Here is a 55,006-nt window from a genome sequence, read left to right as displayed (position 1 = left end):
GGACGTCCAGGATGACGGCCTGCTCGGGAACATCCGCAACGGGGACGGTCTCGAAATCGCTCATGGGATATCCCTCCAAAGATCCAAGTCGTTATCCAGCCTAGTCCCGGCTCGCCATTGATGAGGAAATCCAATAGGGCGCTACGAATCTGTTCCCGCTTCCGGGCGGTAAGGCAGCCGGACTAATGTTGGCGCTAATCACATACGAATCACTGTGCACGAGGAGGGTTCGTTGACAGCCGGTCAGCCCACCATCCTGGCGACTTCAGGCGGCTACAAAGCGGGTCAGCGCAGCAGGCTGGAATTTGACCTGCTAATGCACCATGCAGTTGAGCTCTCCGGCGTGGCCGGACGGGCACCCCGGATCACGCACATTGGAACGGCCTCCGGAGACCAGCGCTGGTTCAACGCGGAGATGGATCAGGCGGCGCGTCTGGCCGGCTTCGATTTCAGCCACTTGAACCTCTTCACGATGCCCAGCCATGAAGACCCCGAAGCCCACCTCATGAACCAGGACGTCGTGTGGGTCAACGGCGGATCGGTAGTCAATCTGCTAGCGGTATGGCGGGCCCACGGACTGGACGCCATCCTGAAACGAGTGTGGGAGCACGGCGTGGTCCTGGCCGGGATCTCGGCTGGTTCAATCTGCTGGTTCCGAGGCGGCGCCACAGATTCCTTCGGGCCGGAGCTTCGCCCCGTAACCAACGGCCTTGGCTTCCTGCCCTTTGCGAACGGCGTACATTATGACTCTGAGGTGCGGCGGCGGCCCCTCATCCAGAGCCTCGTCGCAGACGGCACACTGCCCCAGGCCCACTGCACCGACGACGGCGTCGGGCTGGTTTACCGGGGAACCACACTGGTGGAGGCGGTCTCTGAAGTGAGGGACAAGACCGCTTACATAGTGACCCGCTCCCCCAGCCATGCCGCTGATGCTGCCGCGGGCGTAGTGGAAGAACGGCTGGAGCCGCGCTTCCTTGGCTGAATTCCACCACCTCACCGCCCTTGAGTTGCGCAACGTCCTGGCTACAGGCGAGGCGTCCTCGACCGACGTGGTCACGCATTTCCTGGACAGGATCGAGACCCGCAACCGGGACCTTGGCGCCTTCGTCACGGTGACCGCCGACCAGGCCCTTGCCGAGGCCCGGAAAGCGGATGCGATCTTCGCAAAGCGCTCCGGTGCCGGGGTGTCCAGGAAGAGCGCGGCGGGGCTGCCTCCACTGCATGGGGTGCCTGTGGCGTTCAAGGATCTGACCGACGTCGCCGGCGTCCCCACGACGCACGGAAGCGCAGCCCTGGACCATAAACCGGCCCCTGAGGATGGAGCCCTCGCGACGCTGTTAAGGTCCGCTGGAGCCATCTCCCTGGGAAAGACTCAAGTACCCGAATTCGGCCTGACGGCCTACAGCGAAAACCGCATCGCATCGCCGTCGCGCAATCCGTACGCCTTGAGCCGAAGTTCGGGCGGCTCCTCCGGTGGAAGCGCGGCGGCCGTAGCGGCGGGCATGGTGCCATTCGCACCGGGAAGCGACGGCGGCGGGTCGATCCGAATTCCGGCGTCGGCATGCGGGCTGATCGGCCTTAAGCCTGGGCGGGGGTTGGTCCCAACCGGGGAAAGCGCCAGTGATCCGGCAAGGCTGATTGTGGCCGGACCGCTGGCACATACTGCCGCCGACGCCGCCCTCATGCTTGATGTGCTAGCGGGAAACTCCGACGCCGGATACCTGGCTGCGGTGGGGGCAGAACCGCCGCGGCTTCGCATCGGGCTGTCCCTGGACAGCCCGTGGTCTTCCGAATTCCCGTTCAAGCCGGAGCAGGAAGCCCTCGATGCGCTGAATCAGGGCATCAAAGTCCTGACGGACGCGGGGCATGATGTGCTGGACGCCGAGGTCCGCTATGACAATCGCTATGCCTCAGCCTTCACTACAGCCTGGACCGCCGGGCTCGCCGCTGCCCGGATAGCGCCGAGGCGCGAAGCCCTGCTGACACCACTCACCCGCACATTCCGACGCCGGGCCCAGCAGCGCAGCACAGCCAAGGTCAGCGAGGCAGTGGGTTTCCTGCGGCAATTCGCCCGCGACACGATCACCCAGTACGGACAGTTCGACCTCATTCTGACGCCCACGCTAGCGCAGCCTCCGCGGCCCATCGGCTGGTTCACCGGCGCCCATGACACGACTAATGGATGGCCTGCCCCGGACTGGGGTGGCGACGTAGACGACGACTACCGGAAGCAGTGCGAGTTCGCACCGTGGTCTTCCATGGTGAATGTCTGCGGGCTTCCGGCCATCAGTGTCCCCATATATTGGACCGGTGGTTCTGAGGGCGAGGGGCTCCCAATGGGGATCCAGCTGATCGGCGGCATGGGTTCAGAGGAACTGCTGCTGCAGGTGGCGGCGCAGCTCTACGGGTAGAGGCCCCCGCTGTATTGTGCCGCGAAGACTATGACGAAGATCCAGAACAGGCCATAGCCCAGGAGGCACACGTAGCCCAGGGCAAGTCCCGTGATAGACATCGCCTTGCCCGACGGTTCCCTGCGAAGCGCGAGGTGGCCCAGGACGATTGCCGCCAGCTGCGGCAGGATGAACCATCCCAGGAATACTGAAGCAAGGCCGCAAACAAGGCTGGCGATGCTCATTCCCTTGGGCTCAACAGGCATGCCGTAATAGCCCGGCTGCCCATAGCCTGGCGGTCCATACGGACTGACAGGGGGCTGCCCGTAGGGAGACTGGGCCTGCCCGTAGGGCGGCTGGCCCGGCTGGCCATACTGGCCTTGTCCATAAGGGCTCACGGGCGGCTGGCCCGGCTGGTTTTGTCCATAAGGGCTCACCGGTGGCTGGCCGTACTGGGCGGGCTGGTCCTGGCCGTACTGGGCGGGCTGGTCCTGGCCATGCTGGGCGCCGTACCGCGAGGGTGGCAGAGGTGGCGGGAAGTCACTCCCCTGCCCTCGGCCTGTGGAATCGGCCGTTTCTCCAGTGGGGGGAATGTACGACGGCGGCTGGTAGCCTTCCGGCATGCCCAGGGTGTCGCGGGTTCCACTGCTGTCCTGAGTCCCACTGCTGTCCTGAGTCCCACCGCTATCCTGAGTCCCACTGCCGTCCTTGGGAGCATCGGCGTCGTCCTTGCCTGGCTGCGCGTTCATGGATTATCCCCTCTTCCGTGCCTGCTGCCACACTACCGCCGCCGAATATGCCTGGCATCCCTGGAACTCGTCAGGCCGTGCGCCCTGCTACGTCACGCAGGCCCTTGAGGTCCTGGATGACTATTCGGCCGCGCCCCTGCCGTACCAGGCGTTGGGAAGCGAGGTCTGCCATCGCCTTGCTCGTCGCCTCGCGAGTGGCGCCCAGCAGCCCTGCGAGCTGTTCGTGCGTGAGCCGAACAGAGGGGGCAAGCCCGAATCGGGAGGCGGGTGCAGCCTCTGCGAGGTCCAGCAGCATGGAGGCGGCGCGGGCAGGCAGGGGAAGCAGGGCCAGGTCCGCCAGGCGAGCCTGCAGTTTCGCCACCTGCTCGCCGAGCAGCCGGGAGATGCGAACTGCGATGCGCGGATCCGAAAGCAGGTAGCGTTCAACCTCGGCCGCACTCATCTGGCAGATCATTGAGTCTTCTATAGCCTCCGCATAGTTGTCGTACATCCGCTGGCCCACGAGCAACATCTCGCCAAAGACGGCACCCGGTTCCAGGATTGCCATGGTGAGGGCTTTGCCGTCCTCGGCCACCCGGAAGATGCGCACCCTGCCCTGCTTCAAGACGAAAAGGGCGGTCATGGGCTGGCTCTGGCTATAGACAAGTTCGCCGCGTGCGACGCGGTGTGCGGGCAGCATGCGATCCATTTCGGCCATCTCCGCGGCGGAGAGGTCGGCGAAGAGGTCCACCTCGCTCAGGCAGCTGAAATGCTCGGCGGACAAAGGCATCGGGTATGCAGCCTCCTGGTCGAACGGCGTCCAGGGTGGCGGTCTCTCGAGGGAGGCTGCCAGCCGGACGCCGCAGGCTTCGTTCATGCGCGGCTCCGGAGCAGCCGCGCAGCGGTCAGAGCCAGAATAACCCCATAGGCAAGGTGCCCGACGAGCGACATGAGGGCCATGCCGTCCATGACGAACAGCGGCATTCCCAGCATCGCAGGCATGATGACGAGCGGTCCAAGGATCCACCAGAGGGCTCCATAGGCCAAGCCCACCAGGAGTGATCGGCCATATCCGGACAGCAGCCGTGCAAACGGCAATGTGAGCCCCAAACCGATCAGGACCGAAATGACGAGGTGGACGCCGAAGCCCACCAACGGCGAGGACGAGCCGACCAGGGACGCGACCATCGGAAGCATTCCCGTCGCCGCCATGATCGCCCCGAAGACAAGGCCTCCAGCCAGGCCACCCACAAGGCCTGCGACCAGGCGCCGTCCCCACGTTCCAGGAAGTGCACGGCTCGGATATGCCGTGGCATGTGACTGTGACATCGACTTTCTCCTTTCACAGATGTCTCTGTAACTGCCACGCTAGGGAGCAGAGATAAGCCAGTTCAGCAATCTGGATCACATTGGCAGGCGACGGCGTTCCGGCTGAGGTTAACGAGAGGTGAAAATCCGGTGGAAAAGCCGACATTCTGCGTCACAGGGGCCGATTTGCGGACATGTTCCGCCAGCTTTTTGCGACGTCTGGCATGCTGGAGCCATGGCTAGCCGTGCGGGCACTGTTGCCCTTCCCCAGGACCTTGTAGACCTCACCGCCCTTCTGGACGCCTATTACGACGTCACTCCGGATCTCGATGATCCGGGGCAGCGCGTGGCCTTTGGAACCTCTGGACACAGAGGCTCCAGCCTTAAGGCATCCTTCAACGAAGCGCACATCGTTGCCATCACCCAGGCCATTGTGGAATACCGCGCAGGCCAGGGCATCACCGGCCCCCTCTACCTGGCCAAGGACACCCACGCCCTGAGCGAGCCCGCGCAAAACTCCGCCCTGGAGGTCCTGGCCGCGAACGGCGTCTACGTCCTGATTGACGCCAGGCACGGCTACACGCCCACCCCGGCCCTCAGCCACGCCATCCTGGCCCACAACAGGAACGCTCCGGCCGGGGCGCCGCAAGCCGACGGCATAGTTGTCACCCCCAGCCACAACCCGCCGCAAGACGGCGGCTTCAAATACAACCCGCCGCATGGCGGTCCGGCAGACACCGACGCCACCGGGTGGATCGCCAGCCGCGCCAACGAACTCCTCCAAAACGGCCTGCGCGGCGTCAAGCGAATCCCCCTGAATGACGCGCTCAACGCCGAAACCACCGGCAAATTCGACTTCCTGAGCAGCTACGTGGACGACCTCCCCTCCGTCCTGGACCTTGAGGCCATCCGCAACGCTGGTGTCCGCATCGGAGCTGATCCCATGGGCGGCGCCTCGGTGGACTACTGGGGCGAGATCGGCGATCGCCACCAACTGAACCTGACGGTGGTGAACCCCACGGTGGACCCCCAGTGGGCGTTCATGACCCTCGACTGGGACGAGAAGATCCGCATGGACTGCTCGTCGCCGTCCGCCATGGCCTCGCTGATCAAGAGAATGTCCGACGGCGGATCAGCCGCGGCCTTCGACGTCGCCACCGGCAACGACGCCGACGCGGACCGCCACGGTATCGTCACTCCTGACGGCGGACTCATGAACCCGAACCACTACCTCGCCGTCGCGATCGACTACCTCTACCGCAACCGCAGCGGCTGGAACCCGGAATCGGTAGTGGGCAAAACCCTCGTGTCGTCATCGATCATTGACCGCGTGGCCGCAGGCCTGGGCCGCAAACTCGTTGAGGTACCGGTGGGCTTCAAGTGGTTCGTGCCCGGTCTTCTCTCCGGCGAAGGAGCCTTCGGTGGGGAAGAGTCCGCGGGAGCTGCTTTCAACAAGCGCGACGGCGGCGTCTGGACCACAGACAAGGACGGCATCCTGCTGGCCCTCCTGGCCTCGGAGATCACGGCGGTCACGGGCAAGTCTCCCAGCCAGCTGTACAAGGGCCTGACCGACCAGTTCGGCGCCCCCGTGTATGCCCGAATCGACGCCGCTGCAACGCGCGAGCAGAAAGCCGCCCTCGGCAAGCTGTCGCCGTCGGATGTCACGGCAACAGAACTCGCCGGCGAGACCATCATGGCGAAGCTGACGGAGGCACCCGGCAACGGCGCCCCGATCGGCGGCCTCAAGGTGGTCACCGAAAATGCATGGTTTGCGGCCCGGCCGTCCGGAACCGAGGACGTCTACAAGATCTACGCGGAGTCCTTCAAGGGAGCCGATCACCTTGCCACGGTCCAGGCGGAAGCCAAGGCCCTTGTGGATGCCGTGATCTCCTAGCTCGCGTCAGGATCTGCCCTGACAGGCTGGGTGTGGCCGACGGCGGAATTTATCCACATTGCACAAATCAACTAGTGCCCCGGCGCGGATGAAAAGATAATCTGTAAGTGCGGTGCCTCCGATGTGTCCCCCATCATGTCGGAGGCACTCGCTTTTTAACTTGTTTGGCGCCTCGGCCTCTAGACGGTCCGGACGACGTCCTCGTAGGCGAACTTGGGCTTGGCCTCGCCCCAGGCGTCGGGACCCGGCTGGCCGATGTTCACCACGAGGAAGCTCTTCTGCCCGCCTTCAGGGAAGAAGGCTGCATCGATGGCGGAGAAGTCGGCGCCAGTCATGGGTCCGGCCGCGAAGCCGAGTGAGCGCACGGCCAGGATGAAATAGCCGGCCTGGAGGTGGGCGTTGTTGTTGCCCGTTTCGGCCGCGAATTGGGGGTTGCCGTCATACATGCCCTTGGGGGCCGTGTAGACCGGGAGGAACTTGTCCCACTGTTCCTGCCAGGCAGTGTCGTAGCTGAGGATTGCGACCAGCGGAGCGGATGCAGTCTTGGCCTTGTTGCCGGCAGAGAGGGTGTCCACCAGCCGTGCGCGGGCTTCGTCCGTCCGGACATACGTCACGCGCAACGGCTGCGAGTTGAAGGCGGTGGGACCGAACTTAGTCAGTTCATAGATCGCGCGGGCCTGCTCCTCGGTGACTTCACCGGAGAAGGAGTTGGCGGTGCGGGCTTCGGCAAAGATGGCGTCTACTGCTGCGGCGTCAATCACTGCTTCTTCGTGGGCGATAGTCATTTCGCGTACCTCTCGTGGGACTTCCGGCTTCGATGAGTCCAACTCCCCCCGGCCTCGGCCTCTTCCCACCGCAAGGGTGACGTTGCGCACATAAACCCGAGGTTCAGCCCGAACAGGAAAGGCCAATCCGACCCCCGCCAGCGGTAATGTTGCTCCCGAATACCAACCACCACTCCCTGGGAGGGCTCCCCCATGAGCATGCTCGGCACCAAATGGACTGTTCACGGCGATGGAAAGACGATCCGTCCGGGCCACGTCGTGGCACCCGGGGAACGCCTGGCGTGGCCACTGACCATCGGCGTGGGCATGCAGCACGTCGTTGCCATGTTCGGGGCCACGTTCCTGGTTCCTATCCTGACCGGCATGCCCCCTGCCACCACCCTCTTCTTTTCCGGTATCGGCACGCTGCTGTTCCTTGTCATCACCCGGGGCAGGGTTCCCAGCTACCTTGGATCGAGCTTTGCCTTCATCGCGCCGGTCATGGCGTCGCAGCAGCAGTTCGGCGTCCCTGGCGCCTTGGGCGGCGTGGTGCTTGCCGGCGTCGTCCTCGCCCTGATCGGGGCGATAGTCCAGCGTTTTGGCGCGGAATGGATCAACCGCCTCATGCCGCCGATCGTCACCGGAGCTATTGTGGCCCTGATCGGCCTGAACCTTGCCCCGGCCGCCAAGAACAACTTCAATGCGGCTCCGGTGACCGCCCTCGTCACGCTGGTCACCATCATCGTGGTCAGCGTGCTCTTCCGAGGGATCCTTGGCCGCCTCAGCATCCTGGTGGGCGTGGTGGTCGGCTACCTCGTCGCTATGATCCGAGGCGAAGTGAACTACGACAAGATGGACGCCGCTGCCTGGATCGGGCTCCCGCAATTCCAGTTGCCCGAGTTCCACCTGGGCGTCCTGGGCCTCTTCGTACCGGTGGTACTGGTGCTGGTGGCGGAGAACATCGGACACGTGAAGTCAGTCGCCGCAATGACGGGACAAAACCTCGACGGCGTCTCCGGACGCGCGCTCCTGGCCGACGGCGCCGCCACCGTCCTGGCCGGAATGGGTGGCGGTTCCGGCACCACCACGTACGCCGAGAACATCGGCGTTATGGCGGCCACGAAGGTCTATTCCACGGCCGCCTACTGGGTTGCCGGTGGTTTCGCGATCCTGCTCAGCTTCTCGCCCAAGTTCGGTGAACTCATCGCCACGGTCCCACCGGGAGTGCTTGGCGGTGCCGCAACGATGCTGTACGGCATGATCGGCATCCTGGGCGTCAAAATCTGGGTCCAGAACAAAGTCAATTTCTCCAGCCCCATCAATCTCACTACCGCCGCCGTCTCCCTGATTATCGGAATCGCGGATTACACCTGGACAGTGGGCGAATTGCAGTTCACTGGGATCGCCCTCGGTTCCGCGGCGGCGCTGGTGATCTACCACGGCATGAAGGCCGTAGCCAAGGCCCGTGACACCGCGGCAGAGCCCGAAGCGGAGACCACAGGACTGCCCCCGGCAGCAAAGGCCGCGATGAACGCAGCAGCGAAGCGCCAGGCGAAGAAACGCCGCTGACCTATCCGGCGTCGAACCTTTCGCCAGCCTCCTGGTCGTCGCGAGGTGACCTCTCGTCCGGTAAACCCGTGCCGTCGCCCTCAGGCAAGCCCGCGGCGTCCTCCTCCGGCTCGGACGAATACGGCCGTCCGGGTTCCGTACCTTCGGTATTCCCCTCATCCATTTCGGCCTCGGAGGAAGGGAGAGTGGCCTCCCGCGGCACCGGCTGCTCACCCGACTCGCCCAGGGAGCCGGGATCAGTGGGCAGGTTCTGGAAGCCCGGCGCATCGCTTTCCGACTCGGCCTTGGATTGGTCATCTATGCCTCCGAAGCGGCCAGCTCCGGGCTCGCCCGCGCTGTCCCGTTCCTCCGTGCCCAAATGGCTCAAGTCAGGAGCTCCGCTCGGATAGGTCTCGCCGTCCGGCGCGCCCTGGTTGAGTCCGGCCTCGTCGAATGCCTCTTCTTCGCGCGGCTGGGCGAACTGTTTTCCTTCGCCGGCTTCCTGCTCGGCGGTGGGGGTTCCGTAGCCACCCACTTCTTCATTAGGGTCTTTACGATCCTGATCCACTGTTCCTCCTTATGTAGAACCCGGATTGGCGCTGGGTAGACGATGAATTGCCAAAGTTCGCGGGATACCCAATGAGCTGCCTAGAGTCCCTTGCCTCCCGTCACGGGCAGCACCGCGCCGGAAATGTACGAGCCTTCGTCGGAGGCAAGCAGTACATAGGCCGGAGCGAGTTCCGCCGGTTGCCCCGCCCGACCCAACGGAGTGTCCTGGCCAAACTTGGTCAGCTTGTCCGGCCATTCAGTGGCGGGGATGAGGGGCGTCCAGATCGGACCCGGGGCCACCGCATTGACGCGGATGCCTTTGGGACCGAGCTCCAGGGCCAGGGCCTTGGTGAAGGCCACCTGTGCTGCCTTGGTCATGGCGTAGTCGATCAGGTTGGGTGAGGGGTTGAACGCCTGGATCGAGGATGTGGTGATGATCGAGGCTCCGGGCCGGAGATGGGGCAGGGCGGCCTGGGCTGTCCACATCAGGGCGTAGATGTTCGTCTTGAACACCCGGTCGAACTCTTCGGTCGGCGTGGATTCCAGGCTGTCGCGGTTCTTTTGGTATGCCGCGTTGAGGACCAGGACGTCAAGCCTGCCGAATTCCCCGACGGTCTTCTCCACAATTTCCGTGCTGAACTGCTCTTCGCGCCCGTCGCCCGCCAGCAGCAGGGAACGCCTGCCCGCCTGTTGGATGAGATCGGACGTTGCCTTCGCATCGGCTTCCTCTTCGGGAAGATAGGAGATGGCGACGTCGGCCCCCTCCCTGGCAAAGGCGATTGCGACAGCCCGTCCGATTCCCGAATCGCCCCCGGTGATCAGCGCCGCCTTGCCTTCGAGGCGTCCGTGGCCCTCGTAGCTCAGCTCACCGTGATCCGGCTTAGGTTCCATTTCCGTGGTGAGGCCGGGCTGCTCCTGCTCCTGGGCGGGGAAGGGCTCGGAATGATAGGCGCCGCGCGGATCCTGCGGCGGCGAACCTTGGGCGTTTCCTGAAGTCTGGCCGCCCTGGGTCGGGCTCCCCTGGGCTGGGCTCCCCTGGGCTGGGCTCCCCTGGGTCTGGCCGCCTTGATCTTGCTGCTGTGGGTCGCTCATAGTCCACCTACTCGTCGAGGGATTTCTGAGTTCAGGGACGGATATTCCTGCCGTCCACGTATTCGACCGTAGTCCGGCTTTTGGCGCGAGTCCACCGTTTGGAGCAAAATAATCAGTACACTTATAAACACTGAACCAGCGCCATGCTGGGACGTACTTGAAGCACGGGTGCCGCTGCTACTACCGTGGTGGCGGCGAAAACTGGAGGTGAAGACTTGGCTGATCCCGAGTATCACGCACAGGACATCACACCTGATACCAGGAACGAGACCCCGGATCAGCGGCACGACCGTAACTGGATGGAGTTACTGCAGGAGTTGCGCGTCCTCCAGACAGGCGTGCAGATCCTGGCAGGCTTCTTGCTCACCCTGCCGTTCCAGCCACGGTTCGCAGAGCTGGACGACTTCCAGGTGAACCTTTACCTCTTGAACGTCATGGTGGCCGCCTTGACCACGGCCCTCATCCTCCTGCCAGTCAGTGTCCACCGACACTTGTTCCGCCAGCACGTCAAGGTAGTGCTCGTCAACGCCGCCGACGTCATTACCAAGCTGGCTTTGACGGGCGTGGGGCTGCTGACGGTGTGTACCGCCACACTGGTTTTCGACGTCGTCGCGGGACGTACCGCCGCATTGACCGCGAGTGGAATCATCGCCTTGGTGCTGTTGATCCTGCTCGCGCTTGTCCCCTATCTCCTGAGGAAACGCGCCAGGCGCGAGAATGGCGACGTCCATAACAACCGCCTGGACGACCAATAGGAGGAGTAATGCGAGATTGGATCAAAGATCACGGCCTGATGCTGGCCAACGCAGGACTGTTCATTGTCTTTCTGGGCGGAATGATCTTCTCGGGGGCAAGCCATTACAGTGAAGAGCAACAGTCCCATGGGCAGCCTCCCACTGGACTAGGGGATTTTCTCACGTCAGGCCAGTTCTACGAGGCGACGTTCGAGAACTGGGAATCGGAATTCCTGCAGATGGCCCTTTACGTCCTACTAACCGTCTTCCTCTTCCAGAGGGGGTCATCGGAATCGAAGCCCGTGGACAAGGACGCACCGCAGGACGAAGATCCCCGGGAGGCGAAGATCAAGGATTCGACGCCATGGCCGGTGAAGCGCGGCGGCCTCGTGCTGAAGCTCTACGAGCACTCGCTGTCGCTGGCCCTCGTGTTCCTGTTCCTTGCATCCTTCGTGGGCCACGCCATCGGCGGCACCAGCGCCTATAACGAGGAGCAGCTGAGCCACGGCCAGCCAGAAACCCTTAGCGTGTGGCAGTACATGGGAAGCAGCCAGTTCTGGTTCGAGTCCTTCCAAAACTGGCAAAGCGAGTTCCTTGCCGTGGCGGTGCTGGTGGGACTGTCCGTCTACCTGCGGGAGCGCGGTTCGCCTGAGTCCAAGCCTGTAGCCGAGCCGCACTACGAAACCGGCGCGTAGCCGCTTACAGCCCGTGTAGCCGCTTACAGCCACTGAAAAGCTTAGGCGCCTTCGAGAACCTGGCTTGTGGCCAGCGCAAGGTATTTGCCCGCATTGGCCACGGCATCAGCCACATCCGGTTCGCCGTCCGTGCGTCGGGCAACGTCCAGCAACTGGGCGGCAGCCACCACGCCATGGCCTGCAAGATCCTCCGGCGTCACCAGAATCCGCCCCGCCACCACGATCACCGGGATGCCCCGATCCCTCGCCGCCTCGGCGAGGGCAATTGGAGCCTTACCCGTGAGGGACTGCGAATCCATGGACCCCTCGCCAGTGATCACCAGGTCGGCGCCGTCCAACTGCTCTTCCAGCCCGGTCAGTCCCGCAACCAGCGCAAAGCCGCCTTCCAGCGAGGCGTCCGTAAGGGCAAGGAACGACGCCGGGAAACCTCCCGCCGCGCCTGCTCCCGGTACGTTGACGTCCCGGCCGGTGGCTTCGCGGAGCACTGATGCCCAGTTACGGAGTCCGGCGTCGAGGAGTTGGATGGCGTCGCTGTCCGCCCCCTTTTGCGGAGCGAACACGTGCGCGGCACCCTCCGGTCCGTAAAGAGGGTTGCGGACGTCGACGGCGATCCGGAAACGCACTCCGGCCAGCCTTGGATCCAGTGCCGAACGGTCCAGTGCGGCCACATCGACCAGCGCTCCTCCCCCCAGCGGAACCACGTTGCCAGCTGCATCCAGCGGCTTGAGGCCGAGGGCGCGCAAGGCTCCACTGCCGCCGTCGGACATAGCGGAACCTCCCAGCCCCAGGACGATTTCCGTCGCGCCGACATCGAGGGCGGCCGCGATCAACTGACCGCAGCCGTAGCTGTGGGCGCGTAGGGCATTTTCAGGGCTTGGCTCCATATGGGCAAGGCCTGACGCCTGGGCTGTCTCAATGACGGCGGTCGCACCGCCGAAGGCATCCTTCCGGAGCGCCCAGGCGGCACCGACCGGGCTGAGGATGGGACCCGTGACAGCGTTGATCCGCTCCTCATAGCCGGAGGCAACTGCGGCCTCAAGGGTTCCTTCGCCCCCGTCCGCAATTGGGAACTGGGTGGCCACGGCGTCCGGGTAGACGCGCAGGGCGCCCTCGGCGATGGCGGCCGCGGCCTCGGCAGCGGTGAGCGAACCCTTGAACTTGTCTGGAGCAATAAGAATGCGCATGCCATCATCCTGCCAGCTTCAACCCGGAAAGCGCTTGCCCAGCTCGGAAAATGGCGCTATCCGCAGCAAAGTTACGCTCTGGCGGAGCCTAAGCCTCGATCCTAAGCTAGCGGAACGACAAGATTCTTTTCGGGATTCCGACTCGGAGTGTCAATCCCGGCCACTCGCGTTCGTATAGGGGGTAGGACGGCACACAAGTCGCCGTCGCAGGGGAAAGCCCCGGAAAAGAGGAGGAACCGAAAATGGCCCACTACTTGCTCAGCATCTACCAGCCCGACGGCGGTGTGCCCAGCGCCGAAATCCTGGACAAGGTCATGACCGACATCGCCGAACTGAATCAGGAACTTCGCCGTGCCGGAGCCTGGGTCTTCACGGCCGGCCTGCATCAGGCAGACACCTCAACAGTGGTCCGGAACGGTGACAATGAGGCCCTTCTTACCGATGGCCCGTTCACCGAAGGCAAGGAGCACGTGGGCGGCTTGTGGATCATCCAGGCACCCGACTTGGATGCGGCTCTGGATTGGGGACGAAAGGCTGCCGCGGCAACCACCCTCCCGATCGAGGTGCGGCCGGTTGCCTATTACGAAGGAACCTAAACAGGAATGACGCAAGCGCCGACGGCGAACGAGATAGCTGGTGTCTTCCGCGAGGAGTATGCACGAGCTGTTGCCGTCCTGATCCGCGTCCTGGGCAATATTGATGCGGCCGAGGACGCGGTCCAGGACGCCTTCGCCACCGCGCTGGAGCGCTGGCCGACAGAGGGCTGGCCGGCAAGCCCCGTCGGCTGGATTATCACCACCGCCCGTAACAAGGCGATTGATCGATTACGTCGGGACGCGAAAAGGCAGGACCACCATGCCGAGGCGTTCCGGCTACAGCAAGCTCTGTCGACGTTCACAGACGACCCACCCGAGGAGGACACCGTGCAGGATGACAGGCTCAGGCTCATCTTCACCTGCTGCCATCCCGCTCTCGGAATGGCAGCCAGGGTGGCCCTTACGCTTCGCCTCCTCGGAGGGCTGTCGACGGCGGAGATCGCCCGGGCTTTCCTGGTGCCGGAAGCCACCATGGCCCAACGGCTTGTCCGGGCAAAGGCAAAAATCCGTGATGCCGGGATTCCCTATCGGGTTCCAAACGATACCGAGCTTCCCACTCGGCTGCCCGCCGTCCTGGCTGTAACCTACCTGATTTTCAATGAAGGCTATGCTGCCAGTTCTGGTAGCGGGCTCCTTCGGCAGGAGTTGTGCGCCGAAGCGATCCGGCTCGGCCGGCTGCTGGTGGGGCTCATGCCGGACGAACCCGAAGCCGCGGGCCTCCTGGCGCTGATGCTCCTGATCGAGTCCCGACGCGCGGCCCGCACCTCTACGGGCGGCAAACTTGTCCTGCTTGCTGAACAGGACCGGAGCCTCTGGGATCAAGGACTCATCAAAGAAGGACAGGAGCTGGTAAAAGCCTGCCTGCGTCGCAACCGTCCCGGCCCCTACCAGCTGCAGGCGGCCATCAATGCCGTCCACAGCGATGCCGCCACGCCCCTGGACACTGACTGGTCACAGATCCTTCAGCTCTACGATCAGCTGCTCGAACCCCAGCCATCGCCCATTGTGAAACTCAACAGGGCGGTGGCCCTCGCCGAAGTTGAGGGTGCCCAGGCGGGCCTTACCGCACTCGATGGCCTTGGCTTGGACAACTATTACCTCTTCCATGCCGTGCGCGCGGACCTGCTCCGACGACTCGACCAGCCCAAGGACGCGGCGGCCGCCTACAGCCGCGCCATAGAGCTGGCTGGCAATGCCTCAGAGCGTGATTTCCTGGAACGGCGCCGGGCAAGCCTCGTCAGCCCCAAACACCCCGCACCTGGAACACTTCCTTCAGGAGATCTGCCCGGTCGGTGACGATCCCGTCCACGCCGAGGTCCAGCAACCGGTGCATTTCCGCAGGATCGTTGACAGTCCAGACATGGACCAGGATGCCGAGCCGATGGGCCCGCCGAACGAACGCCGGCGTCACCACCGGAACCACGCCATAGCGGGCGGGGACCTGGAAGGCATCGACGTCCCGCAGGAGGAACCGCAGCAAGCCTGCTGGAAGAACAGGGCCTAACATGGTGAAGAGTACTGTGCAGGCAACCCCAGCGGAGGACGCCGTTCGACGGCTCAGGAGTCGAAGGACGGCCCGGCGCCGCCTGTCCGAGAAGCTAGTAACCAAGACGCGATCATGCACGGCCGTTGATTCAATCACCCCGGCCGTGGCCCGCACAGAATTCCAGTCCTTGACGTCAAGGTTCAGCCTGGCATCCGGCAGGTCCCTCAAGACATCCTGGAGCCGGGGAAGGGGTTCATTTCCGCCGACCCTCGCCCGTGCCAGCTGCTCCGCCGTCAGCTCGTTGATCCTGCCGGTAGAGTCGGTGACCCGGTCCAGGGTCTCGTCGTGGAACAGGAACACCACGCCGTCCGCAGAAGTGTGGACATCGGTTTCGAGATGGCTGAAGCCCAGCTCGACGGCGGCGCGGAAGGCCGCCGTCGTATTCTCCAGCCCGTCCAAAGAGAAGCCGCGGTGGGCCAGGGCCAAAGGGCCCGGACGTCCATCGGGCCGTCTGAAATACGGTAGGGGCAAGCTCACCTACGTAGCCTAGGACGGCCGGAGCTGAGGAAGGCTCTCCCGCAGGCCCGCAATTGTGGCTTCTGTGACTGCCTGGATGGCCGTGACCGGAGCGAAGCCGGCCGCGAGCAGCTTAAAGTCGCTGTCCTCGTGGGGTTCACCGACAGTGTCCTCAACTGACAGCCGGATATGCTGGTGCCCCCGTTCGGCCAAAGTGGTCTGCACAATACCGAACTCCGCCAGCCTGGCCGCCTTGTACTGCGGTAGTTCCTCTACATCGAGGTTGGGCACGTTGAGGTTTAGGACGGTTCCTGGAGGCTGTTCCATCAGGAACGGCAGCAGTCCGGCGGCCAACCTTGCCCCGCGGTCCCAGTGCAGCTGCCTCGGATTCAGGCCCGTGTCCAGCGAGACGGCCATACCCCGGCCTCCATTAATGCCGCTGGTCAGTGCAGCGCCCACGGTGCCCGAGTGCAGGATGGCCCGGCCGACGTTGGCGCCGCGGTTGATGCCGGAGAATACCACGTCCGGCGCGTCACCGAAGGCGCCGTGGGAGGAAATCATGGCGATGAACGCGGGCGCCCCGTAGACGGCGTACGCCGGAATGCCGTCAAGGCCTTCGATCTGGCGTTCCTCAACCTGGATGCGGCCGTCATTTTCGACGGCGGTAATGGACGCGCTGCTGCCGCTGGCCTCCGAGGCCGGCGCTGCAACTGTCACATCCAGCCCCTCAGCTGCGAGCCCCGCGGCCAAGGCGTGCAGCCCGGGTGAGTCGATGCCGTCGTCGTTTGTCACAAGGATTTTGGGCCTGTTCATGGCCTCCGCAGCCTCCTCGCCAGCTCATCCGGGCTTGATTGTTCTGCCGGTTCAAGGCCCCCACCTTGGTACGGGGTGATCTTCACCAGGCGGGTCAGCTGTTGGATGGTGTCGGCGTCGCCGGTACCCAAGCCGTGACGGGTGACATTCAGCGCGCCTGCCGCGGTACCGAGAACCACGGCCTCGTGGATCGGGCTGCCGGCAGCCAGGGCGGCGGCGACTCCTGCGGTGAGGGAATCACCGGCTCCACGGGCGTCCACTGTCTCCAGCGAGGGCATGTGGATCTCGCTGATATCGTCCTCATGCAGCAGCAGCGAGGGCAGATGCGCCCTGGTGACAATTACGGTCTCGGCGCCGTCGTCGGCCAATTTTTGCATTGCGGGGACCAGGTCTACTGCCTCTGGAGACACAGCCCGTCCGCTGGCGACCAGTTCATCCTCGGCAATCTTTAACACCGAGACACCTCCCTGGAGGGCTGCTTCCAGCTGCGGGCCGGCCAGGTCCGCGATGACCGTACAGCCTGCCGTTTCCAGATCCGATGCCAGGCGGCGGTAGGCGTCATCCGGAACAATCCCCTCACGGGCCGGTCCACTGAGGATGGCCGTCCCGGCGTCGATCCCGGCCTGGATGACCAGCCCATACAGTTGGTCCAGCTCATGGCGGGTCAAGCGATGGCCAGCGGACTCGGCGAGAACCTGGCGTTCGCCTCCGCGCCGGTCATGGATATAGGCGCCGTTGCTGCCCGGCCCTTCCACCGACAGCACCTGGATACCTTCATCCCGCACCAAGTGGCGTGCCACGCGTCCGACTTCACCCGAAAACATGCCGCACAGAGTCACCGATGCTCCCAGTGCATGCATCATACGGGCCTGCCAGATCCCCTGGCCTCCTGCATGGATATGGATGTCCGCTTCGCCGTCAAGGTCCTCGATCGTGACGGTCAGGACAGGTGATGGAGCGAAGATCACGACTGCGCCCATGGCTGCTCCTCCTCGCGAATATGGTGGCCTTGGCCTGCATGGCACACATTGCATACGGATCCGGCGCTCGGCAACTGCCGATTCCTCAACCTCAATCTAACGCCAGCCCCGGCGACGCGCGAGGGGTTTGCCGAAACGACCAACCGGCATCAGTGGATCCAGGCTTAGGCTTCCTGCGGTACGATCTCCACGCCGTCGCCGCAGTGCACCAGCGTGCGGCCGCGACCGCCATCGAGGTCCACCCAGACGACACTGTGATCACTGGTGACGGCATCCACCATTCCCGAGGCCGTAAGACCCGGAGCAAGGCTGACCTTGACGCGGTCACCGCGCCGCAAGTGCTTCCAATGCTCCGCCGGAACCTGCGGGATATCATTCGTGCCGTGCGTGCTCTGAATGTTGCGCCTGCGGGCCATGGTTCCCCCTGTTGTTAGAGGTCCTGTTAATCGGCTTGCTGCCTTTGCGGCCAGCCTAGGGACCAAACATTAACGACAGTTGGATATCACCTGTGAAAATGATGGACACATGGTTTTACACACCTAGCGACGCGAGCTTTGCCTCGAGGATCTGGGCCACGCCGTCGTCGTCAAAGTGCGGGGCCTGCTGGCCCGCGGCAGTGATGGCTTCAGGATGTCCGCTGGCCATGGCATAGCCGTCGCCGGCCCAGCGCAGCATCTCGATGTCGTTGGGCATGTCTCCGAAAGCCACGACGTCGTGCGCCTCGATGCCAAGGGACGCTGCGTACTCGGCCAGCGCCACCGCCTTGTTAATACCCGGCGGCGACATCTCCAGGAGCGCCGTTCGGGGTGCCGAGTGGGTTGTCTCCACAAGGTGCCCCACGGCCGGTTGCACGAGCGCCAGGAAGTCGTCAGGCGTTCCGGCACGTGTGACCGCCAGGAACTTCACGACGGCGTCGTCGTGGCGAAGCGTGCTGGCCAGCGGGGCAGGAGTGAACTCGGAGAGGAGCTCGCTGGTTCCGTTCTCGATAAAGCCCGGCTCCAAGTGGAAGCTGTCCAGTGTCTCGGCGGCGAACAGCGCATCCGGCCGGAGCCCCTTGATGATGCGCCTGGCCTCCAGGATGTCCGCCACGTCAAGGGTCCGGGCGGAAATGGCCCGCTCGGCGGCGAGGTCCCACACCACTGCTCCGTTGGAACAGATCACCGTGCCGCTGTGGCCCAGCTGTTCCTGGAGGGGGGAGAGCCAGCGAGGCGGGCGGCCGGTTACAAACACCAGTTCGACGCCGGCGATGCGGCAGGCGTTGAAGGCGCGGATGGTGCGCTCACTGATCCTGCCGTCATGTCCGAGGATCGTTCCGTCGATGTCACTTGCTACCAGCCGCATTATGTCAGTGTACGTGGCGGCGATAAGGGGCCTGACCTCGTCTGGCCTAGCGTCCGAAGAGCCCGGTAATGCTCGCCCGTGCCAGCGTATGCCTGGCGAGGTGGGACACGAGGGCGACTGGTGCCGTCCTGCCGTCAACCCCCAACTCCTCGACGTCCACCGCCAGCACCGTCACGATGTACCGGTGCTGGCCGTGTCCCTTGGGAGGGCCCGCTCCAACGAAGCCGCGGAAGCCGTCGTCGTTCTTGAGCTGGACAGCCGGGGCGGGGAGTTTCGAGCCGTCGCGGGCCCCCGCGCCTTCTTTGAGGGAGGTGATACTGGCGGGCAGGTTGACGACGGCCCAGTGCCAGAACCCGCCTGCTCCCGGCGCATCGGGATCGAATACCGTGACGGTGTAGCTCTTCGTTTCAGAGGGAGCCCCGCTCCAGCTCAGCTGCGGTGACAAGTCCTTGCCGCCGGGAACGCCGAAAATGGCGCTGCGCTGGGGCGGCCGCAGCTCACCACCGTCGCTGAACGATTCGCTGCTGAGGTTGAAAGACGGAACGCCTGGAAGCGTGGCGAACGGATCGGGTGAAGTCACGGCTGCCTTTCACTTGAATACTCGGTGGGGGGAAGGGAATCGGAGAGGCTGAAGTCCTCGCCGTTGAGTTCGGCGCGAGTAGGCGGATTCGCTCCAGGTCGGGAGACTGTGACGGCCGCTGCTTTGGCGGCGTGTTCAAGGAGTGCCTGAAGCGCCTCCGCCGGCATGGACCGCAGCGCATGCCGATACTGGCCGCCGGCAAGTCCCCGGTCCACGAGACCGGACAAAAGGGCCGCCATAAAGGAGTCTCCGGCCCCGACGGTGTCGGCAACCTGCACCCTGGGTGCCGGCGCCTGGGTCTCACCGGCTGCTGTGATGCCCCAGGGGCCGGTGGCGCCTCGGGTAACAACCACAACGGCAGGGCCGCCGTCACCGCCCAAGTGGAACCAGCGGCGTGCGGATTCCAGGGGATCAGTTTCCGGGTAGAGCCACTCAAGGTCCTCGTCTGAGGCCTTGACGACGTCGGCCAGCGCCACGAATCGCTCGGCTTGCGCTCGGGCGTAGCCGCGGTCCGAAATGATGCTCGGCTTGCAGTTGGGATCGAAACTGATGGTGGTGGCGGGATGGGCATATTCGACGGCGGCAAGGACTGCGGCCGCGCCCGGCTGGAGCATTGTGGCGATGGAGCCGGTGTGCAGCAACGTGGCGCCCTGCAGCATCAGGGGCAGCCTTTCGGCGAGTCCGGGGAGTTCCCAGTCGAGGTCGAAGGCGTAAGTGGCGGCGCCGTCGTCGTCCACCAGGGCGGTGGCGATGCTGGTGGGCTTGTCGTCGGGCGGAAGTGGAACCATGACCGAACTTGATCGGAGGTACGCAGCCAGCGAATCACCATAGGCGTCCCGGCCATAGCGGCCGATGAACTGAACGGGATGGCCCAGCCGGGCGAGGCCGACCGCCACGTTCAGTGGGCTGCCCCCAACGTGGGCCTCGCTGCCCGAACGGCGCTGGACAACATCCACGAGGCCCTCGCCAATCACTGTGAGCATGCGTCAACTTTGCCATGGAGGCGCAGTCCGCGTCCCGGAATTTCCCTGAAGAAACCTCCTTGAAGAGCAAAAATTCGCTGCTGCACGTTTTTCAAATCCCAGACACGTTATTGCAGACTCTGGTTACCGCCGAGTAACATCTTCGGTCGGGGGAACGTGACGCGGATCACTCCGATACGCGCAAAGCTTCTACATGACGGGACTTGCCCTATGACAGCGCAAAAACGTTCGATACTGCCAGCCATCGTGATGATGGTTCTCTCCCTGGTCGCCGGCTTCCTGGCCGGAGGATCCCTGCTCGGCGGATCCTTGCTCCTTGGAGCAGGGGCGGCCTCCGCCAGTACAGTTGATGTCACTCCTGGGGTTTCTCCTCCGGGGGCCAACGACTGGGCCTGCAAACCCGGCAAGGACCACCCCTACCCGGTGGTGCTGGTCCCGGGAACCTTCGAAAGCATGGTGAAGAACTGGAGCACCCTCTCACCTGTGCTCAAGTCTCAGGGTTATTGCGTCTTCGCCCTGGACTACGGGCAGGCCAATGGCATTGATGCTTCGGGCCCCGTGGCCGATTCCGCCCGGGAACTGGCGCCCTTCATCGACGCCGTCCTGGCAGCTACCGGAGTACGCCAGGTCGATATCGTAGGACACAGCCAGGGCGGGATGATGCCGCGGTATTACATGGGGTTCCTGGGGGGCGCCAAGAAGGTCCACCACCTGGTGGGCATTTCGCCGTCGAACCACGGCACGGAAGGACTCATCCTGCCGCCGCCGGAGTACGCGCCCTCCGAAATGCAGCTTTTCGGCCCCTTCTGCCAGGCCTGCCTGGACCAGGAGGCTGGATCGGCCTTCCTGACTGAGCTGAACTCCATCGGGGACACCGTCCGGGGTCCTTCCTACACCGTAATTTCGACGAGGCTCGATGAAGTTGTGACCCCCTACCAGAGCCAGTTCCTGGCCGGCGGCGCTCAACAAGTCACGAATATCACGCTCCAGGATGCATGCCCGCTGGATGTCTTTGAGCACGACCAGACGCCCAACGACCCCGTGGTCCACCAATGGGTGTCGAATGCCTTGAGCCAGGCCGACGGTCCCGCGGACCCCGGCTTCCGGCCGCGCTGCCTCTAGGAGAACTAGCGCTCCCGGGACTGGTCTGGTGCAGCGGACGCCGCGACGGGCCCCTGCGTCGTGAGAAGCCGCTGCACCAGTTCCCGGCACCTCTTATATCCGACTGCCCTGGGATCGATCAAGGCAAAGTGGTCACCCGGGACCCTCAGGAGTTGCGCATTTCCCCCGGACGCGTGGGAAGCGACCACATAGGCCTCAGAAAGGCTCATCGGAACGTCCTCGTCCTCGGTGGCGTGAACAGCGTAGACCGGCGCATCGAGGGGAAGGAGGTTCATGGGGTCGGCGTATCTGTGCCGCTTGGGGAACCTGGCCGAATCCCCGCCCAGGAGGTTGTAGACGGCGCCGTTGCTCAAATTGAGCTTTTCGGCCGCCCTGAGGTCAAGGACGCCGGACTGGCTGACCACTGCCGAGATCGCCAGGGCGTCCTCTCCAGTGTTCCTGGCCACCTGCCTGTCCGCATCCGCGGCGCCGATCTGGGAAAGCCGTTCCCGCCCTGCCGCCCATACGGCCAGATGGGCGCCCGCGGAGTGGCCCAGTGCCACCACGTTTGAGACATTCAGGCCGTTTGCCTCGGCGATGTTGGACAAGTGGTCGATTCCGGCGAGCACGTCCTCAAAGGTGTGGGGCCAGCCGCCGCCATTGCCGGCCCTGCGATACTCCAGGTTCCAGGCTGCCATGCCGTGGGCCGCCAGATCCTTGGCGATCGGCTCACCGAGTTCGGCGCCGTACTGGGACCGCCAGTATCCGCCGTGGATCACCACCACCACGCCGTTTGCCACCAACGACGCCGGCCGGTTGGCCGTTGACGCCCCGGAGTCAGGAACAAACAGCTCGCCCCACTGGCTCGGATGCTCCCCGTAGAAGTACTTTTGCCGCTGCATTGCGTCCTCCTTTGTCCCCGAGCCTACCGTGCAGTGCATCGGGGATCGGGTAGCCGGAGAATCCACGCGTGCCATGGGTAGCGTCAATCTGGTGATCGACGCTTCCGTGTCGGTGCTGCACAGTAGTCTGGAAATATGGTGAGCAACTGGGACAAACTGGACCCCGAGCAGCGCGAATCCGTGCAGGCAAACGTGGAACTCTACGAACGCGTACGGCCCGCCCTTAAGCTCGTCACGCGGGATGTCCTCCTCACCCTGAGGGACATGCTGAAGGACAGCGAATCGGTCCCCTTGTTCGTTACCGGCCGCACCAAGACAGTGGAGTCGTTCCGGGAGAAGATCTCGCGGACGGAGGAGCCGCTGGAACCGGGCGGGCCGCTCCTGCTCAAGTTCCCGGACCCCTTCCGCACATTGAACGACATGGTGGGGATACGGGTCATCACAAAGCTTCCGGCGGAAAATGCCGCGGTGGCCAACCTCATCAAGCGCCAGCGCCAGCTGTTCGACTGCCGCGGAGACCGCGAGAAGGACATCGGGTCCATCGAATCAGGAACCTATGGCTATTCCAGCCGCCACCTGATCCTCCGCACCATCCAGAACGAGGCCGTCAAGGAATACCAGAAGGCCTTCAACCCGGACATTCCCCCCAACGGCAGCTACTTTTTCGAGTGCCAGATCCGCACTGTGTTCGCCCACGCCTGGAGCGAAATCGAACACGACATCCGCTTCAAGGCAGACGACCCCCGAGCCTGGACCCCGCATTTCGACCGCCAGTTCACTGCCACGGCGGCCATGCTTGAAACTGTCGAGACCGCCTTCGCAGACCTCCATGAACGCTACGAGGAGGTCCGCGGCTACTGGGACGTGGACGGGGAGGGTTCCATGCCGCTCACTCCCAACCGCATTCGTGACGTCTGGCGTACGCTCCTGCCCCACGTTGACCGTAAAGTAGATGACGATTGGGGCTGGGCTTCCGAACTCCTGGCTGCCCACGGCTTGACCAGGACAGTGGAACTCGCCGGCCTGCTCAGTGCGAACAGGATCACCGAAGTCCGCAAGGCCCTCGACCACCGCTACTCCCCTGGTCCGGACCGGCTGCTGGATGACCTCCTGCTCTGGCAGTACGGGACCCGCCACATCGACCTCACCGCCGAGGCACCCGACGTCGTTCCCCATCCGCGGCGCGACAGCCTCCAGCGGCGCCTCAAACAGATTGAGCGTTACCGCCAGACCGCAAGTTAGGAATCCATGCCCACACCAGAGCAGCTTCAGTCCCTCCGCGCCACCTTGCGCTCCCCTGGGAGGCTGAAGACAGAGGCTCTGGCCGGCCTGGTGGTGGCCCTGGCCCTGATTCCGGAGGCCATCGCCTTCTCGGTGATCGCGGGAGTGGATCCGCGCATAGGGCTCTTTGCCTCGTTCACCATGGGCGTCACCATAGCCTTCGTCGGTGGGCGGCCCGCCATGATTTCGGCGGCCACAGGTGCCGTGGCGCTGGTGATCGCTCCCGTTATGAAGAACTATGGGCTGGACTACCTGATTGCCACGGTGATCCTGGCCGGTGTCTTTCAGATCCTGCTGGCCCTGGGCGGAGTAACCCGGCTAATGCGGTTCATCCCCAGGTCGGTGATGGTGGGCTTCGTCAATGCCTTGGCAATCCTGGTTTTCATGGCGCAGCTTCCTGAACTGTTTGATGTTCCATGGATGGTCTATCCGATCGTTGCGGCGGGGCTGCTCATCGTCGTCGGCCTGCCTCGGATCACGACGGCGGTCCCGGCGCCGCTGGTGGCGATCGTCGCGCTCACCCTGTTTACCGTGATGGCCAATGTGGACGTCCCCACAGTCCGGGACAAGGGAGAGCTCCCGGAAAGCCTGCCCGGCTTCTTCCTGCCCCAGGTACCGCTGACCTTCGAGACATTCCAGATCATCGCACCGTTTGCTTTGTCCATGGCGCTGGTGGGCCTCCTGGAATCCCTCATGACGGCCAAGCTCGTGGATGACATCACGGATACCCGCTCTGACAAAACCCGTGAATCCTGGGGACAGGGCGTTGCGAACATCGTCACGGGTCTCCTTGGCGGCATGGGTGGCTGCGCCGTCATCGGGCAGACCATGATCAATGTAAAAGGCTCGGGGGCCAGGACACGCCTGTCCACGTTCCTGGCCGGTGCGTTCCTGCTGGTCCTCGTGGTGCTCCTCGGAGATGTGGTGGGCTTGATTCCCATGGCCGCCCTGGTTGCCGTGATGATCTTCATCTCAGCCATCACATTCGACTGGCATTCGATCATGCCGGGAACCCTCCGAAGACTGCCCAAATCGGAGACGGGCGTTATGCTCACCACTGTCGCCGTAGTGCTGGCCACTCACAACCTGGCGATCGGCGTCGGGATCGGCGTCCTGACCGCCATGGTCCTCTTTGCCCGGCGGGTGGCGCACTTCGCCACGGTAAAGCGGAGCGAACGGCGAATCGACGGGCAGACAGTGGCAACGTACACGGTCAATGGAGAGCTCTTCTTCGCCTCGTCCAATGACCTGTACACCCAGTTCGACTACGCGAAGGATTCCTCTGAGGGAATAGATCGAGTGGTCATCGACCTGCACGCGTCCCACCTTTGGGACGCCTCCACGATTGCCGCCCTGGATTCCGTGACCGAGAAGTACCGCAGGCACGGGCGAGAGGTGGAGTTCATTGGCCTCAACACGGCCAGTGAAGAGATGCGCGAACGGCTCGCCGGCAAGCTCGCCGCCGCGGACTGACGCCCCTTCCCTTCCCCATGTAACTCGCAGTAGTGGTCGTTAAACGCGCTTTTAGCGACCACTACTGCTAGCCAGTTGGGTGGGCACGCGCAGACAGTTAGCGCCGGCCCTTCTTGCGTGAACCGCGGCCTCGACCCTTGTCCGGATTCGGCGCGTAGCGCTGCGGCACCGAAGATTTTCCCCCGGAGCCCTTGCCCGTGCCCGTGCCGCGGCGGTCCGGCATCGGCGCCTTTTTCGGCTTCTCCTGCTGTGCCGAAGGCTGGCGCGAGCTCTGGGCGGTTCTGCCACGCACAATCCCGACAAATTCCTCAATCAGAGAATCTGTGGAGTCGCTGGGCCACGCCAAGCCGATCCTGGTAGCTGGAGCGCCCGTAAGGCGTCGCGCGACGGTCTCCTTGTTATTGAGGTGCCGCGCCACAGGCATGGGAAGGATCACCAGCCCGACGCCGGAGGCCACCACCTGCAGCGCTATGTCCGCGCCGCCCAGCTCCTCGACGTCCAGGAAGGTCTCGTCCGAAAGGTCCTCGAGGGCGACCTCCTCGAACACCGAGATCTCGTGGCCTTTGGGGGCCACCACGGCGGGCTGCTCTTCGTAGAGCGGAATGATACTAAGCCCCTCCCCGTCCACGGGGAGGCGGACGAAGCTGAGGTCAGCGGAACCGTCACGCAATACCGCCAGCTGCCCGCCGTCGTCGGACAGGAAGGAGTGCAGCGGAACCTCCGGCATCCTCTCCTCCCAGCGGCGGATCCATTTTCCGGGAGTCACACCGCTCACATACGCGAAGCGCAACTCCCGGCGTTCAGGACGGGAAGGCTCGGCGGATTCTTCTTCAGGGAACACACGTTCACAGTACCCGCACCTCTTCCCGGATGGTTCCTTGGGAACCAGGGAGAGGCACAACCGAGGCTTCCCTTCGTGGCGGATACCCTTTAACCATGACCTCAACGAACTCCCAGTCCATGAAGCCGGCAACAGTTGCCAAGAAACTCGGCATCTACCTGCCCGCGACACCCCAGGAGTTCCAGGAGTCGACTATTTCACGCGCCGATTTCGCCGAACTCCAGGCGAATCCGCCGGAGTGGCTGGCCGAGCTGCGTCGTAACGGACCGCACCCGCGTCCCGTCGTGGCCCAGAAGCTGAATATTTCCATCAGCGGCCTTGCCCGCGGCGGGATCAACGAGCCGCTTACGACGGCGGAAATCACCGCGCTGCTGCAGGCCCCGCCCCAGTGGCTGGTGGTGGAGCGCGCCACGCATGCGGCCGTCCGCTCAGAGGCCAAGCGGATCAAGGACGAGGCTGCCAAGAAGCAAGCCAAGAAGAACCGCGCCTAGCCTGCTCCACATGCGCCGCGATTCGCAGCGGCCCGCCGACGGCACTGCCGTGATCCCCCGTCCCGCGCCATAATGAAGTGAAGACGGCGCTTAGGCCTGCCGAGTGTTCCAGCCGAATGTTCAAGGCAGTTCCGGCGCCAAGTGGGTAGGTGTGCTGGAGGTGCCGCTATGGCAAATGCCATGCAATTGGCCGGCTGGCAGATCGCGCTGTGGGCTGTTGTTTTGGTCATCGCGGTGGCCATGACTACGCTTGCCGTCCTTAAAGCGATCGGACCGTCTGCCGGTTCCGAGCCGGACGCCGCGTTTTGGAACACGTTCACGGGCCTCATGGTGATTGTCCCCGCCCTGGTTATTCCAGCGCTAGGCTCACCCCTGGTCGGGCTGCTCCTGCTGTCCTTGGCCGTGGGAACCGCCGCAGCCGCCGTCGCCGGACGCCGGAAGCTTGACCGAATTCGACAGGAGCGCCCGGCAAACCGTCCCGGCTTCCAGGCTGCTTCCGAGCGGCACGGCGCCCTCCTGCAGCGCTGGCAAGGTTATGAGCTTGATGCGGCCAAAGCCATCGACTATCCGGGCATGATCGACGTTCGCCTGCCCGAGACAGCCGCCCTGATCCGCTGCCTGGAGTATGCGGAACAGTGCCGCATCACGCCAGGGACGGATTACCCCAAGGCTGTTGAGCAACTGGAAGAGGCGCTGACTGCAGCTGAAATGGCGGCGGGGGTGCCTGGCGAGGACGTGCCACCCGCCCGGACCACTGCTTCCGCACCAAGGACCATTCCCGGAGCAAAGACCATTCCTGAATAATTGTTGAACAATTCCTTGCGCAGATTGTTCAACAGTCTGTATCGTTACCGGTGACAATCTGTTGTGACTCCAGTCACCCGCACCCTTTGGACGGACCCATGGAAAGCACCGCAACTATCCAGCTCAAGCCGACAACCAGCAAGCGCTCCGCCCTGCTCGGGGCCATGTTCCTCATGGCAACCAGCGCCATTGGCCCGGGCTTCATCACCCAGACTGCCGCGTTCACCGTGCAGCTGGGAGCTGCCTTCGCCTTCGCCATACTAGTGTCGATCCTTGTGGACATCGCCGTCCAAACCAACGTCTGGCGAGTGATCGGCATTTCCGGGATGCGCGCCCAGGAGCTAGGCAACCACGTCCTTCCGGGTATCGGCTGGTTCCTTGCCGGCCTGGTGTTCCTGGGCGGACTGGTCTTCAACATCGGCAACATCGCCGGGACCGGCCTGGGTACCAACGCCATGATGGGCCTCGATCCGAAACTCGGCGGCGCCATCTCCGCCGTCATCGCCATCCTGATCTTCCTCAGCAAGAAGGCAGGCGTGGCGCTGGACAAGATCGTGGTGATCCTTGGCGCCGTCATGATCCTGATGACGCTGTACGTCGCTATCGTTTCCGCCCCGCCCCTGGGTGAAGCGCTGAAGAACACCGTAGTGCCGGAGAAAGTGGATTTCCTGGCCATCACCACCCTGATCGGCGGCACGATCGGCGGCTACATCACTTACGCCGGAGCACACCGCCTGCTGGACTCAGGCGCTACTGGCGTCCGCCACGTCAAGGAAATCACCCGAAGCTCCATCCTGGGCATCCTCGTAACGTGCGTTATGCGCATCCTGCTCTTCCTGGCCATCTTTGGCGTTGTGGCTGGCGGTGTGGCCCTGGCAAACAACAACCTGGCGGCGTCCGCATTCCAGTCTGCAGCCGGTGAAATCGGCCTGCGCATGTTCGGAGTGATCCTGTGGGCGGCCTCCATCACGTCCGTCATCGGCGCCGCCTACACCTCGGTGTCCTTCGTGACGAAGTCGACCACCGGGGGGCGTACCCGGAACCTCATCACCGTGGCTTTCATCGCTTTCTGCGCAGTGGCCTATCTCCTGATCGGCCAGGCCCCGCAGCAGCTGCTGATCTTCGCAGGGGCCTTCAACGGGCTCATCCTCCCGGTGGGCTTCGCTGCCCTGCTGTGGGTTGCGTGGCGACGCCGGGACCTCCTGCACGGCTATGCCTACCCCAAATGGCTCCTGATCATCGGCGCCCTGGCCTGGCTCCTGACCCTGTACCTCGGCTGGAACTCCCTGGCCGGCCTCGGCAAGCTCTGGGCCTAGGAGGCCGCCATGACCATCCCCACGAACCATTCGGCCGCCGTCGTACTGCCGGAAAATCCGGCGCTGCCAGAAAACCCAGCGGCCTTGTCACCAACTGAAGCGCGGTCGCTTTTCCGGAATGGCCTGGTGACGCCAACCGCGGGCTGGAGCGCCGGATATGCCCAGGCGAACTTGATCATCGTGCCCAGGTCCCAGGCATTCGACGTGCTGCTGTTCGCGCAGAGGAACCCCAAACCGTGCCCCATCCTGGGGGTGCTCGACGCCGGTGAAACCAGCGGCGCGCTGCTGGCCGGAGGCGACATCCGTACCGACGTGCCCCGCTATACGATCTACGAAAACGGCGTGAAAATCGATGATCCAACAGACATCAAAGCTTATTGGCGCGATGACCTGGTGACGTTCATCGTGGGCTGCAGCTTCACCTTCGAAGCCGCCCTCCAGGAAAACGGCATCCGGATTGCCCATATCGACCAGGGCGTGAATGTGCCGATGTACCGAACCTCGGTCAGATGCGAGCCCGCGGGCTCCATGGCAGGGCCGCTGGTAGTTTCAATGCGTCCCATCCCGGCGTCCCAAGTGGCGGACGCCGTCCGCATCACGTCCCGCTACCCCGCGGTGCATGGAGCACCAGTCCACGTCGGGAATCCGGGCGAACTCGGCATTGCTGACCTGTCCAGGCCGGATTTTGGTGACGCCGTCACCATTCCTGAAGGCCATGTGCCCGTGTTCTGGGCTTGCGGCGTCACTCCGCAGGCTGCCGTGATGGAGTCCCGGCCCGCTCTGGCGATCGGGCATGCACCCGGCTATATGCTCATCACGGACGCGCGGGACAGCTCCTACCAAGTGCCCTAGCCGCTGATTCCCTGGTTACTGCGTTCGTCCACATTGGCCGGAAGGGCCCCGATGTGGACCAGCAGCTCGTGCTCAGCTGCGTCGAGGTATCGGCGCAGCTCAGTGGCAGCTTCTTCGCGTTGGCCTGCCCTTATCTGAGCTACGAGGGCTGCGTTCCGCTCCACGTAGTGGCTGTGGAAGTCCGGTGTTGTTGCCATGGCATGGAAGACCAGGCGCATCTCGGCGAGGACCTTTTCCATGAGTTCGTCCAGCGAGGCGCTTCCGGCTAGTCCCACCAAGGCCTTGTGCAGCTCCTGGTTTGCGTCGGCCATACCTGGAACCGACCCGGCCTCGCGCGCTTTCCGCGCCTTGTCTATGATGGCGTCCAGGCCCGTAAGCGATTCGCCCGCAGCCTCACCCCACAACACGGCCGCAGGTTCGATGAGCCGCCTGACGCGGTAGATCTCCCGGACGTCGTCCGCACCGGGCGCCGCCACGAAAACGCCGCGATTGGGAATGCGCTGGACCACGGATTCCCCGGCAAGGACGGTGAACGCCTCGCGCAGTGTATTCCGGGAAACGCCAAGGGCTTCAGAAAGCTTCTGCTCTGACAGCTTGGTGCCCGGCGGGAGCTGCCCGGCCGAAATCCGCGCCCGAAGCACCCCCGCTACCCAGGCGCCGGTGTGGGCGTGGGTGGCCTGGCCGCCTTCGGCGATCCCTTGCAGTGCAGTGTTCATGGGCATGATCCAAATCTACCGAAGTCAAGTAGTTCCGGTGTTGACGGCGAAGGGATTTACGAACGACCGCGCCGTCACGCAACACCATGACACCATTCCTCGTATGACTCTGCGCCTGTTGCTGATTGCCGACACCCACGTACCAAGCAGGGCCAGGGATCTCCCGGCGCAGCTCTGGAACGAAGTCGAGCGGGCCGACGTCGTTTTCCACGCCGGTGACTGGACCTCGCCGGAGCTGCTGGATGCCCTGGAAGAGCGCAGCCGAAGACTTGTTGGCGTGTATGGAAATAACGACGGCGAAGTACTGCGCCAGCGCCTGCCGGAAAAAGCGCACGTCACGCTGGACGGTATCCGCTTCGGCATGATTCACGAAACGGGTCCCGCGAAGGGTCGCGAAGCACGCTGCATCGCATTGTTTCCGGATTCCGATATCCTGGTCTTCGGGCATAGCCACATCCCGTGGGACACCACCGCCCCAGGAGGACTCAGGCTTCTGAACCCTGGTTCGCCCACCGATCGCCGCCGTCAGCCTGCCTGCACATACATGGTTGCGACTGTCGCCAAAGGGCAACTGGGCGACGTCGAACTGGTCACCGTGGTCAAGTAGCCGGCTCAAGTAACGGCATCTTTCCCAGGCCCCGCATCAGTCCTAAAATAAGGCTGGCCGCCTCGGACGCGCGGCCCTGCTCACGGATAGCCGCTAAAGGCTTGCATAGCTTTCAGGCTGCCCCGCACTCAAAGCTACTGGCTGGGGCTGGCACCCTTAACTGATCTTCTCAAGCAAAGAAGAACGAGCATGTTCATTCGCCGATTAGTGGCAATTCTCCTGACCACCCAGAGCTACGAAACAAGCAGTCCCGGCCAGGCCGGGCCCACAGACAGCCGGCAGGCCCTCGAGGCACAGGCCCAGGCGATAAACGCCCACGATGCCGGCGCTTTTGCCAGCTTCTATGCGGACGACGCCGTCGTCGTCGATCCGCAGTATCCGGAACCGTTGCGTGGCCGGGCGGCGATCGAGCAGGACGCGGGGGTGTTCGTCAAGGCATTTCCGGACCTCCAGTTCTCGCTCACGAGCATTCTGGTCGACGGTCAGATGGTCGCCGGCGAGGGCACAATCGCCGGCACGAACAACGGTCCGCTCCCATTGCCTACTGGAGAAGAGATCCCGGCAACTGGCCGACGGCTGGAGTTCCCCATGGCGTTCTTCAGCCGCTTGGACGAAGCCGGCAAGATTGTCGAGGAACGCCGCTACTACGACCTCGCGAATCAGCAAACGCAACTCGGCCTGGCCTAGGTGCCTTGCCAGGGATTGGTGACTGGCAGCGGTAAGGTGAGCTCGGCGTCGTCCTACGGGGCGGCGCCGAGCGTCTATGAACACCTTTGGACCTGAGCTGACCGCCTAGCCAATTTTAGCCAGGACGTCCCCGCGGACGACGGCGGTGCCCGGGTGCTGCGGGCCACGCGCCAGGGTGCCGCCCCTGTGAGCGGGGACACTGGTCTCCATCTTCATCGCTTCAAGCACGGCAATAGGCTGACCCGCTTCAACGATCTCCCCATCCTCGGCCAGCCACTTCACAAGGGAACCCGACATCGGCGAGGCGAGTTCGGCGTCGTCCTCTGCAGCGGCGACGTCGAGGACTCCGGGCCGACCTGCGGAGCCGCCGCCGCCATTGAGCAGTGCCTCAAACAACCGGACGGGCAGGCCGAGCTGAACCGCCTTGCCGTCCAGTTCCACGGTGAGGGTGCTTCGTTCGGTACCTGGGGCCGAACGGGCGATCTCGGGAGACGTCGCCAGGGGCTCGGCGAATTCAGTCTCGATCCAGGTAGTGTAGACGCCCAGCTTGTCTTCAGAGGTGAAGGCTTCATGCCGTACGACGGCGCGGTGAAAGGGAAGTACCGTGGGCAGGCCCTGGATCCGCATTTCATCCAATGCAGCCCGTGCGCGCCGCAGGGCCTGCTGCCGGTCCTCGCCGCGGACAATGAGCTTGGCCATCAGGGAGTCGTATTCACCGGGAACAAGGGAGCCGGAACGTACGCCGGTGTCGACGCGGATGCCGGGACCAGTGGGCGCTTCGAAGACTTCCACGGTGCCGGGGCCGGGGAGGAAGCCCCGCGCAGGATCCTCGGCATTGAGCCGAAACTCGAAGGCGTGGCCAATAGGTTCGGGATCCGCTGCCAGGGTGAGGGCGCCGCCGGAGGCGATGCGGAACTGTTCCCGCACCAGGTCCACGCCTGAGGTCTCCTCCGTGACGGGGTGCTCCACCTGGAGGCGGGTGTTGACCTCCAGGAAGGAAATGGTGCCGTCGGTGGCGACAAGGTACTCAACGGTGCCGGCGCCGTGATAGCCGGCCTCCCGGCAAATGGCCTTGGCGGATTCGTGGATGAGGCGTCGCTGTTCCGAGGTGAGGAACGGAGCGGGAGCCTCCTCCACCAGCTTTTGGTTGCGTCGCTGCAAGGAGCAGTCACGGGTGCCGAGGACCACCACGTTGCCATGGGTGTCCGCGAGGACCTGCGCCTCGACGTGTCGTGGCTGGTCAAGGAAGCGTTCAACGAAGCATTCGCCACGACCGAAGGCAACGGTGGATTCACGGACCGCCGATTCGAAAGCGTCCTCAATGTCTTCTAGCCTGCGGGCGATCTTCAGCCCGCGGCCGCCACCGCCGAACGCCGCCTTAATGGCGACAGGCAGACCGTGTTCCAGGGCGAAGGCCAGTACTTCCTGGGCGTTGGCCACGGGGCCATCGCTGCCTGGAACCAGCGGTGCGCCGGCCCTAACCGCGATCTCCCGGGCGGTGACCTTGTTGCCGAGATCGCGAATGGCCTGCGGGCTGGGGCCAATCCAAGCCAGGCCCGCGTCCAGAACGGCCTGGGCGAAGTCGGCATTCTCGGACAGGAAGCCGTACCCGGGATGCACTGCATCTGCGCCGGCCCGGCGGGCGACGGCGATCAGCTTGGCGATATGGAGGTACGTCTCCGCCCCGGAGGTCCCGCCCAGGGCGTAAACCTCGTCGGCAAGCCGAACGTGAAGGGAATCGGCGTCGGGATTGGCGTAGACCGCTACCGATACCAACCCTGCGTCAGTGCAGGCACGGGCGATACGGACTGCGATCTCGCCGCGGTTGGCGATGAGGACCTTCTTCATGTGTAACTTCCTTCGGGAACGTGAACGGGGCCGACGGCGACGGCGGCAGGGTTTAAGGGTGCGGTAAAAGAGGTATGGCTGAAGGGAGTTGCGATGGGCGCAAGGGTTTCGGGGTCCACGACGGTAAAGCGCACCCGCTGGTCCGGCGGCAGTTGCGCGGCGACAGGGAGGTCTTCCGGCACGACGACGGCTATCACCGGGTAGCCGCCTGTCACCGGGTGGTCCGCGAGGAAGAGGACCGGCTCTCCGTTGGGCGGTACCTGGAGCGAACCGGCTACGGCACCCTCGCTGGGCAGCTCTCCGTCACGACGACGTTCAAGAACCCTTCCACCCTCCTTTTCACCAGCCGGGCTGACGGGTGCCAGCCGCAGGCCAATGCGGTTGGACTGCTCGGTGACAAGCCAGTCCTGCCCGCTCAGGGTTTCCAGGGCATGGCCATGGAACCAGTCATCGCGCGGACCCAGCGTGACACGCAGGCGTGCGGCGTCCTTCCCCAGTTGGAGCGTGGAGGTTTCGGGCGATCCCACCAATTGGTAGGTCGGCACCGGGCCGACCGGGAGCAACATGCCCGTCTTCAACGGTGCGGGTCCGATGCCAGACATCGAGTCGCTGGACCGACTGCCCAGGATCGGCGGAACGTCCACTCCGCCACGGACCGCGACGTAGCTCCTCAGTCCTGCGGTTGGAGCCCCCAAGGTCAGCGTCTCGCCGTCGAGCAGGGCGAACGGGGCGCAGAGGGAAGGGCGGCGTGCGGACGTGGATGTCGTAATCGTCAGCGGAACGAGTGCGCCGGTAACGGCAAGCACCTGATCGCCACGGGCTCGGAGGACCAGTCCTCCAAGGACGTTCTCGACGACGGCGGCCGTGCTTCCGTTGCCGACGAGCCGATTGGCCTGGCGCGCCGACCGCTGGTCAGCGGCGCCGGAGGCTGAGACGCCCAGGTCGCCGAGCCCGGGCCTGCCGAGGTCCTGAATGAGGGACTGCAGCCCGGGAGTGTCCACCAGCAGGTGCCCTCCCTGCAGTTCCGCGCCGTCGGACTGTGTTTCCGGAGCGGACACCTCGGCAGGGGCAACCGAAGGGGCAGCCGACTGGGACATCACGTTGGCCGACAGCTCAATGGAGTCCCGGACAGCAACGTACTTCACCCTGTCGCCGGGACGCACGAGGGCGGGGGATTCACGGCTAAGGTCCCACATGGCTGCCGTCGTATGTCCGATCAGCTGCCAGCCGCCGGGAGACTGCCGTGGGTAGACTGCGGCAAATTCACCGCCGAGTGCCACGGAACCTGCCGGGACTGCCGTGCGGGGAGAACTGCGGCGGGGCACGTCCAAGCGGCGGTCCTCGCCTGCAAGATAGGTGAATCCCGGCGCGAAGCCGCCGAAGGCAGCGGTCCAGGTCTGCCCGCAATGGGCGGCCACGACGCCGTCGGTCCCCAGGCCGGTGAGACGGCCCACCTCCGCCAGGTCCTCGCCGTCGTACACCACCTCAATAATGACCTCGCGGCCGCCGTCCCTGCTCGTTTCAGTCAGATCCAGATGCCCGACGGCGTTGCGCGCGCCACGGGTGTCGGCCGCGGAGGCGAACTTGAGCAGCACGGTGGCAGCGGCGGCGACGGCGTCGAGCTGGCCCGGAAGGGGCTCGGCGAGCAGCCTGGCATGGAGCGCGAGCACAGAGCCGAGGTCCGTCAGTTCCACCAGGAGCGCGCGCGGCCCGGCCCAGCGGATGCCCGTGATACTCATACAAAACTCCGGACGGCGACGCCCGCCTGCTCAAGGCCTTTGCGGACGGCGCCGGCCATGGCAACGGCGCCGGCAGTATCGCCGTGGACGCAGATGCTTTCGGCGTCAATGGTCAGGAGGGAGCCATCGCGGGCGACGATCTTTCCTTCGGTTGCCAGGCGGACCATGTTCTCGGTGATGGCCTGGTCATCGTGCAGAAGTGCGCCTGCCTCCCTCCGCGAAACCAGCGTGCCGTCGGGGTTGTAGGCGCGGTCTGCGAAGGCTTCCGCAACAGCGCGGAGTCCTCGCAGCTCCGCCTCTGCAAGCGCCACGGAGCCGGGCAGGAGCAGCAGCGGCAGTCCGGGACTGAAGGCGTGCACTGCGTCAACAACGGCCTTGGCGTGTACTTCGTGGTGAACGATTGTGTTGTACAGGGCGCCGTGGGGCTTGACGTACTTGATCTCCGAGCCGGCCGCAAGGGCCAGGGCCTGGAGCGCGCCGAGCTGGTAGAGGACGTCGTCGGCGAGTTCGGTGGCGGAGCAGTCAAGGAAGCGCCGGCCGAAACCGACCAGGTCCCGGTAGCCAACGTGTGCCCCGATTGTCACTCCGGCCGCCACTGCGTCGCGACAGGTCCGGGCTATGGTGCTGGGGTCGCCGGCATGGAAGCCGCAGGCAACGTTGGCGCTGGAGACGTACTGGAAGATGGCGGCGTCGTCGCCCATGGTCCAGTTCCCGAAGGATTCTCCGACGTCGCTGTTCAAATCGATGAAAGGCATTGTGACCCCCGTCTCAGATTGGATGCTGTACCAATCATGCCCGATTTCCTCAGATTGTTCAACAATCTTCAGAGAAGGCGGTATTTCGGGATCCTTAGACGTCAGCGAGGTGCGAGATCTCGGCGCTTTGGCTTACTCAAAACGCCGAGATCTCACCCCTCGCGAACGTGGGCAAAGAGTTACCGTCCGACGGCGGCAAGTCCTCCGCGGACTTGAGCCTCGGCAGCCACAATGCGGGCCGCCGTCGACTGCCCCATACGCACTGCACCATCAACATGCTGGTAGCCCTCGGCGGCAAGGTCCGACGAGGACCAGTAGATCGGCCCGACGGGAACATGCTGGTCCTTGCCGTAGCGGTGGAGACCGCCAAGGTCGTAGCTGGAGGCGTAGGCGCCGCGGGTCCACTCCTCTGAGCCCCAGTCGGACTCGTAGTAGACCTCGGGCTCCAGGGCCTTGCCACCGAGGAAGCCCGCGATGGATTCCAGGACGGCGCGCTTGCGGTCCTCGGCGCTCAGCGCGAAGACCTTGTCCGCCTTTTCGTCGGAGATGAAGCCCACCAACGTTCCTCGATGGTCTCCATAGTTGGTGTTGTCGTACACCTCCTGCACGAGGGAACCGGCGCTGAAGCCTGTTCCGGACAGTCCTTCTTCCCGCCAGAACGGCGAGCCATAAACGGCGTGAACCTTGATGACCAGGCCCAGGGACTGGTGCTGGTGCATCTGGTGCTGGCGCCGCGGCAGCGGAGGCTCGAACGACACCCGTGAGTACAGGTTCGGCGGAACCGCCATGATCACGAACCGCGCGTTGACGGTGGCCCGCTCCGAGACGGCCGTGACCTTGTGCCCATTGCCGCCGTGGGACTCCCAGCGGATGGTCCGCACCGGGCTGTTAAGGACGACGTCGTCGCCCAACTCCGCGGCGAGGCGCAGCGATACCTGCTGCATGCCGCCGATGACCCGCTTGTCCAGGATGAAGTCCTCATCCGTGAGGTGGGTGAAGGACCCGGCGGATGCTGCCATCAGGACGGCCTGGAGGGCTGAGAATGAATGGGCTGGTTTGGTGAGCATTCCGCCCGCGATGAACAGCCCGATGTTGTTGCAGGCCTCCTCGTCAGCCGAATGGAGGCGAAGCCAGTGATGGAACGACACTGTGTCCAGCTCACGGGCCTTGGGATGGGCCCATGGCTCGGTGGGGCCGATTTCGGCCGCAAGTCCATCCAGGATGGAGACCAACTTGTCCATTTCGGCGCGGGTCTGGTCAGTGACAGGGAAGGTGTCTCCGGCATAGCGGATCGGGTTGCCGTCGGGACCGAGGTAGACTGAATCGCCTTCGCGATACCGGGAGTACAGCTCCAGTCCCAGTTCATCGAGCAGTTCCATGAGCGCCGTTTGGTCCGGCGAAACCCACTGACCGCCGATTTCGAGCATGGCGCCCTCAATGAAGTCGGTCCAGGTCCGCCCGCCGACGCGATCCCGTGCCTCGAGCACGGCGACACTCAGGCCGGCCTTCTTCAGTTCGCGCGCAGCCGTCAGCCCTGACGGTCCCGCGCCGACGATTACTACGTCGCGTTCAAGATTCAGCATGATGTCCTCTCCGGCCGTCTCGATGACCGGTCCAATATTCCCAAGCATAAAATGAATGCCATTCATTTTATTGCAACTATAGACGTCCCGGCACCGGGATGGGAAGTCCTGGTGGAATAATGCTGGGAACGGCAGCAGAAAGGCCCGCGATGCCCGCACCAACCCCAGCCCCGAGCGACGCCAAGGCGCGCCGACGTGCTGGTCGGCCAACGGCGGCAGTCCTGGACCAGGCCGGCATTACGACGGCGGCCCTGCGGCTCATCGGCAAGAGCGGCTACGACGGCCTCACCATGGCGGCACTTGCCCGCTCACTGAACGTGGCGCCGTCGGCCTTGTACAACCATGTCTCCTCAAAGCACGACGTCCTCATGCTGGTGGAGGACCACCTGGCTGCGATGGTGGACGTCTCCGCCTTTGGCCGCGAACCCTGGGGTGAAGCGGTGCGCCGCTGGGCATGGTCCTATCGTGAAGTGTTTTCCCAGCACACGCCGCTGATTCCCGTGATCGCAGTCCTGCCGGTGGCGGACGCGCCGAAGACCCTGGCTATGTACGAGGCCGTGACGGCGGGCTTTCGTGAAGCCGGTTTCCCCGAGGAACGGATCATCTCCGCGATCGTGGCCCTTGAAGCCTTCATCTTCGGGGCGGCCTACGACGTCAACGCTCCGGAGGACATCTTCGACGCAGGCAGCCTCGCCGGGCAGACCCCCTACTTCACCTCCGCCGTCGCGCGCCTGGCCGAACAGGGCCACGCGCGTCCGGCCGACGTCGCCTTCAACCTGGGACTGGAAGCCCTGATCTCGGGCTTCGCTGCCCTTATACCGTAAGGGCCGGCTGATAAGGGCCGTCTGATGCCGCAGGGGCAGCCGCTACGATTGAAGCCGTGCCGTCCCCTAATGTTCCGGTTACGCAGGAGGATGCCCGGCCCTCCCTTCGCACCTCCTCAGCTCCCCTGTATGCAGCCGGCTTCGTCACCGCCTTTGGTGCCCACAGCATCGCGGCCGGCATGGGAGCCGAGAGCGAGAACATTGGCCTGACGCTCCTCAACCTCGGCATCCTGCTGGCGATCTACGACCTCTCGGAGGTTTTCCTCAAGCCCGTCTTCGGCGCGTTGAGCGACCGGATCGGCACTAAGCCCGTCATCGTCGGAGGGCTGCTGGCGTTCTCGGCCTTCTCCCTGATTGGGCTATGGGCTGCCGATCCGCTCCTGCTGGGCCTCGCCAGGCTGTGCCAGGGCGCTGCGGCGTCGGCCTTCTCCCCGGCAGCCTCGGCAACGGTCGCACGCCTGGCAAGGGGCACGAAGGCGGGTACCTACTTTGGCCGCTACGGCTCCTGGAAGAGCCTGGGCTATGTCCTGGGACCGCTGCTGGGGAGTGGCCTGATCCTCCTGGGCGGACTCCCACTGCTTTTCGCCGCACTGTCGACACTTGCCGCCGTGACTGCCATCTGGGTCATGCTCCGCCTGCCCGCACTGGAACCCCTTCCCCGAACGCGCTACACAGTGCTGGACCTGGGCCGCCAGCTTGTCGAGCGCAGGTTCCTGATTCCTACCCTGGTCCTCGCTGCCTCCACCGCCGCCCTGGGTGCGGCGATCGGCTTCCTTCCCGCGCTAGCCGTGCGTCACGACCTGGATCCGCTGGTCGGGACAGCCGCCGTCAGCGTCCTGGCCGTCGCCTCCGTCTTGACCCAGCCCTGGATTGGCAGGCTCCGGGACCACAACCGCCTGAGCGACTCGCGGGGAATGACCATGGGGCTCCTGCTCAACGCCGGCGGCATCGCGATCCTCGCCATTACGCCGGGGAGTTTCACGATTTTCGTTTCGGCCATCATGATCGGTGCGGGCGTGGGCGCAGCAACGCCCCTCGGTTTCGCCCACCTGGCAGACAGCACTCCCCCGGAACGCATGGGACGGACCATGGGATCGGCCGAGCTCGGGCGGGAACTGGGCGACGCCGGAGGGCCCCTGCTGGTTGGCGGCGTGGCTATGCTGGCCGGACTTCCCCTTGGATTGGGAGCGCTGGCACTTTGCGTGGCCGCAGCGAGCACACCACGCCTGGCATCGAGAGCACGGTCGTCGGACCGCCGGTCATTAAACCGCCGATGAGCGGGCCACCGGTGATCAGAGCCATCCTGGTGATCGAGCCTGTCGAGATCCAAAACAAAAAACCCCGGTCCGAAGACCGGGGTTTTCGATTGCGTGCGCGAGGGGGGATTTGAACCCCCACGCCCTTTCGGACACTGGCACCTGAAGCCAGCGCGTCTGCCGTTCCGCCACTCGCGCGCAACTCCCTCAGCCGGATTCCACCGGTTTCCCAAGTGTTCATCCGCCTAAAAGCAGCGAGATCAAGCATAACGGACAATTGAACCAAAACGCCAATCGGGTGCCGGGGCCTGTTGATTCCCCGGAAATTCCGCGATTTCAGCCTTGAAAACGGGACGCTTTCCGGGCAGGGATCCGAACTTTTACAATGCCCCAGCCGTTGTGGATTAAGGTCATTCGCACTCTTGGACAGTAGTATCGGATGTAAGAGAGGGCGCTCTGCGTGTGCTTCGGCGTGTGCTGACGCGGCCTCACGAAGGCAACTGCAACTGACAGGGCATGCATCCTGCATGAGACCCGGCTGCGCGGACCGAGGAGAAAGGAGAAGGACCATGGGACTGCTGGACAAAGTCGAGCGCGGCATCGAAAAGGCCGTCCGCGGCGTCTTCTCCACGGGTTCGCGCGCCCGGGTTGAACCGGTGGAGATCGCCAGTCGGCTGCGCCGCGAGCTGGACAACAAGTCCATCACCATCGCTGCGGGCCGGACCTTGGCTCCAAACATCTTTGACGTCCTGCTCAGTGAAGAAGACTTCGGACGGGCGCAGGAGTGGGGCACGCCCCTTGCCGAGGAACTCTGCGACGTCGTCATCCAGCACGTCCGCAGCCAGGGTTACACCCTCCAGGGCACGGTCAGGATTTCCTTCCGCCGCGAAGACTCACACCGGGCCGGCGATTTCGAGATCGTATCGAAGATGGAAAAGACCACAGGAAGTCCTGCTCCCTCGGCGCCCCGTCCGCCTCGAGCAAACGTGCCGGCCGCACCAACCCGCGAGCCCACACGCCTTCAGCCTGTCCTGGATATTGCAGGCCAGCGCTATTCCCTGAACGCCCCGGCCGTCGTCCTGGGACGATCCTCGGAAGCCGACATCCTGGTCGATGACACAGGGGTCTCGCGCAAGCACCTTGAAATCCGCACCGAGGGCGGCAGTACGCATGCTGTCGACCTCGGCTCAACCAACGGCAGCTACGTCAACGGCCACAAGGTCAACGGCAGCGTGGAACTCACGGACGGTTCCACCATTACGATGGGACGGACCAAAATCATCTTCCGCCTCCTCCCGGTGACCACTGGTGGCCGCGCATGAGCGAACTGACTATCACTGTCCTGCGCTTCGGATTCCTGCTGCTGATCTGGATCCTGATCTTCAGCATCGTTTCCGCGATGCGCCGCGACCTCATGATCGGGCGAAAGGCCGCGACGGGAACTCCCACCGCACGCCAGGTGCGGAAGAACCCGGACCTGGCTTCGGCCAAACCCCAGCCGGTCAAGCAGCCGCCGCGTCAGCTCGTCGTCGTCGAGGGACCGCTCAAGGGAACCACCTTGCCACTCGCCGCCAGTCCCATACTGCTTGGCCGGGCGCAGGAGGCCACGCTGGTCCTGGAGGACGATTATGCCTCGGGCCGGCATGCCCGGCTTTTCCCCCAAGGCAGCCGCTGGTTCATTGAAGACCTCGGCTCCACAAACGGCACCTACCTGGCCGATCAGCAGCTGACCCGCGCACTACCGGTTGAGCCTGGTGTTCCCGTGAGAATCGGCAAGACGGTCATTGAATTGAGGGCGTAGCCCATGGCCGTCCCCGAGACCTTCGAAGGGCAAGGCACCCCGCCCAAGCGTCCGCTAATCATGCGTTATGCGGCGCGCTCCGACGTCGGCCGCATCCGCTCCAAGAACGACGATTCTGCCTATGTTGGCCGGCACCTTGCCGTGGTTGCGGATGGAATGGGTGGACATGCCGGGGGCGATATCGCCTCAGCCTCCACCGTGCTGGACATGATTCATCTGGACCATGAGGACTACGACGGTGATGCCGGAACGGTTCTCGCCGACGAGATCCAGACCGCCAATTCGCTGCTGTCCGAACTGGTCCACATCAACCCCAAGCTCGCGGGGATGGGCACCACGGTCACGGCGCTCCTGCTTGCCGAGGGCAGGCTGCATTTCGCACACATCGGGGACTCCCGCGCCTACAGGCTGCGCAACGGAGTCTTCGAACAAGTCAGTATCGACCACACGTTCGTCCAGCGCCTTATCGATGAGGGCCGGCTCCGCCCGGAGGAAGCCGAGACCCATCCGCACAAGAATGTGTTGATGCGCGTCCTTGGCGACGTGGACGCGAGCCCCGAACTGGACCTTGCCACGCTGGACGTAACCCCCGGCGAACGCTGGTTGCTCTGCTCGGATGGCCTGAACTACGTTGCCGGACATGTGGTGGAGCGCGTAGTGCGCGAAACCAAGGACCTGCGCGAATGCGTCGAACTTCTGGTGGATCTGACCCTTGAGGCAGGCTCTCCGGACAACGTCACCGTGGTCATGCTGGAGATTGCTGAGGAAACGCTCGACGACGTGAATACGGCCGCCGTCGACGTCGTGACTCCCGGCCTGCTGGCCTCGCCCGACGGCGGTTCAGCGCCCGGCGCCAGGACGGCAACCGGGGAGATTCCGATTGTTGCGGAAGCCGCAACGGGGACCTTGCAGATCGCCACCGACGACACCGTCGATGAGGCCCGCGCGCATTCCCCGGCTTCGGTGAGCGCATCAGGGACTGCGGCTGCCACTTCAAGCGCTGTGCCCGAGGAGGACGGATCCAGGGATCCGGTGACCTCCACCGATCCCCATCTTGGCGAGCATCTTTCAGCCGAGGTTCTCCGTGAAGAGCTTGCCAGCCGCCCACACGAGCTAGTGGGCGCCGCCGCTACAGCAGCGGAAACAGGTTCCATCCCCACCGTTGCCGGCCGCACTGTAGCCCGCCGGGCGGCAACAATCCTGACGCACAAAGCCGAACAGGAAGGTGCGGAAGCCGAACTGCTGGAGACTGTGCCCAGTCGAAGGCGCTGGATCACCATCGGTGTTTCCGCGGTGCTCGGCATCCTCCTCGTAGCCGGACTCTGGCTGGGCTATGCCTGGACCCAGACGCGTTATTACGTTGGCGAATATAACCAGAAAGTCGCCATCTTTAACGGCATTTCGCAGCGACTCGGTCCCATCCAGCTCTCCACCCTGCAAGAAGTCACTCCCATCGAAATTGCTTCGCTTCCAGAATTCCAGAAGCTGAAGGTGCGGCAGACAATTCCGGCCGGCGACTTCGATGATGCGCAGCAAATCGTCAGGAACCTCACCATGCCACCGGCCTGCGTGGAGCCCACTGCCTCTCCGACAGCGAGCCCGGCGCCCGCTTCACCGGAACCAACCGCACCGGCGACAGCCGCGACAGGATCACCCGGCGCTGTTCCCACCGCCTCGCCCGTTCCCACCTGTGAGGCACCATGACCCCGATTGACGCCACGCCCAAGACACGGCGCAATGTCGAACTCGCGCTGCTGTTCCTGGCTCTCGCCGTCGGCATCGGAGCAAATGCCATGATCGGCATCGATGCCGAGAAAACCTTCGACGACGATTTCTGGTTCCAGTCCAGCCTCCTCACTGCGGGTGCCCTGGCTTTCCATGTGGTCCTGCGCCTGCGGGCCAAGTATGCCGACCCGGTGATACTCCCGATCGTCGTGGCCCTGAACGGCCTGGGTCTCGCGATGATCCACCGCTTGGATTCCCCCGACGGCGACACCGGCAACAACCAGCTGCGGTGGACCCTGATTGCCATCGCCGTGTCCATTGCCGTGATCTGGTTCCTCCGGGATCACCGGATCCTCCGCCGCTTCACCTACATCTCCCTGGCAGTCAGTGCCCTGCTGCTGATCCTTCCCCTGGTTCCGGGCATCTCCGCTGGTGAGATCCTTGGGGCAAGCGTCTGGATCCGGCTCGGCCCGATGACCTTCCAGCCCGGTGAGATCGCCAAGATCACCCTGGCAATATTCTTCGCCGGGTACTTGTCCTCCAACCGGGACCTCATCCTGCTCGCCGGACGCAAGATCGGCCCCATGCAATTCCCCCGGTTCAAGGACATGGGACCCATGGTCACTGCCTGGCTGGTAAGCATCGGTGTCCTGATCTTCCAGCGCGACCTTGGCTCCTCGCTCCTCTTCTTCGGGCTGTTCATCGTCATGATCTACGTGGCCACGAGCCGAATCAGCTGGGTGGTCATTGGCGTTGCGCTGATCCTGGGCGGCGGATTCCTGGCCTCGCGCTTCTTCTCCCATGTCGCGTTCCGGATCGACAGCTGGATCAACGCGTTCACCCCTGAGGTCTACGGCCGTTCGCCGGGCGGCAGCGGACAGATCGTGCAGGGTTTGTTCGGCATGGCCGACGGCGGCCTGATGGGCAAGGGGCTGGGCCAGGGCCGCCCCGACCTGGTCCCCTTTGCCAACAGCGACATGATCATCGCCTCGTTTGGTGAGGAACTTGGCCTCACCGGCCTCTTCGCGATTGTGCTGCTCTACCTGCTCCTCATCACACGCGGCTTCCGGGCCGCCCTGGGAACCCGGGACGCCTTCGGCAAGCTACTGGCCTGCGGCCTGTCCTTCGCCGTTGCCCTTCAGTGTTTCGTGGTCATCGGCGGCGTCACTCGGCTCATTCCGCTCACCGGCCTGACGACTCCCTTCCTGGCGGCTGGTGGTTCATCCCTGCTCGCGAACTGGATCATCGTGGGGCTGCTGCTCATGATCTCGCATACAGCCCGTGGCCCGGTGGACACAACGCCGCTCACGGAGAGGGCGGGCAACGTACCAACAAACGCACCAACAGAGGCGGTGAAGCAACAGTGAACCAGGCAATTCGAAGCTCATGGCTGGCGGCCGTTGCGATGTTCGCCCTCATCTTTGGCGCCATCAGCTACGTGCAGGTCATCGGCGCCGATGACCTCAACGCGAACCCGTGGAACCAGCGGGCCATCCTTCAGGACTATTGCAGCAACAGGGGCGCCATTGTGGTGGCGGGCACGCCCATCGCCGAGTCGGTGGCGGGATCGGAAGCATGCCCCTTCCAGCGGAAGTACAACCAGCCTGAACTGTATGCGGGCATCACGGGCTTCTTCTCCCGGACCCATGGTTCCACCGGACTCGAGTATGCCCTTCGCGAGGAACTTGCCGGAAATTCAGACCAGCTTTTCCTGGACCGCATCGGCCAGATGTTTACGGGCAACCAGCCCCAGGGCGCTTCAGTGGAGCTCACCCTTGATCCTCGGATCCAGAAGCTCGCCTATGACCTCATCCCCGACGGGCAACGAGGCTCCATTGTTGTGACCAATCCGAAGACCGGGGAAATCCTGGCCATGGTGTCCAAGCCGTCGTATGATCCCAACCTCATAGCCACCCACGATTCCGCTGCGGAAACGGCCAATTACGACGAACTGAACAAGATCCAGGGAATCAACCTGAACCAGTCCGTAAGTGGTCCCACAGGTGCCCTCCTGGCACCGGGATCAGTTTTCAAGCTGATCGACACCGCGGCGGCCCTCGCCTCCGGAAAGTACAACAAGGACAGCGAACTGCCGAACCCGGACAATCTGCCGCTTCCCGGCTCCACGGCAGTCCTGCCCAACTATGCCGGCGGCAACTGTTCAGTACGGAGCAACGCGGACTTCGCTTTCGCCCTGGAGCAATCCTGCAATACGCCGTTCGCCAGCATCGCGCTGGACCTCGGCCAGAAGGCCATAGCCGACCAGGCGGAAAAGTTTGGCTTCAACCAGGACTTCGGCGACCAGCTCAAGCTTCCGTACGCACAGAGCATTTTCCCCTCGGACCTGGACGCGCCCTCCCTGGCCCAGTCCGCCGTCGGGCAACGCGATGTCCGCGCCACTCCGCTGCAAATCGCCCTCATGACATCGGCCATCGCCAACGGGGGCGTCCAGATGAAGCCCAACCTCATCAAAACCCTGAGGGCGCCGGACTTGCGTGTCATTAGCGAGCCCCAGCCCGAGGTCCTGCGGAACTCCACCACACCGGAAATCGCCAGCCAGATCACTCAGTGGATGACCGGCGTCGTCTCCAAGGGCATCGGCAGAGGCGCTGCGGTACCGGGAGTGCAGGTTGCCGGCAAGACCGGGACCGCACAGCTTGGTGACAGTGGCCTGAACAATTCATGGTTTACCGGGTTCGCCCCGGCCAACGACCCGCAAGTGGCCGTCACGATCGTCATGCAAGGCGTCGACGTGAACACCGGCGCACAGCTAACCAGTCCGAACGCGAAGAAGATTTTTGAGGCGGTGTTGAATAAGTGAGGCCTACGTCAGGAATCACACTCGGCGGCAGGTTCCAGCTGACCAGTCGCATTGCGATTGGCGGCATGGGGGAGGTCTGGAGGGCAAAGGACCAGATCCTTGGCCGGACTGTTGCCATTAAAGTCCTCAAGGAGGAATACACCGGGGACCCCGGATTCCTCCAGCGCTTCCGCGCCGAGGCCCGCCACACCGCCCTGCTCAACCACGTGGGCATCGCCAACGTCTTCGACTACGGTGAGGAAGAGGGCTCGGCCTACCTTGTCATGGAACTCGTTCCGGGCCAGCCGCTGAGCAGCATCATCGAGCACGAGCAGGTCCTCTCGCCGGACCGCACGATGTCCATCATCTCGCAGACAGCCCGTGCCCTGGCCGTGGCACACGCCCAAGGGCTCGTGCACCGCGACGTCAAGCCCGGCAACCTGCTGATCACCCCGGACAATCGGGTCAAGGTCACTGACTTCGGCATTGCCCGCCTCGCGGACCAGGTGCCGCTGACCCAAACGGGCCAGGTCATGGGCACCGCGCAATACCTTGCGCCCGAGCAGGCCACGGGCCAGACCGCCACGGGATCCTCTGACATCTATTCGCTTGGTGTGATCGGCTACGAGTGCCTGACGGGCCACCGCCCGTTCTCGGGCGAATCACAGATCGCCATCGCCCTGGCCCAAGTGAACGATGCGCCCCCGCCGCTCCCGGAAACGCTGCCCACCCCGGTGCGGGCGCTCCTGATGTCAATGCTTGCCAAGGATCCGAAGAACCGCCCCGCGAACGCCATAAAGCTGGCGGAAGCGGCGGAGGCCATCCGCAACGGCGATATTTCTGCCGCCCATGCAGCCGTGCCCGGCATGCTGCTGTTCGAATCTGCTACTGGACCCATCACGGCACCGGTTGACGTTGCCACCGCACCCACCGGCGTCGTCAGCTCGCCGTACGGCAGGGAAACCGGGACGACGGCGACCTCCGCCCTCCCGGTGCTGGGCGCTGCGGCCGGGGCCGGCGCTGCTGCGGCTGCGGCCGGAGCGGGTGGTTCCGGAGAGGATGCTCCCGGTTCCGGCAACACTTTGTCCCGTGCGAACGCTCTGGCGGCCGAACGCGGCTGGGAGCCGAACGACGTCGACGACGACGTACCGTACCAGGACGACGCACGGTACCAGCAGGAACCGGAACAGGAGCGCAAGGGACGCAGCCCCTGGACCTGGCCCCTGGTGGCGCTGATCCTCCTGATTCTTTTCGCCCTTGCCGGCGTCTTGCTGTCCCAGAGCGGGTTGTTCTCGCCGCAGTCGGATCCCACCAGTTCCCCTGCGACTACCCGGCCCACCACCGCCAGTCCGACTACCACCGCGGCCAGCCCCACGCCCACGAGGACAGCCAGCCCGACACCAACCCCCACGGTGGATCCCACGATCAACCTGATTCCGGACGCCTACCTAGGCCAGCAGTACTCCAAGGTACGCAGCGACCTCATTGCCCTCGGGCTGCAGGTGGTCGGTGTGGAGGCCTTCCACACCGATCCGCCGGGAACCGTCATCGACATCAATCCTTCAGGCCCTGTCCAGAAGGGTGAAACCATCACGGTGGCGTATTCCAAGGGACCGGAAATGGTTTCCGTTCCGGCCATCGGCGTCGGGGCAACCGAGGCGCAGGTCCAGGCTGCCATCCAGGGCGCCGGACTGCGCTGGCAGAAGGGCGACGACGTCGCCGGTTCCGTGGGACAGACCCCTGGCACTTTCGTAAGCTCCGATCCGGATGCCGGTACCCGAGTCGAATCCGGATCCGTCGTCACGTACCACTTGGCCAAGTCGGTCGTCCCGTCGCCCGGCAATTCGCCGACGACGACGGCCCCATAGCGGCCATGACTAATCCGCCCGCCAACCCTGCGCAGAGAGAGGACGGCCTGAAGATGAACGACCAGCTCGTCCTCAACGGACGATACCAAGTCGGTGAACTGATCGGCCGCGGTGGCATGGCCGACGTGCACCGCGGGACGGACACGCTGCTGGGCCGCACCGTAGCGATTAAGCTGCTCCGCGCGGACCTGGCCCGGGACCCTCAGTTCCAGGCGCGCTTCAAGCGCGAGGCGCAGGCAGTGGCTGCCTTGAACCACCCGGCTATTGTGGCTGTCTACGACACCGGTGAATATGCCGTGACCGGCGGTCCCGGTGAGAATGTTCGTGTGCCGTACATTGTCATGGAGTACGTCTCGGGGCAGACGCTGAGGGACCTGATCAAAGCCAACGAGCTGGGCATTGAGCACGCGATCGACTTCACGCTGGGAGTCCTCGCCGCGCTGGAATACAGCCACAAGGCCGGAATCGTCCACCGGGACATCAAGCCGGGCAACGTGATGGTCACGGGCGACGCCGATGGCGTGAAAGTGATGGATTTCGGCATTGCCCGCGCCATGGCGGATTCCGCGGCCACCATGACCCAGACCCAGGCCGTGGTGGGGACAGCCCAGTACCTCTCGCCTGAACAGGCCCGGGGAGAGACCGTGGACGCCCGCAGCGACCTTTACTCGGCCGGGTGCATGCTCTACGAAATGCTGACCTCCAGGCCGCCCTTCGTCGGTGACAGCCCGGTCTCCGTCGCCTACCAGCACGTCCGGGAGGTGCCCGAGCCTGCAAGCAGCCTGAACCCGGAAGTATCCGAAGCCCTGGATAGCGTCCTGGCCAAGGCCCTGCAGAAGAACCGCGCCGACCGTTTCCAGGATGCCGCCGCTTTCCGGCGTGCACTGCGTGCCGCGCGTAACGGAGTGCCGGTTCCCGCACTGCCGGCCACGGAGGCGCCTACGGACCCGAATGACATCCCTCCCACGACGCAGATGGCTGACGCCGAGGACGCTACGGCCACCATGTCCTTCGCCGGCGCTGCGTTGCTGGACGAGCCTCAGTCAGCACTCGCCGGCCGGAATGGACGGGAAGGCACAGTCCTGGCCGACAGCTATGCGGAACAGGACGAAGAGGAACTGCCCCTGGGGCTGCCACCGGAACGGGAGCGCAGCCCTCGACAGAAGTCCCGGCGTCGTGCCTGGATTACCACCCTGGTTATTTTCACGCTTCTTGTCCTGGCTGGTGGCGGCTTCTGGGTCTACAGCACGGTAAACCAGAGGCCGGCACCTGTGCAGCAGATCCCCATCCCCTCGGTCACGGATCTCACCGAGTCGCAGGCCCTCCAGAAACTCTATGACTCGAACTTCAAGCCGGAAATCAAGCGCCTGCCGCACGACAAAATATCCAAGGGCATGGCCATCGGAACAATTCCCGGCGTGGGCACCATGATGGATCCGGCCTCGGCGATCACGTTAAATATTTCGGATGGTCCAAGTACCGTCACCATACCCGCTGACCTGCCGGGCCGGACGGAGGCGGCAGCGCGGGATGTCCTGCGGCAGAGCGGCCTGGTCGGTGCTCCCAGCACCACCTTTGCCAACAGCCCGACTATTCCTGCCGGGTCGGTTATCACCACCAACCCGGCTCCTGGCTCCAAGGTCCCGGTCGGCAGCTCCGTGGAAGTGATTGTTTCGAACGGCAAGGTTCCAGTGCCCCAGCTCGCGGGATTGCTGGTTCCCGACGCCGAGGCACTCCTGAAGGCCAGTGGTCTGGGCATGACTGTGGTCGAGGCCGTGAACACGCAAGTGGAGCCAGGGAAGGTCACAGGCCAGAGCGACGCCGTCAACTCCCTGGTGGAGCAGGGCAAGGTCATCACGGTCACCGTGGCCAAAGCCCCGCCGCCATCACCAACTCCGACCCCCACGCCCACCACAACCAAGCCGAAGGCCGATGGCGTGGTGGAGGACCTGTTCGGCTAGTGCTGAATGAGGGGGCTCAGCCGTGAGGCCCTTTCGGCAGCCCCCTCCATGCCCAGTGATTCGAGCCAATTGCCCAGCATTTGGTAACCGCCCTCAGTGAGCACGGATTCCGGATGGAACTGGACACCGCACAGGGGAGCTGACTTGTGCTGCAGACCCATCACCACTCCGTTGGCCGTCTCGGCGGTGATTTCCAGGACGTCCGGGATGGTGTCCCGGACGGCTGCCAGGGAGTGGTAGCGTGTGGCGGTCACGGGGGAGGGGAGGCCCTTGAAGACGCTGGTTCCCTGATGCTCCACGAGCGATGTCTTGCCGTGCATCAGCTCCGGCGCGTGTGTCACCTTCCCGCCGTAGGCTTCGGCGAGGGCCTGATGCCCGAGGCAGACGCCGAACATCGGCTTGTTGCTGCTGCCGCACCACTTGATCAACTCGATGCAGACACCGGCTTCCGCCGGTGAACCGGGTCCGGGAGAGATCAGGACGCCGTCCCGTGCTTCCGCCAGCTCAATCGCTTCCGCCAGCGTGACGTCGTCATTCCGGACCACCGTGGTGTCCGCGCCGAGCTCCTGCAGGTAGCCGACCAGGGTGTAAACGAAGCTGTCGTAGTTGTCCACGACGAGGATTTTTGTGCTCATTACTGCCTTGCTGAATCAATCGTTGAATCGTTGAGGGTGGTGAATTGCGAGAACCAAGGGAACACGAACTGGACCAGAAGCACCAGGACGCCTGCCACAAGGACAACGGACGTCAGGATCCGCAGCCAGAGCGGTCCGGGCAGGTGGCGGAATATCCATGCGTACACGGCTAGCCCTTTCCAAGCGCCTGGGCGACCTGCTTCGCAATTTCCGACGGCGGCCCTGCCGAGAGCGGCTGCCATCGCTCAAGCAGCGAGTAGGCGATGATTCGTTCCTGCGCCCCGAAGCGGGGGTTGCAGCTGGTCATAGTCAGGTAGCTTTCGCTGGGAGCCGCGCCGGGCTGGGTCGGAACGGGGAGCAAGACATCGGTCCGGGACGGCAAGACGATCTGGTTGTTGCGGAACACGTAGGTGTAGTACCCATCCTTGGTTTGGATGTAAATCCGGTCTCCGGGCACCAGCAGATGAATGTTATCCAGCACCGCACCGTGCGTCTGCCGGTGTCCGGCGACAGCGAAGTTTCCGGCCGCGCCCGGCATGGCAGTTTGGGTATAGTGTCCAAGCCCGAGCGAATCGATGATGTCAGGAGTGGTGCCCTGGATGAGTGGCCTGGTGTAGTCAGGACCGAACCTGGGGATGTAGATGATGCCGATGGTCCCGCCGTGACCTGGAGCCGAAGCGACTGGAGCGGGCCCATAGTCCTGGGGCTCGGCGGCGACAGGCGGAGCTGGAGAAGGCTCTAAGGGAGCGACAAAGTCGTCGGCGAACTCCTTGATCACCTGGTTCTGCCTGGCATCGGCTTCAACATTGGTCCACCAGAGCTGCCAGGCTACGAATAGCAACAGGATGACTCCGGCCGTGATGAGCAGTTCGCCAAGGACCTGGATGACCTTGTGGAAAACCTGGGCTGCCCCGCTACCGTTCCGGGATGATTCCCCGTTGGGCGACCTGGTTTCGTCAGTGGCCGTTTGCGGAGCATGATCCCCAGGGTCTTTGGGGGTGGCAGCGGAGACGTGCTGCTGTGCCACTGGCTCTCCTCCCACGGGCGCTGACGGCATCAGCACGTCCCGGATTACAGCTAGACTTGACTGCTAGTAGGAATCCGGAAATACCGAGAACGCGTCAACCGCTGGCATTTTCCTCGTTTCAGGATACCAAGCGGAGGCGCAAGCCCTTCATTCGTCCGGCCAAGGAGGATCCGTGCCCGAGTCCAAGCCACGCAAGAGGCCCGCCCAACAGTCGCAGGCATTTGCCGCGGCCGGTGCTAACAAGCCCAATCCGGTGTGGTTCAAGCCAGTCATGTTCGGACTCATGATTATCGGCCTGCTGTGGATCATCGTGTTCTACATCAGCGAAGGCCGGCTGCCCGTGCCGGCGTGGGAGTCCTGGAACATCGTGGCTGGATTCGGCATTGCGATCGTCGGCTTCCTGATGACCACCCGCTGGCGTTCCTGAAGCATTCTTGCCACCTCACATTCCGCTCCCCGGCGTCGTCTACCAGTCATGGATACCCGCACCATGGAGACACGGCACGCAGTGCTCCCTTCGCCTTTAGGCCAGCTGACGCTCGTTGCGCACGGTGGGCTACTGACAGGCATCTATTTCGAAGGGCACTGGCATATGCCGTCGAAGGAAAGTTTCGGCGGTCAGGCTGAATTGTCCGATCCCGTCTTCAGCGAGACGGCTGCCCAGCTCGGCGAATACTTCAGCGGAGAGCGGACTCACTTCGATCTTCCACACGCCCCTGGAGGCAATGACTTCCAGCAAGGCATCTGGGCGCGGCTCGGGAACATTCCATACGGGGAAACCATCACTTATGGTGAGTTGGCCGCAGAGCTTGGAGCTCCCGGCCTCGCCCAGGCGGTGGGCAGCGCCGTCGGACGCAACCCCCTCAGCATTGTCGTTCCCTGTCACCGCGTCTTAGGAAAGGGCGGCCGACTGACCGGCTACGCAGGTGGACTCCCCAATAAGCAGTTCCTACTCGACCTCGAGGAGCCAGTTGCCGTAAAGGAAAGCAAGCTCTTTTGACGGCACACCTCACGGATGCGCCCTAGCGGACGTCTACTCAGCGATGGAAACCAAGCAGCCCTTCGAGCACGTAGTCCGCGAACACGGTCCCGTGGTCCTGCGTGTATGCCGGGCTGTCCTGGGTGTGGACGAGGCCGAAGATGCCTGGTCCGAGACCTTCATTGCCGCCCTGAAGGCCTATCCGGAGCTACCTCCAGGTGCCAATATCGAAGCCTGGCTGGTGACCATCGCGCATAGAAAATCCCTTGACCTCATTCGCGCCCGGAACCGCAGGCCTTCCGTCGTCGAAGAACTCCCGGCAAGGGCCTCGGTGCTGGGCATCCCCGGTGACGGTCAGTCGGACGTCCTCGACGCCGTCGGGCAGCTTCCACCCAAGCAGCGCCAGGTGATTGCCTACCACTACCTTGCTGGACTCCCGTATAAGGACATCGCCCTGCTGCTGGGCGGGACGGCCGATGCAGCGCGTCGTGCAGGCGCGGACGGCATCCGGAACCTCCGTGCCGTTCTGGCCGTCGTCCCTGAAGCAGTTGTGAAAGGAGAAACCCCATGAGCGTCGAACATCATGAGCCGGAGGTTTCCCGTCTTCTCGCGCCGCTGGAAGCCGCAGACCCGCTGACTCTCGAGCGCCTCCACAACAGTCTCGCTGTATGCGCCGAACAGTCCCATGCCCTGGACATCGCGTACCGCACCATCGACTCGCCGCTGGGCACCCTGTTGCTGGCCGCTTCCCAGAGGGGCGTGCTCCGCGTCGCCTTCAGCCGTGAAGGCCACGACGCCGTCCTGCAGCATCTTGCGGACCACATCAGTCCGCGCATCCTGCTGGCACCCGCCAGGCTCGACACCGCAGCCCGGGAGCTGGACGAGTACTTCAATCAGCGCAGGAAGGCCTTTGACGTGCCCCTGGACTTCAGCCTGTCGAAGGGCTTCCGGCTGAATGTGCTGGAGCACCTCCCGGCCATCCCCTACGGTCGTACCGAAAGCTACACGAAAGTGGCCGAGGCGGCCGGAAATCCACGCGCCGTCCGGGCCGTTGGGACAGCGTGCGCTACCAATCCCTTGCCGCTCCTCCTCCCATGCCACCGCGTCGTCAGGTCTGACGGCACCTACGGCGGCTACCTGGGCGGCACCGAGGCGAAGCGGTTCCTGTTGTCGCTCGAGGGGGCTGCATGACCGAACCCCTGTTCCCGCTTGAGGTTCCCGACGCCGGACCCCGGATCGTCGCTCCGGGCGCCGTTCACGTGCCGGGCTGGCTTGATGCCACCCAGCAGCAGTGGATTGTGCGCAGGTTCCAGGACTGGACGGTCGGACCCGTGCCGCTGCGGGCAGCAACGCTCCCCGGCGGGCACCAGATGACAGTGCGTACAGTCTGCCTCGGCTGGCACTGGCAGCCCTACCGCTACACACGCGAAGCCCTGGACGTCAATGGCAATCGCGTCCTGGACTTCCCCGACTGGATGGTTCGCCTCGGCCGACTGGCAGTCCAGGACGCGATCGCCATCGCTGGATCACCGGAGATGTTTGGCGAGGCCTTTGATCCTGAGGCCTACACTCCTGATGCTGCCCTGGTGAACTTCTATGACGGCGCCGCCAAGATGGGAATGCACCAGGACAAGGACGAAAAGTCCCAAGCACCAGTTGTCTCCCTCAGCATCGGCGACAGCTGCGTGTTCCGTTTCGGAAATACGCAGACGCGCACCAAGCCATATACGGACATCGAGCTGCGATCGGGGGACCTATTCGTCTTCGGCGGTGCATCCCGCTTCGCTTACCATGGCATTCCCAAGATCCATCCGGGAACCGCACCAGCAGGCTGCGGGCTTCCCGTCGGAAGAATCAACATCACGATGCGCGTCACCGGCCTGTCGGAGCAATGAGGCCTGTCGGAGCAATGAGGCGTCCATGCTTCCCGAGTGAGGAGATTAACAGATGACTGCGGAAGTCAATGGCCCGGTTGTTGGCGAGGACGGCCTGGCCAGACCCGCATGGGCTTCTTCTGATCCCCTGCTCCGCGACTACTACGACACGGAGTGGGGGATGCCTGTTCGGGACGAACAGGGACTATACGAACGCATCAGCCTCGAGGCGTTCCAGGCGGGCCTCTCGTGGGCCACGATTCTTCGGAAGCGGCCCGCCTTCCGTGCAGCCTTCCATGATTTCCATCCTGAAGCAGTCGCCGCATTCACCCAAGCCGACGTGGAGCGACTAATGAACGATCCAGGAATCGTTCGCAACAGACTTAAGATCCAGGCAGCCATCACCAATGCGAAGGCCACTATCGCATTGCGAGAAGAGGGTGGCTTGGTCCGGTTCGTCTGGTCCTTTCAACCAGCCGCAACGCCCCAGCCAGCCACCTTCGCAGAGGTGCCTTCCCGCTCGCCGGAGTCGGAAGCCCTGTCCAAGGCCCTCAGGAAGAAGGGATTCGTTTTTGTCGGGCCCACCACCATGTACGCGTTGATGGAAGCCATCGGCATGATCGACACCCACCTCGTGGACAGTCATAGGAGGGGCAGCTCCGGCGTCTGGGCCTAGGGTCTGGGCCTAGCGGGACGTCTGGGCTCAGCGAGCCAAATGTTGCCTGCGCTTTACGAACGAGGCACCACGCTTTCCACAGAAGTGCGTAACTTTATCCACAACTGTGGAGAAAGCCGGGGAACTTCCCGGAGACAGGCGCCATTCAGGCACCATTGCCTAGGGACAACCCACAGAACTACAGGATTGTCAGTTATACCCAGTGTGAATAACACTGTGGATATTCGCGACGATTTCTCCGGAAGTTCATTGTGGAGGGGCGCCAACTTCATTTTGGCCCGCATCGAAGATTCACGATCGGCCATCCGAAGTTACCCACTTAACAACAGGCAGCTCTCCACAAGTTATCCACGGGTGGAGTCATATGGTCGTAGCAACGCTCTGAATTGATGGAGTGTTCTAT

At 64.0% G+C, this 55,006-nt stretch carries 57 protein-coding genes and 1 tRNA gene (1 of these 58 cut by a window edge); 32 read left to right on the top strand and 26 right to left on the bottom strand.

The features are described 5' to 3' along the window. Positions 1-64, bottom strand: partial view of a rhodanese-like domain-containing protein gene (locus J7E82_RS15765; RefSeq protein ID WP_214864272.1) — the beginning only. It extends 263 nt beyond the left edge of the window; only the first 64 of its 327 coding nucleotides appear in the window; it begins with the start codon at positions 62-64; its stop codon lies off the left edge, out of view. 168 nt (positions 65-232) lie between these two features. On the opposite strand from J7E82_RS15765, the gene J7E82_RS15760 reads away from it, so the two are divergent. After that, positions 233-982: a peptidase E gene (locus tag J7E82_RS15760; protein WP_214864270.1), complete on the top strand. Its 750-nt coding sequence runs from the start codon at positions 233-235 to the stop codon at positions 980-982. Continuing rightward, a complete protein-coding gene (locus tag J7E82_RS15755) occupies positions 975-2,411 on the top strand; it encodes an amidase (RefSeq protein WP_214864269.1) in 1,437 nt (478 codons plus the stop codon). The genes J7E82_RS15760 and J7E82_RS15755 overlap by 8 nt, the downstream gene beginning before the upstream one ends. On the opposite strand, the gene J7E82_RS15750 is transcribed toward J7E82_RS15755, so the two are convergent. From J7E82_RS15750 to J7E82_RS15740, 3 genes are all read right to left on the bottom strand, one after another. Next, a complete protein-coding gene (locus J7E82_RS15750) occupies positions 2,402-3,139 on the bottom strand; it encodes a DUF4190 domain-containing protein (protein ID WP_251041972.1) in 738 nt (245 codons plus the stop codon). The two genes, J7E82_RS15755 and J7E82_RS15750, sit on opposite strands and share 10 nt — an antisense overlap. Before the next feature lie 70 nt (positions 3,140-3,209). Next, the gene (locus J7E82_RS15745; RefSeq protein WP_214864267.1) at positions 3,210-3,995 is read right to left on the bottom strand and encodes a Crp/Fnr family transcriptional regulator; all 786 of its coding nucleotides are present in this window, start codon (positions 3,993-3,995) and stop codon (positions 3,210-3,212) included. Next, positions 3,992-4,447 (bottom strand): hypothetical protein, encoded by a 456-nt coding sequence (locus J7E82_RS15740; RefSeq protein ID WP_251041971.1) that lies wholly within the window; start codon positions 4,445-4,447, stop codon positions 3,992-3,994. The genes J7E82_RS15745 and J7E82_RS15740 overlap by 4 nt, the downstream gene beginning before the upstream one ends. A gap of 214 nt (positions 4,448-4,661) precedes the next feature. Here J7E82_RS15740 and pgm point away from each other — a divergent pair, with 214 nt between their 5' ends. Next, positions 4,662-6,320, top strand: a complete 1,659-nt coding sequence (gene pgm / locus J7E82_RS15735) for a phosphoglucomutase (alpha-D-glucose-1,6-bisphosphate-dependent) (protein ID WP_214864265.1) — start codon at positions 4,662-4,664, stop codon at positions 6,318-6,320. A gap of 179 nt (positions 6,321-6,499) precedes the next feature. Here pgm and J7E82_RS15730 read toward each other — a convergent pair whose 3' ends face one another. After that, a complete protein-coding gene (locus J7E82_RS15730) occupies positions 6,500-7,105 on the bottom strand; it encodes a malonic semialdehyde reductase (protein ID WP_214864264.1) in 606 nt (201 codons plus the stop codon). Positions 7,106-7,297: 192 nt separating this feature from the next. Here J7E82_RS15730 and J7E82_RS15725 point away from each other — a divergent pair, with 192 nt between their 5' ends. Further along, positions 7,298-8,653, top strand: a complete 1,356-nt coding sequence (locus J7E82_RS15725) for a uracil-xanthine permease family protein (RefSeq protein WP_214864262.1) — start codon at positions 7,298-7,300, stop codon at positions 8,651-8,653. Position 8,654: 1 nt separating this feature from the next. On the opposite strand, the gene J7E82_RS15720 is transcribed toward J7E82_RS15725, so the two are convergent. Then, entirely contained in the window at positions 8,655-9,200 is a 546-nt protein-coding gene (locus J7E82_RS15720; protein WP_214864260.1) for a hypothetical protein, read from the bottom strand. Positions 9,201-9,280: 80 nt separating this feature from the next. Beyond that, a complete protein-coding gene (locus J7E82_RS15715) occupies positions 9,281-10,273 on the bottom strand; it encodes an SDR family oxidoreductase (RefSeq protein ID WP_214864258.1) in 993 nt (330 codons plus the stop codon). A 215-nt stretch (positions 10,274-10,488) separates the two neighbouring features. On the opposite strand from J7E82_RS15715, the gene J7E82_RS15710 reads away from it, so the two are divergent. Then, entirely contained in the window at positions 10,489-11,028 is a 540-nt protein-coding gene (locus tag J7E82_RS15710) for a DUF6328 family protein (RefSeq protein WP_251041970.1), read from the top strand. 8 nt (positions 11,029-11,036) lie between these two features. Beyond that, positions 11,037-11,702 carry a DUF6766 family protein gene (locus J7E82_RS15705; protein ID WP_214864256.1) on the top strand — a complete coding sequence of 222 codons (666 nt, stop codon included), beginning with the start codon at positions 11,037-11,039 and terminating at the stop codon, positions 11,700-11,702. A 41-nt stretch (positions 11,703-11,743) separates the two neighbouring features. Here the strand turns inward: J7E82_RS15705 and J7E82_RS15700 are convergent, their stop codons facing one another. Next, positions 11,744-12,886 carry a glycerate kinase gene (locus tag J7E82_RS15700; protein ID WP_214864254.1) on the bottom strand — a complete coding sequence of 381 codons (1,143 nt, stop codon included), beginning with the start codon at positions 12,884-12,886 and terminating at the stop codon, positions 11,744-11,746. A 242-nt stretch (positions 12,887-13,128) separates the two neighbouring features. Between J7E82_RS15700 and J7E82_RS15695 the strand changes: the two genes are divergently transcribed. Both J7E82_RS15695 and J7E82_RS15690 read left to right on the top strand, forming a co-directional pair. Continuing rightward, a complete protein-coding gene (locus J7E82_RS15695) occupies positions 13,129-13,482 on the top strand; it encodes a YciI family protein (protein ID WP_214864252.1) in 354 nt (117 codons plus the stop codon). Positions 13,483-13,488: 6 nt separating this feature from the next. Then, a complete protein-coding gene (locus J7E82_RS15690; RefSeq protein ID WP_214864250.1) occupies positions 13,489-14,778 on the top strand; it encodes an RNA polymerase sigma factor in 1,290 nt (429 codons plus the stop codon). On the opposite strand, the gene J7E82_RS15685 is transcribed toward J7E82_RS15690, so the two are convergent. The 7 genes from J7E82_RS15685 to J7E82_RS15655 all read right to left on the bottom strand — a co-directional run bounded on the left by J7E82_RS15685 (position 14,720) and on the right by J7E82_RS15655 (position 20,181). Further along, on the bottom strand, positions 14,720-15,499 hold the full coding sequence (locus tag J7E82_RS15685) for a glycerophosphodiester phosphodiesterase (protein ID WP_214864326.1): 780 nt from the start codon (positions 15,497-15,499) through the stop codon (positions 14,720-14,722). The two genes, J7E82_RS15690 and J7E82_RS15685, sit on opposite strands and share 59 nt — an antisense overlap. A 15-nt stretch (positions 15,500-15,514) precedes the next feature. Further along, entirely contained in the window at positions 15,515-16,297 is a 783-nt protein-coding gene (gene surE, locus J7E82_RS15680) for a 5'/3'-nucleotidase SurE (protein WP_214864249.1), read from the bottom strand. Beyond that, positions 16,294-17,277, bottom strand: coding sequence for a PfkB family carbohydrate kinase (locus J7E82_RS15675; protein ID WP_214864247.1), 984 nt, complete (start codon positions 17,275-17,277; stop codon positions 16,294-16,296). The genes surE and J7E82_RS15675 overlap by 4 nt, the downstream gene beginning before the upstream one ends. 164 nt (positions 17,278-17,441) lie before the next feature. Continuing rightward, on the bottom strand, positions 17,442-17,693 hold the full coding sequence (locus J7E82_RS15670) for a hypothetical protein (protein ID WP_214864245.1): 252 nt from the start codon (positions 17,691-17,693) through the stop codon (positions 17,442-17,444). 115 nt (positions 17,694-17,808) lie between these two features. Then, complete coding sequence (locus J7E82_RS15665) at positions 17,809-18,618, bottom strand: HAD family hydrolase (protein WP_214864243.1); 810 nt, start codon at positions 18,616-18,618, stop codon at positions 17,809-17,811. 46 nt (positions 18,619-18,664) lie between these two features. Further along, positions 18,665-19,198 (bottom strand): YbhB/YbcL family Raf kinase inhibitor-like protein, encoded by a 534-nt coding sequence (locus J7E82_RS15660; RefSeq protein ID WP_214864241.1) that lies wholly within the window; start codon positions 19,196-19,198, stop codon positions 18,665-18,667. Beyond that, entirely contained in the window at positions 19,195-20,181 is a 987-nt protein-coding gene (locus J7E82_RS15655) for a carbohydrate kinase (protein ID WP_214864239.1), read from the bottom strand. The genes J7E82_RS15660 and J7E82_RS15655 overlap by 4 nt, the downstream gene beginning before the upstream one ends. 252 nt (positions 20,182-20,433) lie before the next feature. Here J7E82_RS15655 and J7E82_RS15650 point away from each other — a divergent pair, with 252 nt between their 5' ends. After that, the gene (locus J7E82_RS15650) at positions 20,434-21,303 is read left to right on the top strand and encodes an alpha/beta fold hydrolase (RefSeq protein WP_214864325.1); all 870 of its coding nucleotides are present in this window, start codon (positions 20,434-20,436) and stop codon (positions 21,301-21,303) included. A 5-nt stretch (positions 21,304-21,308) separates the two neighbouring features. On the opposite strand, the gene J7E82_RS15645 is transcribed toward J7E82_RS15650, so the two are convergent. Then, on the bottom strand, positions 21,309-22,184 hold the full coding sequence (locus J7E82_RS15645; RefSeq protein WP_214864237.1) for an alpha/beta hydrolase: 876 nt from the start codon (positions 22,182-22,184) through the stop codon (positions 21,309-21,311). A gap of 135 nt (positions 22,185-22,319) precedes the next feature. On the opposite strand from J7E82_RS15645, the gene J7E82_RS15640 reads away from it, so the two are divergent. Further along, entirely contained in the window at positions 22,320-23,426 is a 1,107-nt protein-coding gene (locus J7E82_RS15640) for a GTP pyrophosphokinase family protein (protein WP_214864236.1), read from the top strand. 6 nt (positions 23,427-23,432) lie between these two features. Next, complete coding sequence (locus J7E82_RS15635; protein WP_214864234.1) at positions 23,433-24,938, top strand: SulP family inorganic anion transporter; 1,506 nt, start codon at positions 23,433-23,435, stop codon at positions 24,936-24,938. Positions 24,939-25,035: 97 nt separating this feature from the next. Here J7E82_RS15635 and J7E82_RS15630 read toward each other — a convergent pair whose 3' ends face one another. Then, complete coding sequence (locus J7E82_RS15630) at positions 25,036-25,779, bottom strand: LysR family transcriptional regulator substrate-binding protein (protein ID WP_214864232.1); 744 nt, start codon at positions 25,777-25,779, stop codon at positions 25,036-25,038. Between the two features lie 95 nt (positions 25,780-25,874). Between J7E82_RS15630 and J7E82_RS15625 the strand changes: the two genes are divergently transcribed. From J7E82_RS15625 to J7E82_RS15610, 4 genes are all read left to right on the top strand, one after another. After that, positions 25,875-26,270: a DUF5997 family protein gene (locus J7E82_RS15625; protein WP_214864230.1), complete on the top strand. Its 396-nt coding sequence runs from the start codon at positions 25,875-25,877 to the stop codon at positions 26,268-26,270. Between the two features lie 168 nt (positions 26,271-26,438). Then, positions 26,439-27,074, top strand: a complete 636-nt coding sequence (locus J7E82_RS15620; protein ID WP_214864228.1) for a hypothetical protein — start codon at positions 26,439-26,441, stop codon at positions 27,072-27,074. A 98-nt stretch (positions 27,075-27,172) separates the two neighbouring features. Continuing rightward, entirely contained in the window at positions 27,173-28,390 is a 1,218-nt protein-coding gene (locus J7E82_RS15615; RefSeq protein ID WP_251041969.1) for an NRAMP family divalent metal transporter, read from the top strand. A gap of 9 nt (positions 28,391-28,399) precedes the next feature. Then, positions 28,400-29,242, top strand: coding sequence for a putative hydro-lyase (locus tag J7E82_RS15610; protein WP_214864226.1), 843 nt, complete (start codon positions 28,400-28,402; stop codon positions 29,240-29,242). Here the strand turns inward: J7E82_RS15610 and J7E82_RS15605 are convergent. After that, positions 29,239-29,964 carry a GntR family transcriptional regulator gene (locus tag J7E82_RS15605; protein WP_374223623.1) on the bottom strand — a complete coding sequence of 242 codons (726 nt, stop codon included), beginning with the start codon at positions 29,962-29,964 and terminating at the stop codon, positions 29,239-29,241. The two genes, J7E82_RS15610 and J7E82_RS15605, sit on opposite strands and share 4 nt — an antisense overlap. Positions 29,965-30,061: 97 nt before the next feature. Here J7E82_RS15605 and J7E82_RS15600 point away from each other — a divergent pair, with 97 nt between their 5' ends. After that, on the top strand, positions 30,062-30,565 hold the full coding sequence (locus J7E82_RS15600) for a metallophosphoesterase (protein ID WP_214864318.1): 504 nt from the start codon (positions 30,062-30,064) through the stop codon (positions 30,563-30,565). 189 nt (positions 30,566-30,754) lie between these two features. After that, the gene (locus J7E82_RS15595; RefSeq protein WP_214864224.1) at positions 30,755-31,252 is read left to right on the top strand and encodes an ester cyclase; all 498 of its coding nucleotides are present in this window, start codon (positions 30,755-30,757) and stop codon (positions 31,250-31,252) included. Positions 31,253-31,357: 105 nt separating this feature from the next. Here the strand turns inward: J7E82_RS15595 and J7E82_RS15590 are convergent, their stop codons facing one another. The 4 genes from J7E82_RS15590 to J7E82_RS15575 form a co-directional block, all read right to left on the bottom strand. Then, complete coding sequence (locus tag J7E82_RS15590) at positions 31,358-33,100, bottom strand: biotin carboxylase N-terminal domain-containing protein (protein ID WP_214864222.1); 1,743 nt, start codon at positions 33,098-33,100, stop codon at positions 31,358-31,360. Beyond that, on the bottom strand, positions 33,097-34,839 hold the full coding sequence (locus J7E82_RS15585) for a 5-oxoprolinase/urea amidolyase family protein (RefSeq protein WP_214864220.1): 1,743 nt from the start codon (positions 34,837-34,839) through the stop codon (positions 33,097-33,099). Before J7E82_RS15585 ends, J7E82_RS15590 begins: the two co-directional genes overlap by 4 nt. Next, the gene (locus J7E82_RS15580; RefSeq protein ID WP_214864218.1) at positions 34,836-35,594 is read right to left on the bottom strand and encodes a LamB/YcsF family protein; all 759 of its coding nucleotides are present in this window, start codon (positions 35,592-35,594) and stop codon (positions 34,836-34,838) included. The genes J7E82_RS15585 and J7E82_RS15580 overlap by 4 nt, the downstream gene beginning before the upstream one ends. Before the next feature lie 179 nt (positions 35,595-35,773). Continuing rightward, the gene (locus J7E82_RS15575) at positions 35,774-37,225 is read right to left on the bottom strand and encodes an NAD(P)/FAD-dependent oxidoreductase (RefSeq protein WP_214864316.1); all 1,452 of its coding nucleotides are present in this window, start codon (positions 37,223-37,225) and stop codon (positions 35,774-35,776) included. A 71-nt stretch (positions 37,226-37,296) separates the two neighbouring features. On the opposite strand from J7E82_RS15575, the gene J7E82_RS15570 reads away from it, so the two are divergent. Continuing rightward, complete coding sequence (locus tag J7E82_RS15570; RefSeq protein ID WP_214864216.1) at positions 37,297-38,001, top strand: TetR/AcrR family transcriptional regulator; 705 nt, start codon at positions 37,297-37,299, stop codon at positions 37,999-38,001. 56 nt (positions 38,002-38,057) lie between these two features. Then, on the top strand, positions 38,058-39,278 hold the full coding sequence (locus tag J7E82_RS15565) for an MFS transporter (RefSeq protein ID WP_214864214.1): 1,221 nt from the start codon (positions 38,058-38,060) through the stop codon (positions 39,276-39,278). A gap of 94 nt (positions 39,279-39,372) precedes the next feature. Here the strand turns inward: J7E82_RS15565 and J7E82_RS15560 are convergent. Next, positions 39,373-39,455, bottom strand: a tRNA-Leu gene (locus tag J7E82_RS15560). Between the two features lie 371 nt (positions 39,456-39,826). Here J7E82_RS15560 and J7E82_RS15555 point away from each other — a divergent pair. From J7E82_RS15555 to pknB, 7 genes are read left to right on the top strand one after another with little or no spacing between them, the layout of a single operon-like run. Continuing rightward, a complete protein-coding gene (locus J7E82_RS15555) occupies positions 39,827-40,579 on the top strand; it encodes a DUF3662 and FHA domain-containing protein (protein WP_214864211.1) in 753 nt (250 codons plus the stop codon). Continuing rightward, positions 40,576-41,058, top strand: coding sequence for an FHA domain-containing protein (locus tag J7E82_RS15550; RefSeq protein WP_214864210.1), 483 nt, complete (start codon positions 40,576-40,578; stop codon positions 41,056-41,058). Before J7E82_RS15555 ends, J7E82_RS15550 begins: the two co-directional genes overlap by 4 nt. A gap of 3 nt (positions 41,059-41,061) precedes the next feature. Continuing rightward, complete coding sequence (locus J7E82_RS15545) at positions 41,062-42,762, top strand: PP2C family serine/threonine-protein phosphatase (protein ID WP_214864207.1); 1,701 nt, start codon at positions 41,062-41,064, stop codon at positions 42,760-42,762. Then, positions 42,759-44,150: an FtsW/RodA/SpoVE family cell cycle protein gene (locus J7E82_RS15540; protein WP_214864205.1), complete on the top strand. Its 1,392-nt coding sequence runs from the start codon at positions 42,759-42,761 to the stop codon at positions 44,148-44,150. Before J7E82_RS15545 ends, J7E82_RS15540 begins: the two co-directional genes overlap by 4 nt. Next, complete coding sequence (locus tag J7E82_RS15535) at positions 44,147-45,604, top strand: penicillin-binding protein 2 (protein WP_214864202.1); 1,458 nt, start codon at positions 44,147-44,149, stop codon at positions 45,602-45,604. The genes J7E82_RS15540 and J7E82_RS15535 overlap by 4 nt, the downstream gene beginning before the upstream one ends. Next, positions 45,601-47,451 carry a protein kinase gene (locus J7E82_RS15530; RefSeq protein ID WP_214864200.1) on the top strand — a complete coding sequence of 617 codons (1,851 nt, stop codon included), beginning with the start codon at positions 45,601-45,603 and terminating at the stop codon, positions 47,449-47,451. The genes J7E82_RS15535 and J7E82_RS15530 overlap by 4 nt, the downstream gene beginning before the upstream one ends. Before the next feature lie 5 nt (positions 47,452-47,456). Beyond that, entirely contained in the window at positions 47,457-49,412 is a 1,956-nt protein-coding gene (pknB, locus tag J7E82_RS15525) for a Stk1 family PASTA domain-containing Ser/Thr kinase (protein ID WP_251041968.1), read from the top strand. Here the strand turns inward: pknB and J7E82_RS15520 are convergent. The 3 genes from J7E82_RS15520 to J7E82_RS15510 are packed head-to-tail and all read right to left on the bottom strand — an operon-like array spanning position 49,409 to position 51,074. Next, the gene (locus J7E82_RS15520; protein ID WP_214864198.1) at positions 49,409-50,047 is read right to left on the bottom strand and encodes an aminodeoxychorismate/anthranilate synthase component II; all 639 of its coding nucleotides are present in this window, start codon (positions 50,045-50,047) and stop codon (positions 49,409-49,411) included. The two genes, pknB and J7E82_RS15520, sit on opposite strands and share 4 nt — an antisense overlap. After that, on the bottom strand, positions 50,047-50,214 hold the full coding sequence (locus J7E82_RS15515; RefSeq protein WP_214864196.1) for a hypothetical protein: 168 nt from the start codon (positions 50,212-50,214) through the stop codon (positions 50,047-50,049). Before J7E82_RS15515 ends, J7E82_RS15520 begins: the two co-directional genes overlap by 1 nt. Positions 50,215-50,216: 2 nt before the next feature. Beyond that, positions 50,217-51,074, bottom strand: a complete 858-nt coding sequence (locus J7E82_RS15510; RefSeq protein ID WP_308113875.1) for a class E sortase — start codon at positions 51,072-51,074, stop codon at positions 50,217-50,219. A 172-nt stretch (positions 51,075-51,246) separates the two neighbouring features. Here J7E82_RS15510 and J7E82_RS15505 point away from each other — a divergent pair, with 172 nt between their 5' ends. The 6 genes from J7E82_RS15505 (at position 51,247) to J7E82_RS15480 (ending at position 54,603) form a co-directional block, all read left to right on the top strand. Beyond that, positions 51,247-51,501: a cell division protein CrgA gene (locus J7E82_RS15505; RefSeq protein ID WP_214864193.1), complete on the top strand. Its 255-nt coding sequence runs from the start codon at positions 51,247-51,249 to the stop codon at positions 51,499-51,501. A gap of 63 nt (positions 51,502-51,564) precedes the next feature. Further along, a complete protein-coding gene (locus J7E82_RS15500) occupies positions 51,565-52,074 on the top strand; it encodes a methylated-DNA--[protein]-cysteine S-methyltransferase (protein ID WP_214864311.1) in 510 nt (169 codons plus the stop codon). A 43-nt stretch (positions 52,075-52,117) separates the two neighbouring features. Beyond that, on the top strand, positions 52,118-52,624 hold the full coding sequence (locus J7E82_RS15495; protein WP_214864190.1) for an RNA polymerase sigma factor: 507 nt from the start codon (positions 52,118-52,120) through the stop codon (positions 52,622-52,624). Beyond that, positions 52,621-53,244, top strand: coding sequence for a methylated-DNA--[protein]-cysteine S-methyltransferase (locus tag J7E82_RS15490; protein ID WP_214864188.1), 624 nt, complete (start codon positions 52,621-52,623; stop codon positions 53,242-53,244). Before J7E82_RS15495 ends, J7E82_RS15490 begins: the two co-directional genes overlap by 4 nt. Continuing rightward, on the top strand, positions 53,241-53,948 hold the full coding sequence (locus tag J7E82_RS15485; protein WP_214864186.1) for an alpha-ketoglutarate-dependent dioxygenase AlkB: 708 nt from the start codon (positions 53,241-53,243) through the stop codon (positions 53,946-53,948). The genes J7E82_RS15490 and J7E82_RS15485 overlap by 4 nt, the downstream gene beginning before the upstream one ends. A 52-nt stretch (positions 53,949-54,000) precedes the next feature. Then, complete coding sequence (locus tag J7E82_RS15480; RefSeq protein WP_214864184.1) at positions 54,001-54,603, top strand: DNA-3-methyladenine glycosylase I; 603 nt, start codon at positions 54,001-54,003, stop codon at positions 54,601-54,603. Positions 54,604-55,006 lie beyond the last annotated feature (403 nt).

It is taken from the genome of Arthrobacter sp. ISL-30 (assembly GCF_018613855.1).
Classification (GTDB): Bacteria; Actinomycetota; Actinomycetes; order Actinomycetales; family Micrococcaceae; genus Arthrobacter.
This window is presented reverse-complemented; position numbering and strand designations above follow the sequence as displayed.

Coding starts and splice junctions, on each gene's coding strand:
- J7E82_RS15750 (WP_251041972.1), bottom strand. CDS start 3,139: ATGAACGCGCAGCCAGGCAAGGACGACGCCGATGCTCCCAAGGACGGC.
- J7E82_RS15745 (WP_214864267.1), bottom strand. CDS start 3,995: ATGAACGAAGCCTGCGGCGTCCGGCTGGCAGCCTCCCTCGAGAGACCG.
- J7E82_RS15740 (WP_251041971.1), bottom strand. CDS start 4,447: ATGTCACAGTCACATGCCACGGCATATCCGAGCCGTGCACTTCCTGGA.
- pgm (WP_214864265.1), top strand. CDS start 4,662: ATGGCTAGCCGTGCGGGCACTGTTGCCCTTCCCCAGGACCTTGTAGAC.
- J7E82_RS15730 (WP_214864264.1), bottom strand. CDS start 7,105: ATGACTATCGCCCACGAAGAAGCAGTGATTGACGCCGCAGCAGTAGAC.
- J7E82_RS15725 (WP_214864262.1), top strand. CDS start 7,298: ATGAGCATGCTCGGCACCAAATGGACTGTTCACGGCGATGGAAAGACG.
- J7E82_RS15715 (WP_214864258.1), bottom strand. CDS start 10,273: ATGAGCGACCCACAGCAGCAAGATCAAGGCGGCCAGACCCAGGGGAGC.
- J7E82_RS15705 (WP_214864256.1), top strand. CDS start 11,037: ATGCGAGATTGGATCAAAGATCACGGCCTGATGCTGGCCAACGCAGGA.
- J7E82_RS15700 (WP_214864254.1), bottom strand. CDS start 12,886: ATGCGCATTCTTATTGCTCCAGACAAGTTCAAGGGTTCGCTCACCGCT.
- J7E82_RS15695 (WP_214864252.1), top strand. CDS start 13,129: ATGGCCCACTACTTGCTCAGCATCTACCAGCCCGACGGCGGTGTGCCC.
- J7E82_RS15690 (WP_214864250.1), top strand. CDS start 13,489: ATGACGCAAGCGCCGACGGCGAACGAGATAGCTGGTGTCTTCCGCGAG.
- surE (WP_214864249.1), bottom strand. CDS start 16,297: ATGAACAGGCCCAAAATCCTTGTGACAAACGACGACGGCATCGACTCA.
- J7E82_RS15675 (WP_214864247.1), bottom strand. CDS start 17,277: ATGGGCGCAGTCGTGATCTTCGCTCCATCACCTGTCCTGACCGTCACG.
- J7E82_RS15670 (WP_214864245.1), bottom strand. CDS start 17,693: ATGGCCCGCAGGCGCAACATTCAGAGCACGCACGGCACGAATGATATC.
- J7E82_RS15665 (WP_214864243.1), bottom strand. CDS start 18,618: ATGCGGCTGGTAGCAAGTGACATCGACGGAACGATCCTCGGACATGAC.
- J7E82_RS15655 (WP_214864239.1), bottom strand. CDS start 20,181: ATGCTCACAGTGATTGGCGAGGGCCTCGTGGATGTTGTCCAGCGCCGT.
- J7E82_RS15650 (WP_214864325.1), top strand. CDS start 20,434: ATGGTTCTCTCCCTGGTCGCCGGCTTCCTGGCCGGAGGATCCCTGCTC.
- J7E82_RS15645 (WP_214864237.1), bottom strand. CDS start 22,184: ATGCAGCGGCAAAAGTACTTCTACGGGGAGCATCCGAGCCAGTGGGGC.
- J7E82_RS15640 (WP_214864236.1), top strand. CDS start 22,320: ATGGTGAGCAACTGGGACAAACTGGACCCCGAGCAGCGCGAATCCGTG.
- J7E82_RS15635 (WP_214864234.1), top strand. CDS start 23,433: ATGCCCACACCAGAGCAGCTTCAGTCCCTCCGCGCCACCTTGCGCTCC.
- J7E82_RS15625 (WP_214864230.1), top strand. CDS start 25,875: ATGACCTCAACGAACTCCCAGTCCATGAAGCCGGCAACAGTTGCCAAG.
- J7E82_RS15620 (WP_214864228.1), top strand. CDS start 26,439: ATGGCAAATGCCATGCAATTGGCCGGCTGGCAGATCGCGCTGTGGGCT.
- J7E82_RS15615 (WP_251041969.1), top strand. CDS start 27,173: ATGGAAAGCACCGCAACTATCCAGCTCAAGCCGACAACCAGCAAGCGC.
- J7E82_RS15610 (WP_214864226.1), top strand. CDS start 28,400: ATGACCATCCCCACGAACCATTCGGCCGCCGTCGTACTGCCGGAAAAT.
- J7E82_RS15605 (WP_374223623.1), bottom strand. CDS start 29,964: ATGCCCATGAACACTGCACTGCAAGGGATCGCCGAAGGCGGCCAGGCC.
- J7E82_RS15600 (WP_214864318.1), top strand. CDS start 30,062: ATGACTCTGCGCCTGTTGCTGATTGCCGACACCCACGTACCAAGCAGG.
- J7E82_RS15595 (WP_214864224.1), top strand. CDS start 30,755: ATGTTCATTCGCCGATTAGTGGCAATTCTCCTGACCACCCAGAGCTAC.
- J7E82_RS15590 (WP_214864222.1), bottom strand. CDS start 33,100: ATGAAGAAGGTCCTCATCGCCAACCGCGGCGAGATCGCAGTCCGTATC.
- J7E82_RS15585 (WP_214864220.1), bottom strand. CDS start 34,839: ATGAGTATCACGGGCATCCGCTGGGCCGGGCCGCGCGCGCTCCTGGTG.
- J7E82_RS15580 (WP_214864218.1), bottom strand. CDS start 35,594: ATGCCTTTCATCGATTTGAACAGCGACGTCGGAGAATCCTTCGGGAAC.
- J7E82_RS15575 (WP_214864316.1), bottom strand. CDS start 37,225: ATGCTTGGGAATATTGGACCGGTCATCGAGACGGCCGGAGAGGACATC.
- J7E82_RS15570 (WP_214864216.1), top strand. CDS start 37,297: ATGCTGGGAACGGCAGCAGAAAGGCCCGCGATGCCCGCACCAACCCCA.
- J7E82_RS15555 (WP_214864211.1), top strand. CDS start 39,827: ATGGGACTGCTGGACAAAGTCGAGCGCGGCATCGAAAAGGCCGTCCGC.
- J7E82_RS15550 (WP_214864210.1), top strand. CDS start 40,576: ATGAGCGAACTGACTATCACTGTCCTGCGCTTCGGATTCCTGCTGCTG.
- J7E82_RS15545 (WP_214864207.1), top strand. CDS start 41,062: ATGGCCGTCCCCGAGACCTTCGAAGGGCAAGGCACCCCGCCCAAGCGT.
- J7E82_RS15540 (WP_214864205.1), top strand. CDS start 42,759: ATGACCCCGATTGACGCCACGCCCAAGACACGGCGCAATGTCGAACTC.
- pknB (WP_251041968.1), top strand. CDS start 47,457: ATGACTAATCCGCCCGCCAACCCTGCGCAGAGAGAGGACGGCCTGAAG.
- J7E82_RS15520 (WP_214864198.1), bottom strand. CDS start 50,047: ATGAGCACAAAAATCCTCGTCGTGGACAACTACGACAGCTTCGTTTAC.
- J7E82_RS15500 (WP_214864311.1), top strand. CDS start 51,565: ATGGAGACACGGCACGCAGTGCTCCCTTCGCCTTTAGGCCAGCTGACG.
- J7E82_RS15495 (WP_214864190.1), top strand. CDS start 52,118: ATGGAAACCAAGCAGCCCTTCGAGCACGTAGTCCGCGAACACGGTCCC.
- J7E82_RS15490 (WP_214864188.1), top strand. CDS start 52,621: ATGAGCGTCGAACATCATGAGCCGGAGGTTTCCCGTCTTCTCGCGCCG.
- J7E82_RS15485 (WP_214864186.1), top strand. CDS start 53,241: ATGACCGAACCCCTGTTCCCGCTTGAGGTTCCCGACGCCGGACCCCGG.
- J7E82_RS15480 (WP_214864184.1), top strand. CDS start 54,001: ATGACTGCGGAAGTCAATGGCCCGGTTGTTGGCGAGGACGGCCTGGCC.